Here is a 55,506-nt window from a genome sequence, read left to right on the forward strand (position 1 = left end):
TGATAACCGAAATTCCGGCCGGTACGAATAAGAAACTAATATTATTCGTTAATGCTGTGCCGACACCTTCAACTTGACCTAATTTGACAACACCAGTGCATAATAGGATGAATAGTAATACGAGTCCTATTACTGACGCTGGCATAGGAAATGGTATGAAACTTTCAATAATTTTAGATATAAATAGTACGATAGCAATCGTTAATGCTTGCTGAAAGAAATTATACGTTTTTGCTAACTTATGATTTCCTTGATGAGCATTACTTTGTGATTGTTCATTTGCCATATTTTAACGCTCCCTTTCTCTTTCCCTTACAGATAGAATATTATGGAAACGTTTACTATTGTGGATTTTGGCAGTGACTTACAAAAATTAGAACGTGAGTTGCAATATATTCAAGTTGAAAATCAAATAGACAAAATAATATCAAATGGTACGACGTTTTTTCTATAAATAAAAAGTATTTAACCTAAACTCGCATAACGAAAATGTTATTAGCAAGTGGTTAAATACTCATTAATGAAATTATTTAATATATATAAGTTAATTATTCGTTCGTTTATGCAAGGCCAATTTCATGTTTAAATGCTTTCATAAATGAACGACTGACTTGAAATTTGTCTCCAGAAGTCATGGTTACTTGATAAGTATAATTGAACCAATGTTCAACGCTATCGATATGCGTTTTATTAATAATAGTCGCACGATGGATTTTAATAAATGTGTTATTCGATAATTTCTTTTCATAATAATTAAGTGGTTCAGTTGTTTGGTATGTGCGATTGATAGTATTTATCGTTGTTATCCCATTGTTGACTGAAACTGCCGTGATGTCGTCTTTTTGGATCACATAGATACGTTCATTCATTTCAATTGGCAGTACGGTTTGGTCTCCATTATCATGACGTTTATCTCGTTGCATTGATAGAGAAGATGATTCACTTGTTGTATTATCTATCTCATTGCTATTAGATAGTTGATGCTTAACTTTATTTACTGCTTGCTCTATACGCTCAAGTTCAAAAGGCTTGAGTATATAATCAATTGCATCAAGTTCAAAGGCTTTAACTGCAAATGTATCGTGTGCAGTTGCAAAAATAATAAGTGGTGGCTGTTTCATTTTCTTTATCTTTTGTGCTAAATCTATACCACTTTCATCCATAAGATTGATATCTAAAAAGACTAAATCATATGTTTCTGATAAAAGTTTTTCTAACGTTTCTTCAATGTTTTCAGCCTCATCAATAACGTTAAATCCTGAGATCTCATTTAATAAGTAATGAAGCTCATTTCGAGCTAATGGTTCATCATCAACGATTAACGTCTTCACCTAAATATCCTCCTTTATTGTATGTGATGGTATATGACAACTTACCGTCGTTCCTAATTCTGTTGATTCAAAATGTAAAGCGGCCTTAGTGCCGTAAAGTCCAATTAACCGTCTGTTTAAATTTTCTAAGGCACTACCAGTTCCTGTCTCTGAATCAACACTCATTTGTCCGATCAATGGTAACTTATCATCATCAATTCCACTTCCATTATCACGAACGGTTAGTGTTAATTCTTCGTTGTCATGATGTGCAGTCACATCAATAATATTATCTTTACGACGATGTTTAAAGGCGTGTTTAATAGCATTCTCAACTAGGATTTGAATGACGAAAGGTGGGATGAGCACATGTTTACAAGATGAATCAATATGATATTCAATTGTGAATCGATCAGGGAAGCGTGCTTGTTCTAATGCTAAGTAGGCCTCAACTTGTTGCAACTCTTTCTCCAAAGTAATGGTGTTATTTCGAGCACCTTGCAGATTTGATCTAAAGAATTGGCTTAACTGTAATAATAACTTTCTCGCCTTTTCACTATCAATACGTACGAGGGCTGAAATGGTATTAATCGCATTAAAGAAGAAGTGCGGATTAACTTGTGCTTGTAATGATTTGATTTCAGCATCTTTTAAAAGTTTACTTTGCATTTCGGCCTGACCCAATTCTAATTGACTTGAGAAGATATCTGCTAAGCCACGAGCGAGTTGTTTCGTTGATGTCGTATTATCATATTCATTTGTAAAATAAAATTTTAATGTGCCAGCTACTTCTTGATTAATCATTAAAGGGATGACGATTGCAGATGTTAAAGTACAATTTGGATTGTTGCATCCGATTTCTTCTTTAGAGTGTGCTTCTTTTAATTGACCAGTTTTTATAACATCTTTTGATAAATCAGTAATGATCGCTTTTTTTGCAACATGATGGTCACTTGCAGCACCTACATGCGTTAAAATATCTGTTCTGTTTGTGATAGCAACTGCCGATACGTTCATCAATTTCAGAATGATTTCAGCAACGGAACGTGCAGACTGTTCAGTTAAACCTGATCTAAAATACGGCAACGTTTTATTCGCTATTTCGAAAACATCATGCGTTTGAATTGCACGGGTTTGCTCTTCTTGTTTTAATGTTGAAAGTATTATAGATAAGAAGATAGCTGTCCCAATACTGTTGATTAAAATCATAGGTATGGCAATGAATTGAACAAGCGACCATGCAGACGCTGTATCGTTGGCAAAGATGAGAATGCATGCCATTTGAATTGCTTCATTAAGTGCACCAATAATGGCACCCATTAAAACGGTTGGGTAAGTATAGCGACGCATTGTACGATAACCATAAAACCCTGATATGAGTGCGATGAAAATAGATGAAATGAGATAGGTGTATGCATTTGCACCGCCAATATAAAGGCGTGACAACCCTGATACAATGCCTACTATAATTGCGACGAAAGGTCCGCCAATTAAACCAGACATCCCTATTGTTAATACACGTGTATTTGCCATAGATGCATCGTCATTTAGGTGGTAATAAATGTTGCTAGATACAATATGTCCATTTTCAATTTCAATTCCAGTGAAATTTGAAGTTATAGCAAATAAAGCGAACAAAATTGTTAATTGCCATTGAGAACGCAATTTTTCGCGCTCTCCCATCATCGTTTTAAAGTGATTAATATTCATTAACATATAGGCGATAATAATGATTAACCCTACACGTTCAAGCAATAATATAAATAAATTAAACATAGTAAGCACCTATTCATTGTAGTTTCAGTTAAAATAAATATCCTTTCTACAATTATAATATGGATAATTTTAACTTAATAGTTTAAAATTAAAACTTATAATTTGTAGGTATCTAATTATTGATTTATTGCACTTTTGAGTATGTTGTTAAAAATATTTATTGAAAAAGTTAGAGTATTTTATTAAGTCATTTCTTCTTAATTATGATAAGGTTTTCAATGTAAACTAATTTCTTAAGTGAGTGTTGTATCAAACATAAGTTAACGTCAAATAATGTAAGTCATGATGCACATGTTAATAAATTATAGAAATAGGGAACTTATTAATTAAAGTCATAGACATAAAATGTATGACACTCATTATGGTTGCTTCATTATGACGTATATCAACTTGAGTAGATTAGTTTTAGGGTAATTTAGGAGGAATTTTTCGAGATGGAGTCTTCAAAACAATTTAGGGGAGATAATAAATTACTAATTGGTATTATAATCGGGGTACTTACGTTCTGGTTATTTGCACAATCATTAGTGAACGTTGTTCCAACGTTACAGTCTTCATTTAACACAGACATGGGTACGATTAATATTGCCATTAGTTTAACTGCATTGTTCTCTGGACTATTTATTGTAGGGGCAGGAGATATTGCAGACAAATTAGGTCGAGTAAAAATGACATATATCGGCTTAGCATTAAATATTATTGGATCATTATGTTTAATCATCGCACCTGTCGCATGGTTGTTATTAGTAGGTCGTGCGTTACAAGGTTTATCAGGTGCATTAATTATGCCGTCTACACTTGCAATAATAAATGAATATTACATAGGAAAAGAAAGACAACGCGCTGTCAGTTACTGGTCTATAGGTTCTTGGGGCGGTAGTGGTATTTGTTCATTATTTGGTGGTTTCATGGCCTCAACGATCGGATGGCAGTGGATTTTTATTGTTTCAATTGCACTCTCAATTTTAGCCTTTTTCTTAATTAAACACACACCCGAGACTAAAGTTGAACCGAATGAGAATGAAACTAAAACTAAATTTGACGTTACTGGTTTAATACTACTAGTTATTACGCTATTGAGTGTTAACGTGATGGTTACGCAAGCTGCAGATCGTGGACTGTTCTCACCAATGATTTTATCACTTGGTGCTGTATTCTTAGTTGCTGGTATCCTGTTTATTATTAGAGAATTAAAAGCAAAGAACCCGTTAGTTGATTTTCATATTTTCAAAAATAAGGGTTACAGCGGTGCGACATTATCAAACTTTATGTTAAATGGTGTTGCCGGTGGTACACTTATTGTTGTTAATACGTATTATCAAAGTCAATTAGGCTTTAGTTCACTACAAGCAGGTTTAATTTCAATTACGTACCTTGTAGCTGTGCTATTCATGATTCGTGTTGGTGAAAAATTATTACAAAAACTTGGTGCTAAAAAACCATTATTAGTAGGTAGTGGTTTTGCATTCTTAGGATTATTACTATTATCTTTAACATTCTTACCAAATGTTGCTTATATTATTTCAAGTATTATAGGTTACTTATTATTTGGTATCGGTTTAGGTACATATGCCACACCTTCTACTGATACAGCGGTTGCGGAAGCGCCTGACGACAAAGTAGGGGTAGCATCTGGATTGTATAAAATGGCATCATCTTTAGGTAATGCCTTTGGTGTTGCAATGTCTAGTACCATTTATGGTTTTGGCGCATCATTTATGAATTTACAACTAGGTGGCGCTGCTGGTGTATTATTCAATGCTGGAATTGCTTTAACCGCATTCATAGTTATCTTGATTTTAGTTCCTAAGAAATTAAGAACAAATTAATATAGTTAATAGTTTTTAAAAGAGTAGGATATCGAATTCAATTAGAGTTCGATATCTTTTTTAATAAATTAAAGAACAATTTATATTTAATTATCTTAAAATTGTGAATATTCCGTTTACAATATTGACTCTACAAATTTAAAGTAGTATTTTAAAAACATCATTAGAAAAAAGGGGTCGTAACTTATGAAAATAGCAATTGCGGGTTCTGGCGCGATAGGAAGCGGATTTGGTGCGATGTTATACCGTCAAGGGTATGATGTAACGTTAATTGATGGATGGGAGCCACAAGCGAAAGCAGTTAAACAAGAAGGTTTACATATAGACACCAATGGTGAAAATCATCATCTTAACATGACGATGTATCAACATAACGAGATTCCACAAGATGCTCAATTTGATGTTATCTTTTTATTCACTAAAGCGATGCAGTTACAAGATATGCTAGAACATATTAAAGCACACATTCATGACAATACAATTATGGTTTGTACTATGAATGGTTTGAAGCACGAACGTTTAATTCAACATTATGTTGATGAATCACGAATTGTGCGCGGTGTTACTACATGGACTGCAGGATTAGAATCTCCTGGACATACACATTTAATGGGGGCAGGTCCGGTTGAAATTGGTGCACTTGTACCTGAAGGTCAAGCTAATGTTGATGTCGTGTATGAACTGTTAGATCAATCTGGTCTTAATCCACATAAAAGTGAGCAATTGCAACAATCAATTTGGAAGAAAATTTGTGTGAATGGTACTGCTAATGCACTTTGTACGATTTTAGAATGTCGTTTATCAAATTTGAATGAGAGTGATTATGCGAAACAGCTTATTTATAAGATTACACAGGAAATTGTACAAGTAGCAACGGTGGATGGCGTACATTTAAATGGAGATGAAGTTTACAATTATCTCATCGATTTAAATGAAAAGGTAGGCCCACATTATCCATCAATGTATCAAGATTTGATTAACAATAATCGACTTACAGAAATTGATTATATTAATGGAGCAGTTGCTCAATTAGGTAAAGAACATCATATAGATGCTCCAGTTAACCAATTTGTAGCGAATATGGTACATGCGAAAGAACAACAACGACATGCAAAATAATGTCCACTTAGAAGGTGTGAAGGGCATGTTTTCAACTAACATGCTAATACTAAGTATGTTAGTTGTGACTTAAGATTGAAATATGAAATCGACTTAATATATAGAAGGCTTGGAGTGAGATGTTGAATTCAAATTGAATTCGGTCTCGCTCTATTTTGAGTCGAATAATTATATCTTTGTGACTAAAAATGATACGCTAAATCCTTAATTTAATATGAATGATTTTAAATTTTTCATAAAAGGGTAGAAGAAAGTTAAGTGAATTTGAAGGAGCTGTTATTAGAATGAATCGTTCAACGAAACGTGTCATCATTACGAGTATTGTAGGTGGATTGCTAAGTGGTGCGGTTAAGATTGGTTGGGAAGCTATCGTTCCGCCTAGAACACCTGAACGTGAGAAAGAAACCCCTCCAATGACATTATTGAATCAGGTGGGATTACCAGATTCAATCAAAAAAGCAACCTATCACTATAATGGTAATGATATTCCAATAACGGTTATGGGTATTCATTATGGCTTCTCTGTAGCAAATGCTTTTGCATATGGCTTATTAGCTGAAAAATTCCCAAAAATCACTGCCTTGAAAGGATCATTATTTGGCGTTGCTATTCATATTGCATTTCATGAATATCTATTGCCAAAGTTGAAATTGACACCTCAGGTTAAAGACTTACCTTATGAAGAACGACTTTCAGAGTTATTCGGTCATATCGTTTGGATGAATACTATTGATATGATTAGAGATTCAAGTAAGTAGGTTAGATTGAGATATTCATTTTCAGAAAAAGAGAAATAGAAAGGTGAGTACAATAATGACTAAAATATTTATTACAGGCGCAACAGGATTAATCGGAACACGATTAACACAACGTTTGATTGAAGAAGGACACGAGGTTGCCGGATTTACTACATCTGAGAAAGGTAAAGAGAAATTAGAAGGACTAAACGCTAAAGCGTATATTGGCGATATCTTAAAAGCGGATACTATTGATGCAGCAATTGGTGACTTTCGTCCTGAAATTATCATTAATCAAATTACAGATTTAAAAAATGTTGATATGGCAGCAAACACAAAAGTGCGTATAGAGGGCGGTAAAAACCTAACTGATGCGGCACTTAAATATGATGTTAAAAAAGTAGTAGCTCAAAGTATTGGTTTCATGTATGAACCAGGAGAAGGACTTGCTACTGAAGAAACACCATTAGATAATCATTCAGATGGTGACAGAAAAATTACGGTAGATGGCGTGGTTGGACTTGAAAAAGAAACCGCTCGTATGGACCAATATGTTGTGTTACGTTTCGGTTGGTTATATGGACCAGGTACTTGGTATGGTAAAGACGGTATGATTTATAATCAATTTAAAGATGGAGAAGTAACATTATCAGATGGTGTCACATCATTCATTCATTTAGATGATGCTGTTGAAGTATCTATTCAAGCGATGAACTTTGATACTGGTATTTATAATGTTGCAGATGATGAGCCAGTAAAAGGATCAGACTTTGCAGCATGGTATTCAAAAGAAGTTGGTGTGGATCCTAAAGTCACTATCCAACCCGCACAACCATTTGAACGTGGCATTACCAATGACAAGTTTAAAGAACAAGGTGGTACACTAATCTACAACACATGGAAAGATGGTATGCATCCTTTAAAATAAGATTGTAGAAAAGAAATAAAGAGGCTGGGATATTATTCCTAGAGAAATAGCTAGTAAATGAGTCTTAAAAACTTCATTTGCTAGCTTCTTTATTTATAATACTTCGAATTATTGGCTCACTTTCTTAGGAGTTAGTCTCAGCCTGTAGTCTTCAGCTTGTCCTGTTCCCTTAAGAGTCTCGCCAAAATACTTAGTATTTTTTATTCTTATCCAAGAATTTAATATCCCAGTCTCTTTTTAGTAAGTTTTGCTCATTTTTTGAGTTAGTCATTGTGATTTGTAGACTTACTTCTACGCTGTTCTTCAATTTGTTGACGTAACTGATCTCCAGCAGCTTTGCCTACTTTTGCATAATGGCTATGTGCAAAATGCATTTGAATAATTAAAAACGTTGCACTTATCGCCCAGTATAAACTTAAGGCTGAAGCAGATTGTAATGATGCATAAATAATAAATAATGGAGATAATACCATCATGACATAGTATGTGCGTCTTTCTTCTTTTGGATAATGCATTGCATTGACCAAAGGTTGAATGAAGTAAAGTAAAGCTGCTATAAATGTCATGATTAAATCCGTATGCATTAAATTGAACCATAAAAAGTGAGGGTGCTCGATAATACCACCACTCGTTGGATATTTAATACAAGCGTATAAACCTAATAAAATAGGAATTTGGATTAATATTGGCAAAGTACCAACTAGGCTTTTGAATGGATTAATACCATAGTCGTTGTACTTTTTCATTAATAACTTATTAGCTGCAGTACGTTCTTCTTGTGTATCAGCATTCTTTAGTTTATCTTGTAGTTTCTCAATTTCCGGTTTAACTACCTGAGTTTTACCTCTCATAATGTGAATGTTTTTCACTTGGATAAACATTAGTGGCATTAGTACAAGACGTATGATAAGTACAATGACAATAATAGCTAATCCATAATTCTCATGGAATGTTCGACCTAAGAAGTGAAGTAACATATCCATTGGCTTAACAAATATAGTATAAAAGAACCCATGTTGATCTTCTTTATGAGAATAGTCACATCCACCCAATAATATGACAACACTCATTATGAATAAGGACCATTTTTTTCTCATTTATAATCTCCTATGTGCTTGAGGTCTTTAATAATCTTAGTCTTTAATATGTTTAGCTTAACATATTCGCATGATAAGCGTAGCGGTTAATCTCAATTTTATAACTTTGATTTATTTGTAACTGTAATAATTTTTAAAAGAGCCAAACCAAAAAGACTCGTTAATAAAGTGATGAAACCTAGTATAGTGACTTTAGCGGGTGCCGGTAACCAAGTCATAATAAATTGCCAATCAGAGCCATTTAGTAACAATGAAGGCAATAGATGTAGAAGGCCTAAAATTAAAATAAAGCCGATTGAAAGTATGAGTATTTGATATTTCGTGTTTTTATGTTGAACGCTTAATAGGATCGGTTGATGTCTAGTGATATGGCGATATAAGTAAATCAAAGTTATAGCAACCATGATCCAAATCACGATTGAACCTATAATAATCATAGTTTGATATTGGTTGATGTAGTATTGTACTGTATCAATATGCTGTCCTTGACTTAATTGCGTATTTAAATGTTTGGCAAGCGTTGGAACATGATTAGAATAAGCATTTGCGAGAACAACTATGCCATAGTCTTTCTTAGGATTCAAAATAATATAAGAAGAATAGTTCTCAAGCGTACCCGGATGATAGATAAGTGTTTCTTGATTATCTTTAGTGACAAACCAGCCTGTTGCATATTGAGAATCATCATCGTCATTTGTTTTAACTTTAGGTTTGTGTGTAGCTTCAACTAAAGATTTTAAATGTTTTGGGGGATGAAGTTGAAATTTTATCCAAGGTTCTAAGTCGTGTGTGCTAGCCATTAAATAGGCTGATGGGTTATCACCGATATTAAACTTTGGATTATCTGAGTATGCTTTATTATGTTGAATATCATACCCCTGAGCATCATCTCTGCCCTTTTTATTACTCTCTTTAGTAGAAATATGTTTCATATTTAAAGGTTTGAATATATGTTCACTCATATAAGATGAATAGGGAGAATGAGATACATTCTGAACAATTAAACCTAAAATATCGTAATTCATATTAGCATATTCGAACTGTTCTCCTGGTCGATGGTTCAGTGAACGACCATTAATACTGTTAACAATTCCATCTAGACTATCCGTCTTTTTTGTAATTTTATCATTGTTAGTGATATCTCCTGGAATACCACTAGTTTGAGTTATTAATTGATTAATAGTAATATCTACTTTTTTTCCTTTATATTTCATATGAAAGCTAGGTATGTATTTACTTATAGGGTCATTTAATTTGATTTTCCCTTCATTGACGAGTTGCATAATGGCATATCCCGTCATTGCTTTGGAATTAGAAGCAATTTCAAAGCGTGTATTGGAGGTTACTTTTTGTTTATTTTTAATGTTTGCATAGCCATAACCTTTATTTAGCAACATTTTATTATCTTTAATAATTAATACAGAGACGCCTGGAATGTGACCATCATTCATTTCGTTTTTAACTATGCTGTCCAAATAATTTTGAGAAGTAGGGCTCATCATTGAATAGTTGGGTTGCAATTTAATCATGATTGAACAAATAAATAAGATAATAACCAATAAGACTCCACTGAAAAGAAATGTCTTTTTCATTTTTAATCCTCTAATCATAAGATTTAAGTAGTGAACAATTTACACTGTTAACGACAATAGTATAGCAAGTTTTTTCATAAATTGCTCTTGTGTTTCTTTTGTGTTGCTATCTATTGATTTAAATTATTAATAATAGAAATTTTACAAATAAATATAACTGTAAAATGTAACTTTAATGGTAATAAATTACATTGAAATAGTGGGGGCATCTATACTTTTTATCAAAATGGGAGTATATTTTATCCATTGAATTTGAATATAAAGAGGTAAAGAGTATTATGTTCACTCAATTTAAAAGACTTTTAATTGGTAAACCTAAAAGAAATCGTGATTTGAAAAATGAAAAAATCAGTAATTTCAAGGCTTTAGCAATACTTTCTTCGGATGCATTGTCATCAGTAGCCTATGGTCCGGAGCAAATTTTGATTACACTCGCAGTCGTTGGTGCTATGGCGTCATGGTACACGTTACCAATTGCATGTGCAGTATTAGTACTGTTAGCAGCTTTAATCTTGTCATACCGCCAAGTCATTAATGCTTATCCTAAGGGTGGCGGGGCTTATATGGTTTCTAAGACTAACTTAGGAGAAAAATGGGGACTAGTAGCTGGTGGTTCATTACTTGTGGATTATATTTTAACTGTAGCGGTAAGTATCGCTTCTGGTGCAGATGCGTTTGTAGCTGCATTTCCGTCACTATATCATCACAAAGTATTGATTGCATGTTTACTAGTACTATTTATTTTAATAATGAATTTACGTGGATTGACAGAATCTGCTACAGTATTGTCTTATCCAGTGTATTTATTTATTATCGGGTTAATCATCATGATTATTGTGGGAGTATGGAAAGTTGCAACTGGCCAAGCTGAACCACATATGCACGCAACAGTGGGAACAGCTGTGCCTGGTGTTACGCTATTCCTACTATTAAAAGCATTCTCGTCTGGGGCATCATCTTTAACAGGCGTCGAAGCTATATCTAATGCGGTAACAAATTTCAAAGATCCTGGTCCGAAGAATGCTGTTAAAACATTAGTTACAATGGGTGGCATTCTTGCATTTCTATTAGTAGGCATTGTAGGTTTAGCCTATTGGTACGGAGTAATACCTGAGACTGAAACGACCGTATTGTCTCAATTAGCAATGAATATTCTAGGACACAATGCTGGTTATTATTTTGTTCAAGCCACAACAGTAATGATTTTAGTTTTAGCAGCAAATACAGGTTTTACCGCATTTCCAATGCTTGCCGCTAGCATGGCAAAAGATAAATATATGCCTCGTATGTTTAGTGTTCGAGGAGATCGCTTAGGTTATTCGAACTCTATCATTACTTTAGGTGTTGGGGCTATCTTGCTTATTATCATTTTTGATGGTAAAACTGAGAACTTAATTCCACTCTATGCTGTAGGTGTATTTATTCCGTTCACATTAGCACAATATGGCATGGTACTTAAATGGATTAGAGGCAGAGAGAAAGGGTGGTCACGTAAATTGATTGCCAACGCGATAGGTGGAACAATTACATTTATCGTATTTATGATCTTCTTGATCACTAAGTTTAGCCATGTATGGCCTATATTGATATTTTTACCTTTGATTGTGATTGTATTCCTACGTATCAAAGGTCATTATAAAGATATTGCTAAACAGTTGAAATCGACAGCGATGGTGCAAGATATGCCAATCGTTGATAAAAATTTAGCGATTGTTCCTGTAAGTACGATTACATCAGCCATTGATAAATCAGTGTATTATGCTCAAATGATTGCTGATGATGTTATAGCAGTACATGTTTCCTTTGGTGATGAAGCGGATAAATGCTTTGCTGAAAAATGGCAACGTCATTATCCAGATGTGCGTTTAGTCATCTTACATTCTGAATATCGTAGTGTCATCAGACCAATTTCAAGATTTATTGATAAGATCAATAAAAAAGCGAATGATAAAAATTATGTCATTACAGTTGTTGTGCCTCAGTTTATTACAAAAAAATCTTGGCATAATTTCTTACACAATCAAACGAGTATTAGATTAAAAATGCACTTGTTCTATCAAAAGAATGTTATTTTAGCAACTGTACCATTTAAATTACACAAATAAACTTATAGAAAAGCCCATAGATAATGCAAGGTTACATTATCTATGGGCTTTAGTTGATTTTTAGTGAGCGTTGCTTACTTCATGTGCTAGAACGATTTCATTGTAATTGATGTTTTCTCGTAATTGGGTTGCAACTTCATTAGTTACTTTATTTCGTGAAATTAATTCATCTAAAATAGTACGTTGGATGTATAATGCTTCCAATTTTACATCTTGTTGTTGCTGTGTAGTAAGTTCATATACTTCTTTGTTTTGATTTCTTTGTTGCTTTCTATTCTTATTGTGACGAATCGTACGAGATAGGTTGTGATATTGGTTAATAATTAAACTCACTTCTAAGACATTTGAACTATTTTGTTCTTGACGCATTTTCATAATAATATTGTGATTAACAACACGCATTAATTGTTGCACTTTGTTAAAACTATTTGCAAATTCTTCTCTTTGTGCCTTTTTATCGTCTTTTACTTTTTGACGTTCAGCTTTATATTCTTCACGCTTAGCTTTAATGTCCATTTTATTTTGTTCTGATGTAGCATGATGTTCTTCTTTTAATAATGCACGGTTTTCTTTATGAATGCGATGTGCCTCTTTTCGTGATTCTTTACGAGCTTTAAATCGTAAGCCGATCAATTTAAAGAAACGACTTATTTTTCTTAGAATAGACATTTCACGATAAGATTGACTGAATTCCATAATATTGCGATAGTCTGTTAAATCCTTCTTAGTAATTCTTTCTTTTTTCGATTAATCGCTCTAGTGTTCTTGTTTCTTCTTCTTCAGCTATTTCTTGAAGGCGACGTAATTCCTTCGTATTTTTATTGTCAGGTTCCATATTGATTAAGAATGATAACTCATTAAAATATTGATTTAATATTGGTCGATAATCCATACTTTTTTCTTCAGAGTTTTTCTTTTTAAAAGTATCAAGTACATGTTGAACCATGAATATTTTAGCTGATTGATAGGACATACCTTTAAATTCTGAGACCTTTTCAGATGGTGTGATAAATGGTAGAACAACTTGAGCGAGAATTAAGCTAGTTAATACCATAAATGAAGCGATGAATAATAGATCATTACGATATATAAACTCTTGGTTACCATCCATCATATATGGAAGTGTTAATGCCATTGATAAGGAAATGGTACCGTGTATCCCACACATCGTCATAATAAAGGCATAGTGATTACGCTTCGGTGGTCCAGCATCTTCTTCATCATCTAAATAGGATTGAACGTTGTTTGGATAATAAAAATCTTTAAATAATAAGTACACCCAAACAAACCTAAATACATAAATTGCTAGCGCAATTAATAGAGCGGTTGTAATTAAAAATACAATGTTTTGTGGTTCGTCATGAATAATTTCCATAACTACTTCGGGAACGATATATCCTAATACAACAAATACAAAGCCATTTAATGCATAACTTAGTGTATTCCATATTTGGTTATAGTTCATTTGTAATTCCGTTTGGGCACGAATTAAACGGTCGCGTTCTAAACCATGGATTAAACCAGCGACAACTACGGCAATAATTCCTGATGCGTGAAGCTCTTCGCCAATAAAATAAACGGCGAAAGGAGTAAGTAATTGAATGAATGTTAACGTATTACTATCTTTCATGCCTTTATTGGCAGTTAAATAAACTCTTAAAGTTACGACTAGTGCGCCAACAATGATACCAATTAACACACCTAAAATAGTTGAAATAATAAATTGGCCAATTGCATCAAACGCTGAAAAACTACCCGTTACAAGTGCAGTAACTGCAATTTTAAATGAAATGATACCTGCGGCGTCATTAAGTAACGATTCACCTTCAAGAATTGACATTGACCCTTTAGGTAATATCTTACCTTTAGTAATTGCGGAAACTGCGACTGCATCAGTAGGGCACAGAATTGCAGCAATTGCAAATGCGGCTGGCATTGGTAAATCAGCCCAAATCCAGTGAATAAAGAAACCTACACCAATAACGGTAGTAAATACAAGGGCCATTGCCATAAGAACAATCGGTTTACGATACTCAAGTAACTTTGTTCTAGAAATATGAGTGCCTTCCACAAATAGCAGAGGGGCGATAACAGCCATCATAAAGACTTCCGATTCAAATTCAAAGTGCATTGGAATAGGTAGCACAAATAAGCAGACACCCAATGCGATTTGAATAAAAGCAGTAGGAATTTTAGGGAACCTATTATAAATAATAGAACTAATAATAACTGCGAATATAAATAATAAAAATGCTTCTGATAGCTCCATGAATAACTCCTTTTTAAAATGAATATTAATAGTATACCATCTGACATGATAAGCTACCAAAAATGGCAACCTATTTAACAAAATATTTTATGATTATTATTTTATCTATTTACCATATTTAAGTGTCTATAAACGGATATATGAATTAAAGTGGTTATCAATTTAGAGTTGCTTGAGATGTTTAAAAGTGGAGTAGTTGAATAAAGTTTTATTATAGTGAGGACAGAGTTAAGATCATAAAAATATAAAAACTGAGAAAAGCTTGATTTAAGCATCTTCTCAGTTTTATTTGCTTTTATAAATTGAAAAATTTCGTTTATCAATTAATTAATGTGATGATTAATAATTAATTGAATTACGACCTTGACTACGAGTTCGTTCTGCTAAGTCTTCTGCATTAGACTTGTATTTTCTATAAAAGATGAACAAGAAGATAAACCAAATTGGTGAAATGAAAATGGCCGCTCTTGTATCTTCGCTAAAGAATAGTAGTACAAACACAAACGCGAAAAATGCGAGTACGACATAGGCTGTCTTAAGTCCACCAAAGAGTTTAAATTTATTCTTATGGTGTTCTTCTGGATTCTTTTTAACGAAAACAATATAAGAAATGATAATCATTGCCCACACTACTAAGAATAGGACAGTTGATAGTGTTGTAACATAAATAAATAATTTAATGGCATCAGGGAAAATAAAATTAAGCAATGCTGCTGCTAATAAGGTACCAGATGACACTAACATAGATAAGTATGGAACACTGCTACCATTTGTTTTGCTTAAAACTTTAGGTCCTAAACCTTGTTTAGCAAGTCCGAATAAAATACGACTATTAGAATAAATACCACTGTTTGTTGCTGATGCAGCCGCAGTTAATACTACAAAGTTTACTAGTCCGGCAGCGAATGGTAAGCCGATTAAACTAAACATTGTTACGAATGGACTACTATTTGAGTCTATTTTATTCCAAGGAATAACCGACATGATGACTAATAAACCACCGACGTAAAATAATAAGATACGTATAGGCACGTTATTAATTGCTTTAGGGATTACATTTCTAGGGTCTTTCGTCTCACCAGCAGTTACACCGATAAGTTCAATACCAATAAATGAATAAACTGCAATTTGGAATGCCATTAAGAATCCAAATGGTCCATTAGGGAAGATACCACCGTGATTAGTTAAGTTACTAAACGATGCATGACCATAAGATGTTTTAAATGAGAAGAATATCATGACAAGTCCCACGATAATCATCGCAATAATAGTAACAATCTTGATAATTGAGAACCAAAATTCCAATTCACCGAATAATCTTGCACCTAACATGTTAAAAGAGATTAACATTAATACTATGAACAAGACGGTGATCCAATGTGGAACTTGTGGGAACCAAAAACTAAAATATTGTCCCATTGCTGTTAAATCTGACATACTTGAAGCAATCCAAGCGAGCCAATATGTCCACCCAATGACAAATCCGGCAAAGGGACCTATGTATTCGTTCGCAATATCTACAAATGAATTAAAGCGTGTATTACTTAATAACAATTCTCCAAGTGCTCGCATGAATGCAAACATGACCATACCAATAATCATGTATGTTAGTAAAAGGGAAGGTCCTGTTAAAGCAATTGTTTGTCCTGAACCTAGGAATAATCCTGTACCAATTGCGCCCCCAATCGCAATTAATTGAATATGCCTGTTGTTTAGTTCTCTTTCCAACTGTCTAGCCATATACTTCCTCCTTAGAAAGCAATGATGCGATTTTTAATTTTTTTAGTTGTAAACGCTTTCTTTTTTATGTAAAAATTTTTTCTTTTAACAAAGTATAGCGTTTGTTCAATAGCTGTTAAATTTTAGATAAAAAGCGATTTTGATATTAATTGTTCACAAATTATGTAACTTTGCTAAAAGGTAATTTTATTATACTCTTTATTGTATAAAATATAAACAAATTTCTGAAAATTTAATAAACAGATTTATTTATTATTAATAATAACTATGACATAATGATTTCAATTCAAAACAAGTAAGAGGGAAGACATTAATGAAGATAGGTGCAATTTCAGATTTACATATCGATCGACATCCTAAACTAGAGCCACAAGCATATCTTGATGCTCTCGCCCATAATGTGGAACAAAGAAGTGTTGATTTATTATTAATTGCAGGAGATATGTCTAATCATTTTCAGCAAGGTTATCAATTTATTCAAGACTTAAAAGAAAAATGCAGTATACCAATCTTATTCGTACCTGGTAATCATGACTATTGGGCTTCAGAGGCATCACTCAGTTCAAAGCAAATTTATGAATTTTATGCTAGCAAGCCAGAATGTTTAATCGGAAAACCTTATATTATTAATAATAATTGGGCAATTGTTGGACATACAGCTTGGTATGATTATAGCTATGCGGATAGCAAATTTGATTTGGATCGAATTAAAAGAGGGAAATATTATGGTGCCACATGGCAAGATAAAGTGAAAATTGATTGGGATATTGATGATAGAGTGTTATCTAAAGAGGCAGCTAAACAAATACAAGAAGACTTAGAACAAGTGAAAGATAAACATGTTATTTTAATGACACACATTGTTACGCACCCTCAATTTATAGTACCTATGCCGCATCGCATTTTTGATTTCTTTAATGCTTATATTGGTACTAAGGACTTTGATGAGTTTTATTCAACCTATTCCATTCGTTATAGCATTATGGGGCATGTGCATTTTCGCAAAGTGATTAATGAAAATGGCATCACATATATTTGTCCCTGCTTAGGGTATCAACGACAATGGAGAACGAGTGATATTAATCAAGAAATCAATAACGCTTTAGTAACATTTGATATTAGTGATGAATAAAATAATGTGAGATTGGGAAGTATTTTAAATTATCGCAATCTCACTTAACAGTTACAATTAATCATTGGTGTTTACTTTAAGATAAATACATGTACGACCAGGAGCGTTAAAGCTACGTTCTAATTTCGACTTTGCAATTTTAATAATTTGAAAGCGATTAGGAACTATAGCAGGAAAGATAACAAATTTAAAAAAATGACTCCATAAGGGATCTATATAATAGTAATATTTATCATCATAACCAATTAATAGCGTAACATGAATGTTAGAAACGAGTTCTTTCTCATTATCATCAAATGTAAAGTGTTTTCGGAATGGTTTACGTCCTAAACTCGTGTGGTACATGATGACCGGTTGGCCTGAATCGATTACAGTCTCTAACGATGTTAGGTCAGTACCTGTGCCATCAACAATACGTGAATCAATTGTTTGTAAATATGGAACATAAGCATCTGGAAAGATGGTTTGATGATGACCCAATTTGACAAGTAAGTGATGACCCACATAACCTTTATAGGGATTATTAGGATGTTTGGGCCAATGTTTCATAATTTCAGTTGCTTTAATATTATGACCGTTATATTGAAGTAACATTGCTGCTGAAACACCTTCACAGCCCATGACCATTGGAATTGGAAATAATTGGCTAATTGGTTTGATTGATAATATCGTTCTTTTCATCCTTATTCTCCTTAAAGACGCTTTTATGATTTACATCACTTAATTTAAGTAAATTTATTATATACCTTAGTGGTCATCTCGTATATTAAAATGGATTTTGACTTTATTGATATAGAATAAATGAAAAAGGGGATATTTGAATGGCAATACAATATAAATTGGAACAGTTAAATCATGTTCAACTCATCGGTGTCTTAAGAAAGTATGAGAGTGGCGATGAGATGCAAAAAGATATACCGTCATTTTGGCAAAAAGTAAATAATGATGGGGTTGTAGATGATTTAATAGAACTTAGCAATCAAACATTATCAGGATTGTTAGGCGTCATTTTACAGAAAGAAGATAATCATTTCGAATATTTCATTGGTGTACCTTGTGATAATTCGAATAATAATAATTCGCACTTTAATACACTCGAATTATCAGCTCATAAGTATGTCGTTATAGATGCGAAAGGAAAAGTTCCCGAAGCGATTAAATCGATAATGCCTAAAATCTATCAAGAGTTCTTACCTCAAGCTAAATTTAAGACGATTAGAGCACCTATGTTTGAACATTATTTACCAGGAAATACCCAAAGTAGTGATTACATTACGGAAATTTGGAGTCCTATAGAAGATTAGACAAGAAATTGAGATAAAATAGGTACTACAAAATTAAAAAATACAGTAATTAAAAGAACTGAGGAGGCGCTCTTTTTAAGCACTTCTCAGTTCTTGTTATACTTTCACAATTTATTTTCTAACTGCATGAACGATATAATTCATATTCTTTTTATGCTTACGCATTGTTTTAAACATTTTGATAAACATTTTGCGATTAGTTGGTTTTAGAGCGTTTTTTATAATTTTTAACGTACCAAGGAGACCTTCATCTTGAATCATACCTATTGGAGTCATTAAAGATAGTGGACCTACTTTAGACTCAATATTTGAAAAACCAGCTTCTTGATAGAGTTGATACCAATCTTCAGGCGATAAAGGTGTGACTTTCATATTGATGGCGTTACTTAATTCATCAATGACCGTTGATGCCTCTTGTCTATTAATAATTGCAATATCATGTGTAAGTATAATGCCATTCGGTTTTAATACTCGATAATATTCATTTAGCACTTTTTCCTTAATCTGATAAGGCAACATTGTTAGCATCGCTTCATTTAAAATAATATCAAAACTCTGATCTTCAAAAGGTAATTTCATAGCATTGGCTTGCGTTAAATGAATAAGATTATCTAAATTGCGTTTCGAAACATTTTGTTTACCTTTTTCTAAAGCGGTTTTATTTAAGTCTACGCCCTCAATGTGGCAATTATATTTTTGAGCTAATTCAATAGACGTTGTACACATATTACAAGCTACTTCTAAAACACGTTTATCACTGGAGAAGTGTCCTTTATTTATAAGCCAATTTGTTGCTAACACACCACCTGGACGTAAACGTTTCTTTCCTAATTGTGCTAAAAATGTATGGCCGGCTATTTTAGTCACCATAGTCAACACTTCCTGTTCTAACTAAATTTGTTAAAGAGTACGTGATTTTCTAAATGTACATGTTCATGCGTTTCACGTTCTAAATTCTCTAGACGATGATATACTAATCTCCAAGTTTGGCAAGCTTCACTAGGAGGTTGATATTGGTTAGTTAATTCACGCATATCTTCAAGTAATTGTCCTGTTTGAGTGTGGTCGTCAACTAAGCTTTGAATGATATCAGATGAATGATCTACTTGTTCACCACGAGAAAGTTTAATTAACGCTGGGAAATCATGTTCATCTTCTTGAGCCATATGCTCAAGCATACCATCTCGATATTGACGATATAAATCTTGTAACTGAATTAGAAATGGATGGTTTGGTCCATGAACTTTAGCCACTTTTGTAACATAAGGGGATAGATTCTTAAATTCTTCTCGCATTGTTTCGTGATAGCGAGATTGTATATATTGAATTAATGACGGCGCATCTAGATATTTCACATTAATGTTTCCTTGATCATGGTTTGGAAGTTCATTAATCTCATCTATTAAAGTTTCTGCATCAACTTTTTTATTTTTAACTGCCTCATTTATAGATATATTACCACCGCAACAAAAGTCGATGCCATATTTTCTAAATATATCAGCACTTAGTGGGATATCAGTAACAATTTCTGCAACGATAGATTCATTTGTAATCATTAAAACTCCTCCTTTATTTACTCTCATTATAACCGTTAATAATGATTATCAATTAGAAAAAATATAGCTGTCACCTATTTGTTGGAAAGTTATTAAAATATTGTGAACGAGTAACTTGGATTTTAAATTAGTGGACTCATTTTTAAATGAAATGCAAAAAACTGAGAAAAGCTCGATATGAGCATCTTCTCAGTTTAGTCGACTACTGCATGATTTTATGTAGCATTTTAATCCTTTATCTTAATCTTCTAGTTATATTGAATAAAAGATTTATTATGCTGGTTTACGATGATTTCTAAAATAAATCACTTGTAGTGTTATTAAAATGACTGCTGTTATCATAATAACGAAAATATATGGGGTTGCGTCATATTGTCCTTTGAGTCCTACAATAGGAGAGATAATACCACCAAGTATAAATTGGAATAGTCCTAATAAACTAGACGCATTACCACTACCACCAGTACGTTCTTCCATTGCCATTGAAAAACCAAGTGGCCCAATAGACGTAACAGGACATACATTTAAGAAAAATGCGATAAGTAAAATCCATAAGGGACCATGAACTGCAAGTGTAATCACAATTAAAATGACACCTACAACTTGAATTAAGGTTAAATAAATCATAAGTTTGAAACGATTAATATAAGCTACAAGAAGTGCAACGATCTGACTCACGATAATTAAACCGACACCATTAACAGCGACCATGATACTGAATTGTTGAGGTGTCATATTATAAATTTTTTGCGTGATAAATGGAGAAGCGGATGAAAAGCTAAATAACATTACATACGTTAACCCCTGTAGCAACATTGGAATAATGAATCGTGGTTTTTTCATTAGACTACCGAAATCTAATAAAATGTCTTTAAAGTTAAGTGATTTGTGTTCCGATTTATGTGTCTTAGGCATCATTGTAGCGACGCCTAATAGTACTAATAGACTTATAAATGTTAGGATGATGAATACAATTCTCCATGATCCAAGTGTTAATGATAGTCCACCGAGTAATGGCATGATGATAGTAACAATACCATTCACGACCATTAGTGATGCTAGAAATTTTGCTAATAAATCGCCCTCGTATCTATCTCCAGCAAAAGCTTTGGCTATAACGATAATACCACCGGCTGTAAACCCTTGGATAAAACGAATACATAAAAATAAAATTAGGTTAGTAGCGAATACGCCACTAAGTGTAGCTAAGAAAAATATACATAATATGATAAGACCCATTCTTTTACGACCATATGCATCAGATAATGGGCCAAATAGGAATTGGCCAAGTGCTAAACCTATCATTGCAAATGATAATGTAAGTTGTATTTCAGATGTTGATGACCTAAATTGATGTTGTGCTTCAGGTAATGCGGGTAAATACATATCAATAATCATAGGTCCAAATGCAGTCATTACACCTAATACTATTAGAAGCAATAGGGGTAATTTTGTATGAGTTGAAGGTTGCATAATGTTTCTCCTTAAAAAGTTTGCAAACTACATTATAAAGGTTTTTTGTATATTTGTAATTTACAAAAATAAAAAAGTGACACAGAATTCATCGTGTCGCCTAATATAGGTTGATTGCCGTTCGAAAAGTTTTGAATATATGCTTTCTCAAACAGGCCAATTATTGTAAATTTGTATCACTTGAATTTCCAAGGATACTATTTAATTTCTCTTTAATTTCATCAAATTTTGTATTTACATCGTTGAGTAAATCATTAACTTTACTTTGGCTTTCGTTATTTTGTTGAGCATTATTAGCTTCTTTTAATTTATTGACTTGCTCTTGATAAAATTTAGTTAATTTAGAATCTTCACCAGTTTGTTCGCTATTTTTTAAGTTATTAACATCCTCTTGAATTTGTTTAATTCTTGAGTCAGTATCGACTTTATCCTTAATGTCATTTTTAGCATCTTCTACTTGTTGTTTGATATTATCACTTTGGTTTTGAACTTCATTTTTATAATCTTTAGAAACATTGTTGTCATTAGAAGCATTATTCGTTTGTTGGTTATCACTACTATTGTTATTAAGTATTGCTCTTGTGGCAAATACCGCTACGATAATCAACAATATTGCAATAATAGCAATTAGCCATTTTTTAGATTTCTTATTTTTTTCGTTCTCTTCTTCTAACTGTTGCTCGCGTCTAAAGTCACGATCGTTATAGTATCTATTACCATCTTCATCATATTCATCATTACGTCGGCGATAATCCTCACGATAATCATAATCATCTTGATATCGATGGTCATCATTACGATATCTCGGATCATCATCTCGATAACGTGAATTGTTACGATTGTATGCTTCTTGACTTTCGCGTCGCTCATGACGCGCACGTTCCTCTGCGCTTTGTCGGTTACGCTTGCGATATTGTTCATCATATTTGTAAGAATCTTTATATTTGTCTGTTCGTTTCATGATAGTCACCTCATATTTTAAATAGTTAGTTTTAATAGTCTTGCAATATTTTCAGCAGTATGTGTCATGTTTTGTTTAGCGTTATTTAATAATGATGGCAATGATTCTGGTTGCTCAATTAAACTAAATGCACTGTCAATGCCATGCTTATAAACATCTTGGTATCCTTCGCCAAGACTACCACAAATAGCTATAACAGGAACGTGATGTTCTTTTGCTGCTTTAGCTACTCCGATAGGTGTTTTACCAAAGACCGTTTGAGCATCCATCTTTCCTTCACCAGTTATAACAAGATCAGCATCCTGCACTCTTCTCGAAAAGTCAGTTTCTTTTAATACAATATCAATACCGTTAGAAAGTGACGCATTGAAGAATGCGAGGATACCTGCACCTAATCCACCGGCAGCACCAGCACCTGGAATATCTTTAACACTTATATTTAGTTCTCGTTCTATCATATCATGATAGGTTGTAAGTGCGGAATCCAACTTTGGTATCATCTTAACGTCAGCACCTTTTTGAGGACCATAGATTTCAGTTGCGCCATTAGCACCTAATAACGGGTTTGTCACATCACAAGCAACTTCAAATGTGACGTGCTTAAGTCTTTGATCTAAGTTTGAGATGTCAATTTTTGCTAGCTCAGATAAGTAGCCGCCACCGAGTTTTAAAGGTTGATTTTTAGAATCAAGAAATTGAGCGCCTAATGCACATAACATGCCACTACCGCCATCATTGGTAGCACTTCCTCCAATGCCTAAAATGATCTTAGTAACATGATGATCAAGCGCATCTAATATTATTTCTCCAACACCGTAAGTAGATGTAATAAGTGGATTACGTTCTTCATCTGTCAATAAATCTAGTCCTGATGATGCAGCCATTTCAATGATAGCTACTTGATTATCTTGGGAACGTGCATATGAAGCTTCAATGTTTCTATGCAATGGGTCATGAACTGGAATGGTGTACGTCTTTGCATTATGCGCTTCCTTTAAAGCATCTGTTGTACCTTCACCACCATCTGCCATTGGAATAATGTCATAGTGAATATCTTCATGAAATATTTTCTTGAAACCATCTTGTATTGCTAAACCAGCTTCTTTAGCTGACATGCTCTCTTTAAATGAATCAGTGGCAATGACTATTTTTCTAAGATTCATCTTAATAGACCTCCAATAGTTTATATATTTAAAATTAGTATAAAATAATGTTTGAATGTATAATTAATAAAAAAAGAATATAATATAATTAGTTGAGCCAAAACGAGTGCTAATTTAATTAACCTTATGACATAAAGGAGTTCGACATGCATAGACTTAAACATCATGAATTTTACATCTGGATGATTGGATTGATCCTATATTATGGCTATTTAGGCTACATTATCCCTTTACATAGTACAGATTGGTTTTGGGGTAGTGGCCACGGTATGCAAGTGGTCAGTAATGCTTTTAATAATTTTAATGGCAGATACATTAGCAATTTATTAGAATTTGCAAGTGTCCATTCTATATTACTTCGTACATTATCATTTGCGTTTATATCAATCTTTATCGTGGTACTTTTATTAAGATTATTGAATCAGTTTGGTGACACAAATTATTTAATATTAAGCACTGTTTTATTATTTATTATACCCAATTCCTTGTTTGCACAAAGCTATGGTAATTTTGAATTTTTTTATACATATGTTTTTGGCACATGTTTTTCTTTATATATCTTAAGTTTTATAATAAAAATATTACTTAATAAAGATGAATATAGTCGTATAGAAGTTTTTATATTTTGGCTAATATGTATATTGGGACAGTGGTTTGCTGAGCCTTTAGCTTTTTATAATGCCAGTATATTACTTGTAGGAATGATTTATTATGCCATACGCAATCATAAGCTTTACTATAGTCTAGTGCTTGGTTGGTTGCTTTCATTATGTGGTGCGATGGTGATGCTATTAAATGATAAATATATTTATATCTTTTCAAGTGTTGAGGCATTAAGAGGACACTTAGACATGCTTGGGTTAAACCATAAGTTCGAAATATCACTTCTAAAAGATATTCCAAGATCTCTCTTTTTTAATAATATTATTATTTTATCCTTAATAGTGATTATTCTAATGATATTGCTATTAAAAAGTAGCGCGTTCTTAACTTTACCTACAATAAAGCGAATCATTTTACAAATAGGTATTTGTATTTTGCCTATATATAAAATTTTTATATATGAACCTTTTAATTTGAAACAATTGTCAGAGACATTTACGTTTGAAGTCATTAATACTCTATTGTGTCTTATAATGATGATTAGCATTGCAATTTCATGTAAGTTAGTCATTCAATTACCATATAAACGATTGTTGGTTTTTATGTCACTTGTTTCTATTCCTATTAGCGTGTTACCGGTTATTTTAATTACTGAAGTTTCAGTTCGACAATTTTATTTAGCATATTTACTTTTTATAATTGTACTTATTAGTTTAATTTCAGAATTAGGCATTTTGACGTTGAACCATTATAATCTTTTAAAAAGTTGTATACTTATCTTTGCGATTATAAATATAATTATTTTCACTGATGTACATATGCGTAGTGAACAACGACTAGAAGATGTACAATCGCAAATTGATAGCAATAAGCGTCACATCACATTATCACATTTACCTTATGAAACTTATCTATTTGAAATTACACCATCAGATGAAGCGGATTTAACTAACTTCAAAGAGTTTCATCATATTTCAGAGAAATATTCGTTTAAAATATTGCCGTTTGAAAATTAAAAAGAAAAATGACGACAAAGGAGAAAGACGATGAAATTAAATCAAACCCACTTTGAGATTATAAAATTTATAATTGTGGGGGGGATTAATACCCTTAATTATTATATTGTGTATTTATTATTATTAAAATTATTTCACGTGAATTATATGATTAGTCATATTGCTGGTTTCTTAGTAAGTTTTGTTATTTCTTACTATTTAAATTGTTATTTCGTTTATAAAGTAAGACCAACGCTTAAGAAATTTTTAAGTTTTCCATTAACTCAAGTAATAAATATGGGTATGCAAACATTATTATTATATGTCTTTGTTAAGTGGTTTCAATTTCCATCTGAAATCGCACCATTTGCAGGTTTAATTATTACTATTCCAATTACATTTATTGTTTCAAAGTGGATTTTAAAGGATTAAATGACGTGCAACTTTAGACGATTTATTTTTATAATACGAAACTTCAAATGACTTTAAAGAGTGACAATTTTATAGCTTTAGCTAAAGTAAAATTTAGGTTTTGCTAAAAATTTAATTAGATTAATTATATGGATTTTATAGAAATCAAAAAACGTTGTCATTCATATTTTGATAGTACATACTATTGATATTAAAGCATTTAAGGTGGTTAACAAAATGTCTCAAAGTGAAAATCTTAAATTGGCACAAAGAGGGGCTTATTTAAGTTTAGTAGTATACATTATTTTATCTGTTTCTAAATATATTACTGGATTTGTTTTTGATTCAGCGGCTGTTAGAGCAGATGCTTTGAATAATATGACAGATATTATTGTATCTATAGCTGTTATTGTTGGATTGAAAATTTCAATAAAACCAGCAGATAAAAATCATCCTTATGGTCATTTGAAATCTGAAAATATTTCTACGTTGTTGGTTTCATTTATTATCATGTTCGTGGGTATTCAAGTTGTGATTGAAAATTCACCTAGAATATTTACAAATGAGCACAATACACCAAATGTAGTCACAATATTTGTAAGTTTAATAAGTGGGTTAATTATGATAGGTGTGTTTGCAATAAATCAGAGATTAGCTCAGAAAACGAAGAGTAGTTCGTTAAAGTCCGCTGCAAAAGATAACTTATCAGATGGATTAGTTAGTATGGGTACGGCAATTGGTCTAGTATTTACTCAATTTGGTTTACCTATTGTCGATGTTATTTTAGCAACGATTCTAGGATTTTTAATTATTTATACCGGGTTTGGTATTTTTAGAGAGTCAATTTTCGCACTTAGCGATGGATTCAATGAACAGGATCTTGAAGAATATCGTAATGTTGTATTGGAAGTGGATGACGTCAAAGATGTGAACAATCTTAAGGGACGCTACCATGGAAGTAGCATATTTTTAGATGTTACGATTGTTGTTGATGCACATTTGTCTCTTCAACAAGCACATGATATTTGTGATCGAGTGGAGAATCACTTACATAGTAAAGGTATATCATCAGTATATGTACATCCAGAACCGGATACTATGTAAAAGTAAGATGAATAGATTCTGAACAAAAGCATTGTTAATTTTAATGATTTTTTCTGAAAATAATGATTACGAATAAAGAAGCCAGTAAATGATGTTAATTTCATTTACTGGCTTTTCAAGTTATTTAAAAATAATCTAAGTTCTGTTAAATTTTACCACCAACCGTTAGATTCACGGAAACTAATTGCAGCTTCAATTGAACCATAACGTTCTTTAGCATACGAAATCATGCCTTTTGTTTGCGTTTCGACAGAGCCATAACCCCAAGATTGATTTGTCTGTCCTAAACCATGATATTGTCCATTAGACGCATTAGGGTCTCCACCTGATTCAGGTAAGACAATTTTCTCCCATAATTGTTCTGTTCCACCAGCTGCGATAAATTGTTTGTATACTGAAGATGTACTTTCACTAGATGAGCTTTCATTAGATGAATTGTCATCACTTGAAGTGTTACTAGATGAACTATTATCGGCTGTAGATTCGGTATTACTAGATGATGTATTAGTAGTAACATTAGTTGTATTAGCTTGTATAGTTGCAGCTGATGCTACATTAGTATGTTGACTCTGATGAGATGGTTGATTGTGTTGTAATTGTGTATGTTGATTATATTGACAAGATTGATTTTGTTGACCATGTGTCATTTCACTCGCATGTGCTTGACCTGATTCTAATCCTACGGCACCTAAAGATACCATTGTCATTAATGCAAAAATTGATTTCTTCATAATAAATAATCTCCTTTAGAAATTGGTTTTTTGTAAGTAATCTAAAATTGCAATTAAATTAAGTAAAGTCATAATTACTTATCTTTTAATATCCTTTTAGATTATGCATCCCAATATGTCTTGCTGTTGATTACGGTAGATTCACTATAACACCTCATTTAATGACATAGGTTACTACAATATCAAAAGATAGTATCAAAAATGAACTGAAGGTAACGAACATGACAAACTAACGTCATTTATGCCAAAAATGGCGTGAATTTAAGATATTATGAAATTTAACGAAATAGTTTTATAATAAATGTAATAGAAAAAGAGTAGATTACTTGTTGCAAAGCATAGGGAAGTAAATTTAGAGTTAGTGATTGGTTTTAAGGCATTTTAAACAAAATCATTCAATTAAAACTAACGTATAGGAAGGTGTTTTGATATGCCAAAATTAATATTATGTCGTCACGGTCAAAGTGAATGGAATGCTAAAAATTTATTTACAGGATGGGAAGATGTTCAACTATCTGAACAAGGACGAAATGAAGCAATTACTTCTGGACGTAAACTAAAAGAAAATGGCATTGAAATTGATGTGGCGTTTACTTCATTGTTAACAAGAGCATTAGAGACAACTCAATTTTTATTAGCTGAATCAGATCAAGAGTGGATTCCAGTGCATAAAAGTTGGCGTTTAAATGAGCGTCATTATGGTAAATTACAAGGTCTTAATAAAGATGAAGCGCGAAAAGAATTTGGTGAAGAACAAGTGCATCAATGGCGACGTTCATATGACGTTAAGCCACCAGCACAAACTGAAGAACAACGCGAATCATATTTAAAAGATCGTCGTTATAGACATTTAGATCATCGTATGATGCCTTATTCTGAAAGTTTAAAAACAACGTTAGAACGTGTGGTACCTATATGGACAGATAAGATTTCTCAACATCTATTAGATGGAGAAACAGTTCTAGTAGCTGCACACGGTAATTCAATCCGCGCATTAATTAAATATTTAGATAATGTATCTGATGAAGATATCATTGGCTATGAAATTAAAACTGGTGCACCACTTATTTATGAATTAGATGACAATTTAAATGTAATTGATCATTATTATTTATAATTATTAAATTAAAGGAGTGGGAGTGGGACAGAAATTAAAATAAATTCGCTGTCCCATCCCGGCAAGGATGACTAGGTTTGAAAAAGGCTTGATTTAAGCGAATTTTCAAATCAATCAACTACTGCCATTATGGTAAAAGAAGGCTGAGACATTTTATATAGTCCCAGCCTTCTTCTTTTTAGGAGTTATTTATGGAAGAAATAGATAACATTAAGCTGATTTACGATTACGTTTGTATTGTTTAATTATTTTTAATGCACGTTTGCGAGTTTTGATATTAGGACTATTCAAATTTCGACGTGCTGTTTGTAAATCTTGTTTCATATTTGATTCCTCCTTTTTAAAAAGCATAAAGGAAAGTAAGTTAAAAGTAAATAGTAATTATTACGATTTACAAAATAATACAAACAATTTATATGAAATTTAAAAATATATATGTATAATAGGCAAATGTATCTATTGAAAGCTTAGGTAGATAGGAGGGGAATAATATGTCACATAGACAAAAATTAGCAATGATATTTACGATGTTGTTAGGTGGCTTTTTCGGGTTGTTAAATGAAACGCTACTCACTACAGCATTGCCGAGAATAATGAAAGATTTCAACATTGAGTATTCACAAGTACAATGGCTAACAACTGCATTCTTACTAACTAATGGTGTAGTCATTCCATTATCTGCATTTATTATTCAGCGATACTCAACAAGACAAGTATTCCTAACTGGAATTCTGATATTCTTTATCGGGACGATGTTAGGCGGTTTTAGTCCAAACTTCACAATTCTTTTAATCGCACGTATTATACAAGCATTAGGCTCAGGTATTATGATGCCACTCATGATGACAACAATTCTAGATGTCTTTAAACCACATGAACGTGGTAAATATATGGGAATGTTTGGATTGGTCATAGGTCTGGCACCAGCAATTGGACCTACATTATCTGGTTATTTAGTTGAATATTTTGATTGGAGATCACTTTTCCATGTCGTAGCACCGATTTCAGCAATAACATTTCTTATAGCTTTAAAAATTATTAAAAATGTTGGAACAACAGTTAAAACTCCTATTGACCTCATTTCTATAATATTATCTATATTAGGATTTGGTGGATTATTATATGGTGTTAGTTCTATTTCAAGTGATGGATGGGATGATCCACTAGTATTAATAACGATAATTGGCGGCATACTATTAGTCGGAATATTTATTTGGCGTCAAGAGAGACTTGAAACGCCATTACTAAGTTTCAAAGTGTTTAAGAATAAAGAGTTTGCAGTTGGTTTAGCGATTATGGCTGCAACAATGATTTCGATGATTGGTTCAGAAACAGTATTACCTATGTTTGTACAAAATCTATTAGGAAGAACGCCTATCGATTCAGGACTCATCTTACTACCTGGCGCAATTGTTATGGCTATCATGTCGGTTATTTCAGGTTGGTTATACGAAACATTTGGTGCTAAAGTGTTAGCAATAATTGGTATGTCTATTGTTCTTATAACGACTTCTTACTTTGTAGTCATGGACGAACATACATCTACGATAATGTTAGCAACTGTTTATGCTATTCGTATGATTGGAATTGCAATGGGCTTGATGCCAATAATGACGCATACAATGAATCAGCTAACACCAGAACTTAATGCTCATGGCTCATCCATGACAAATACCATTCAGCAAATTGCTGGTTCAATTGGAACAGCAGGTTTAATTACAATATTAAGTACAGCAAGTAAGAATTTCCAACCGACGATGAGTGATTATCAAGGTATGGATAAAAAAGAAATGGCAGGACAAATACAAATTGATGCTATGCTTCATGGTTATCATTCAGGATTTTTATTTGCCGTTATAATTACAGTCATCAGTTTATTACTTACATTTTTAATTAAAAGTAAGAAAAAGGTTAAGGCTGAAGCTAAATTACAAAATAATTAAATGAACTTTATATAGTTAAAATAAGAGATCAAGACGAACGTTGAAAATGTTTAAGCATTTTCCAAAGAAGGGATACCATAGAGGGCTCCTTCTAACAAAAACGTTCTATGTCTAGGTCTCTTTTTTATTTTATTAATATCCAAACATTCTGAACACTTAAGCAAATGTAAAATAATGTTGACTATTCCTACCCATGAGATTAGAATTAATTTATTCTGACTAATCTAATAGGAATATGGAGGACAAGGTAGATGAAAAGACTTTTATTTGTTGCTTTAGCACTTATCTTTGTGTTGGCTGCTTGTGGTAATGGAGGATCTTCTGATAAAAATAGTGATTCTAAATCAAGTAGTAGTAACAGCGATAGTAAAACACTGAAAGTGGGTACTGAAGGTACATATGCACCATTCACGTTCCACAATAAACAAGACAAATTAACTGGTTACGATATTGACGTAATCAAAGCAGTTGCAAAAGAAAAAGGTTATAAACTTAAATTTAATGAAACATCATGGGATTCAATGTTTGCTGGTTTAGATGCGAAACGTTTTGACGTTATTGCTAACCAAGTTGGTGTAAACAAAGATAGAGAGAAAAAATATAAATTCTCTACACCTTACACTTATTCAAGCGCAGTTTTAGTAGTACGTGAAAATGAAAAGAACATTAAATCATTTAATGACGTTAAAGGTAAAAAAATGGCTCAAACATTCACGTCTAACTATGGTCAATTAGCTAAAGATAAAGGTGCAGATATTACTAAAGTTGATGGCTTTAACCAAGCGATGGACTTATTATTATCTAATCGTGTTGATGGTACATTCAACGATAGCTTATCTTACTTAGATTATAAAAAACAAAAACCAAACGCTAAAATTAAAGCAATCAAAGGAAATGCAGAACAAAGTAAATCAGCATTCACATTTAACAAAGATGTTGATGATAAAGTTGTATCTGATTTCAATGATGGACTTAAAACATTAAAAGAAAATGGTAAATTAGCAGAAATTGGTAAGAAATGGTTCGGTGAAAATGTTTCTGAGCCTAAATAGTCAACAACAACATGCATTAGATGCGGCAGGGCAAGCATTTGGACCAATGTTGGAAGGTTTATTAAAATATTCTATTCCAATAACAATAGTTACATTTATCTTAGGTTTGATTATTGCTTTATTTACAGCGTTAATGCGTATTTCAACGAGTAAAGTTTTAAAAGGTATCGCAAGAGTATACGTTTCAATTATTCGTGGTACACCGATGATTGTACAGTTATTCATAATCTTTTATGGTATTCCTGAATTAGGACGCCTAGTAACTGGTAATGCTGATGAACAATGGACATTATCATCAGTTATTTCAGCTATCATCGGTTTATCACTTAATGTTGGTGCGTATGCTTCAGAAATTATCCGTGGTGGTATTATTTCTATACCTAAAGGTCAAACAGAAGCGGCTTATTCTATAGGAATGAACTATAGACAAACGATTCAAAGAATTATTTTACCTCAAGCGATTCGTGTTTCAATACCAGCTTTAGGAAATACATTCTTAAGTTTAATTAAAGATACATCATTACTTGGCTTTATCTTAGTTGCAGAAATGTTCCGTAAAGCTCAAGAGGTAGCGTCTACAACATATGAATATTTCACAATTTATATTCTTGTAGCAGTTATGTATTGGGTAATTTGCTTCATTATCTCAGTTATCCAAAGCTTCTATGAATCATATATTGAAAGAGGGTATAACTCATGATTGAACTAAGTGGTATCCATAAATCATTCAATGATAAAGAAGTCATTAAAGGCATTGATTTAAACGTAGAAAAAGGGGAAGTCGTAACACTTATCGGACGATCTGGTTCAGGTAAAACGACATTACTACGTATGATTAATGCTTTAGAAATTCCGACTGCAGGTAATGTAAGTGTTAATGGTGAAAGTTACACCGCAAATAATAAAAAGTCTCAAATAAGCGTACGCAAGCAATCGGGTATGGTATTTCAAAGTTATAATCTATTTCCACATAAATCTGCATTGGAAAATGTAATGGAAGGATTAGTAACTGTTAAGAAAATGAGTAAAGCAGATGCGAAAGAAAGAGCAATGGGGTTACTTGAAAAAGTTGGGTTAACAAGTGTTAAAGATCAACGACCACATGCACTTTCGGGTGGTCAACAACAACGTGTAGCAATAGCTAGAGCACTAGCTATGAATCCGCAAGTTATGTTGTTTGATGAACCTACATCTGCATTAGATCCAGAATTAGTTAATGACGTATTAAGAGTAATTAAAGAATTAGCTGATGAAGGTATGACAATGGTGATTGTAACGCATGAAATGCGATTTGCACGCCAAGTCTCAAATAAAATCGTCTTTATACATGAAGGACGTATCGGTGAACAAGGTACACCAGACGAAGTATTCGAACATCCTAAGACAGAAGAATTACGTCGTTTCTTAAATGTAATTAATGAAGATTAATAATGAAAAACACTTTTCTAAAGTTCATAAAGTTGAACTTAGAAAAGTGTTTTTTGCATTATAGTTATTTACGTTCTAATAGTTGTTTAACTTTGTATGCAAGTGGGTGTATCGGTTTAATGAAATCTCCAATGTATTCGTAAACATTAGCATTGAAGCCTTTTTTAAATTGTTGCACACCATAATCTTCAGCATCTTCACTAAAGTCACCTGTAATACCGTAGAAATTATAACGATCTACATTATGTTCTTTTGCGAATTTAATCATGTCCCATTGTAAACGATATGCGCCCATATACGCATTATATTTAGGATTTGAACCACTGGATAAATAATAAACTTCGTGTTCATTATATAAGTATAAAGCCGCAGCTAGATTAAGTGTTTCGCCTTCTTCTGCAATTTTATCTTTCGTTTCAATTAATTTGCGTTCATTACTATCAACTTGTTGTTGTATTTGTGTGCGTTTATTTTTATTTTTCTTAGAGTTAGGGTTTTCCTCTAATACAGCCTCGACTTCGGCTAATTGTTCTGTCAATGAATCGTGTTTTTGTTGAAGAGTAGATAAGTAATCCTTTAAATCAATATAAGCAAGTTTAAGCATTGCATGGTCTTTATACGTTTTTTGCATTTCATAAAAGTATGGTTTATCTCTAAATTTGAAACCATGTTTTTCTTCGGCCATTTGGAATAATTCAAAGAACGTATCCGTTTCATCCATAGGTAGCGTTCTTACTTTTACGCCCATTTCATACGTTTTTTTAATGTTACGACGTGTTTGATAGTCCATTTCTTTTAATAATTGATCTTCTGACTTGTCTTTTAAATCTAAGACAGATAACCAACGTATTTGACTCATTGTGCTATAACCTGCTGTCCATCCTTGATGTTTGTAACCTAAATCTTCCAACGTTTTGATGACTGCTCGGTTATCGTAACTTTCTAAAATTTCTCCATCAGCATTACGTAGGTTCTCCAAAATATAAGGATCGACTAATACATATAAGCAATTATATTTTTTTAAATAACTTGTTAGTGATTTAAAGAAAAAGTGAACCAATTCAATATTACTGTAGTCCATGACAGGTCCACGATGTGTATAAAAGTATTTGAATACTTTTAAAGCACGTGCCTCAGTCATTAAAGTTGCAGCGATGACATTGTCGCTGTCATCTTTGACACCTACAACATGCACATCATCTTTTAATTCATTTCTGTTTTCAAAGTGAATTCGGGATTGTGTGTAATGAGAGAAATGACTGGATGTAAATTTCTCAAATTCCTCCGGTGATAAAGTTACGAATTTCATATTCATCTACTCCTCTGCGTTTTTAAGAATTATCATTTATTTTAACAAATAACTACAACTATTACACAAGATAAGTTATTAAATCACATCGTACTTTAGTTGTAGGTTAAAATATATATTTAATTTATAATAATAAATATTTTTAGAAAACTAAATTTTTATGAACTAGCGCATATTTTAAAACCATTGTATGATAGTATTTGCAAAAGAAGTATAATGATAGATAAAGAGAACTGGGCAATAGGAGTGAATATATGAAACGTATATTAGTTATGTTAAGTGTCGGTATATTATTGCTAGCAGCGTGTGGTAACGATAAATATGTCGATAAAATAGATAAAGCTGTTAAAATGCAAGATCAAAAGCAAGAACAAATGGCTAAGAATGATACAGGAGATATGGTTAAACACTTTGATAAAAAAGATGCGAATATTTATGTATATGAAGATGGTAAGTATGTTGTCTTAGCGTATAAGCCTTTAAGTAATAATGAAGAAGTTCATTACTACACTTATCAATTTGATGGTAAAAAAGCGAAACGCATTGATAACTTTGATACAAAACAATATATCGAATCACATGATGCTGATTATAAGGAAGAAAATATGAATTAATATGTTATTACAAAGGAGCATCTATGAAAAAGACAATTTTGATATTAAGTATGATGATGGTTTTAATAATCATCATGAGTGCTTGTTCTAATAACAACAAGGAAAAGCAGCCACCTAAAACTAAAAATGGCAAAATTTTAATCGTCGAGTATGGAGACTTTAAATGTCCATACTGTAAAAAAGTGGAAAAGAATGTAATGCCAACAATTAAAAAAGACTATATTGATACGAATAAAGTAGAGTATCAATTTATTAATGCTGGTTTTCTTGGTAAAGATTCTATCGTCGGCTCTAGAGCCGGAAACGCAGTGCAAAAAGTTGCACCTAATGAATACTTAACTTTTCAACGTAACGTATTCGCGAATCAAAAAGACGAGGATAAAAAGTGGTTAACAGAACAATTTCTTGATAAAGAAATTGATAAGTTAGATATTACGACGCAACAAAAAACTGACATTAAAAAGCAGTATAAGACTAAGAACAGTGAAGCTTGGAAAAAAGCAGAAGAACAAAAAGAACTAACAGAAGATAATAATATTGATACTGTTCCAACAGTTTTTATAAATGGAAAAAGAGTGAAAGATCCTTATAAAGTCGAAGAATGGAAGAAATACTTATAGTCACGATGTCATAGTGAATAACGCTGACATTCATTTTGTGTTATATTGTAACCACTAAAGAGAAGTGAAATAAATTTAATAAAGTTGATTCAAAGAAGAATTGTAGTGTACTTCACTATGATTCTTCTTTTTTTAAATTTAGAAAGGTAGTAACTTAATTAATGATAGATATTTTTAATAAAAGATGGTTTTATTAAATTGAAAATAAAAAACATTAAAAAACTATTGTAATTTTATACAAATAAAGTTATACTTTTAAATCGTAATTATTACTATTTAGGAGGTATAAAATGAAACGCTTTTTAAGTCTTACTGTTTTAATAACTATTATTGCATTTATATTAGTCGCTTGTGGAAAGGAAGATCGTTCTAATAAAGATTCTAAAGGTGATAACAAAATGAATGTGTCTACAACTGTATATCCTTTGCAATCCTTTATAGAGGAAATAGGTGGTAATCATGTCAATGTATCGTCTATTTATCCTGCTGGTACAGACCTACATGATTATGAACCAACTCAGAAAGACATGCTAAAGGTTAATCAATCTGATTTATTTGTATATACAGGTGATGATTTAGATCCAGTCGCTAAGAAAGTTGCAGCCACAATTAAAAATGATAAAAAGAAAGTTTCATTACAAGATAAACTAGATCAATCAACACTACTAACAGATCAACACGAACACGGTGATGAAGAACACGAGGATTCACATGGACACGAACACCATCATCATGGCGGATATGATCCACACGTATGGTTAGATCCTGAGAAAAATAAAATCTTTGCTAAAGAAATTAAAAATCAGTTAGTAGCTAAAGATCCAAAGCATAAAAATGAATATGAGAAAAATTTTAAAAAATTAGAGAAATCGTTAGATGACATTGACAATAAATTAAAAGACATTACTAAAGATAAACAAGGTAATGCTGTATTTATTTCACATGAATCTTTAGGTTATCTCGCTGATCGCTATGGTTTTGTTCAAAAGGGAATTCAAAATATGAACGCTGAAGACCCTTCTCAAAAAGCACTTACACAATTAGTTAAAGAGATTAATGATAAAAATGTTAAATACATATTATATGAAGATAATGTTGCCAATAAAGTGACTGAGACAATCAGAAAAGAAACCAACGCCAAGCCATTAAAATTCTATAATATGGAGTCACTAAATAAAGAACTATCTAAAGACACATCAATGAATTATCAAACTTTAATGAACAAAAATATTGAAGCTTTAGATAAAGCATTGGATTCCAATATTAAAGTACAAGATGACAAAGCTGAACATAAGCATGACAAAGCAATTTCAGATGGTTATTTTAAAGATGAGCAAGTTAAAGATCGTGCGCTATCAGATTATGAAGGTGAATGGCAATCAGTTTATCCCTATTTAAAAAATGGTGATTTAGATGATGTTATGAAACATAAATCCGAAGAAGATAGCACTATGACAGCAAAAGAGTATAAAAAATACTATGAGAAAGGTTACAAAACTGACGTTTCTAACATAAATATTAAAGGTGATAACATTACTTTTGAAAAAAATGGGAAGAAGGTTACTGGAACGTATGAATATGTTGGTAAAAAAATCCTAGATTATAAGAAAGGTAATCGTGGAGTTAGATTTATTTTTAAATTGAAGCACTCTGACAAGCAAACATTACCGAAGTACGTTCAGTTTAGTGATCATAATATCGCACCTAAGAAAGCAGAACACTTCCACATTTTTATGGGTAACAACAATGAAACATTACTTAAAGAAATGGATCATTGGCCTACGTATTATCCTGCCTCATTAGATAAGGACGATATTAAAGAAGAAATGTTAGCACATTAATAAATTTAAAATTTGAGTCTTTTTACTTGTATTTTCACTTAAGTTGTTTTATTATACTAAGTATAATAATTATACAAACTATAGTACTGATTTTCAGCTACGTAGTTTCATAATTTAAATAATGGAGGTATGTACACATGGCTAATTTAAATTTAGATCCAGCACATTCAGGAGTTAACTTTTCTATTCAACACTTAGTTGTATCAAATGTTAAAGGACGTTTTAACGAATTTGACGCTAACATTTCAGGTGATTTCAATGATTTAAGTTCATTACAAGGTACTTTTACTGTTAAAGCAAATTCAATTGATACTAAAGTAGCAGATCGTGATAATCATCTTAAAAGCGCAGATTTCTTAGACGCTGAAAACTACCCAGAAATTAAATTTGAAATTACTAAAGTAGATGATAAATCAGTTACTGGTAACTTAACTATGAAAGATCAAACACATGAAGAAACTTTTGATTTAGATTATAAAGGTACTAGTTTAAATCCATTAAACGGTAAAAACACTGCTGGTTTAGTAATTACTGGAAGCCTTAACCGTGAAAAATATGGCATTACGTTTAACCAACAACTTGAAACTGGTGGTTTCTTATTAGGAAAAGACTTAAATGTTGAATTTGATTTAGAATTTCCACTTGAAGACTAATCACTAGTTATACTACTTACTAAAAATACTCATATGGCTCCCTACAAAGTAGACATTAATGAATGTAAACTTTGAAGGGAGCTTTTATATTTTTGTAATTAAAAAAATAACTGGTAAATTCATAGAGAGCTTTTAACAAATAGATAGGGGGATTTAAATGTCAATTCAACTAAAAGATAATAAAATTATATTTAATAGAACGTTTGAGGCGCCAATAAATGAAGTTTTCGAGGCATACACTACGGAGACGTTATTCGAACAATGGTTTCATCCTCAAGGTGGTAAAACAAAAGTTTATCGTTTTAACCCAGTAGCCGGTGGTGATGCCTTCTTTGCGATAGAAATGCCGGAACAAACAAGTTACACATTGACTGAATATAAAAAGGTGGATAAACCTAATCATATTGAATACTTAGATTTCTTTGCTACATCTCAAGGTGAGAAAGATACATCATTACCTGGGATGCAAATTTTGATTGATTTCACTTCAGAATCAGCGCAACGCACGCTTGTAACGTCAACTTCTATCTTTCCAACAAAAGATGCGGCGCAACAAGCACTTGATATGGGTGTAGAAGCGGGAATGAATTCTACATTGGACCAACTTGATTCATTATTGAAACAAAAAAAGTCATAAGTATGTCAAAAAATTCAACTATATTTAAGTTATAATGTAGTTGAAATGAGGTTGATGATATGAAAGAAAGATATTTAAAAGTACTTGCTTTATTTTTAGTTAGTACATTAATACCTACAGTACTACTCAATTCAAAGGCAATTGATAATAGTGCAATTAAATATGTTTTAAGAACAGCGCTAGGCTATGGCATTTTTGCAACAGGTTTACGCTATTTATCAAGACTTAAAGCACATAAATAGTGAATTACTAAGTGAGGTAAAATCGTGTCTACATGATACGATTTTACCTCACTTTTTTTACCTAAAAAAATTTAAGCTATTCATGTTTTCTTAAAAAATATATAATTGAAACATAACTTGAAAGGATGTAGGGGGGCATACATATGTTGAAGAACAATAAAACGGTTGAGGACACCCATGCAACGCGTGATATTGTAGAAGCTGCTGTTGGGCAGGTACAGACGAAAGAAATTATGGCTACAAAAACGCCTGGTAGATATGCATTGAAAGCAATCATGTCAGGGTTTTTATTAGCAATCGTAACGGTATTTATGTTGGCAATTAAAACACAATTTGCAGGCACTAATGAAGGTTTAGTTAATTTGCTAGGTGCGATTGCATTTAGTTTAGCTTTAGTATTAATTGTGTTGACGAACTCAGAATTACTAACTAGTAATTTCATGTATTTAACAGTCGGCTGGTATTATAGAGCCATTACTATTAATAAGATGTTGTTCATTTTCTTATTCTGTTTTATAGGGAATATTATTGGTGGATTCATATTATTCTTCTTAATGAAAGGGACGCATATTATGACGCCAGAAATGATTGCCAGCTTAAGTAAGACAGTACATATGAAAACGGTAGAATCAACTTGGTTAAATATTTTAGTTAAAGCAATCTTCTGTAATTTCTTTATTAATATAGGTATATATGTGTCTATGTTATTTAAAGAAGGACTGGCAAGAGCATTCTTTATTGCTGCAGGTGTTGTTGTGTTTGTATTCATGGGTTATGAACACGTTGTCTTCAATGCTGGTTTGTACGCAGGTATGGTGTTCTATAATTTAGATGCACTATCATGGTTAGGTGTTATTAAAAATATTGTGTTTGCTTTAATTGGTAACTATATCGGTGGAGGTATATTTATTGGTTTAGTATATGCGTATTTAAATGGTTCACGTGATAGTATGAAGGCTAAGTAATCAATAATAGGGTTGTGTTATCACTAAGTTAAATGAGTAGATAGCAGAACCTTTTTTTAATGAATTAATTCAACCACATTATTGAAAAAGTTGACTAAATTATGATTAAAACATATTATTTTAATCAACATTAAAGCATTTTATGACCAAATTTTTAAAAGCACTAAAGTCTTATATAAAGGGGATGAAGCGATTGGTTGCGAATATATTAGTGGCACACGGCATGAGAAAAGGTGATCAAAATAAAGCGTTGGGGGAATTCTTAGATTGTTTATTAAGTGATGAAACGTATGAATATGAATTAGCGTTTATTGAAAGTGAAGAAAAGAGTATTGAAAACACGATTGGTCGTTTAATAAAGCAAGGTGAAACTCAATTTAAAGTTGTACCTCTTTTGATCTTTTCGGCAATGCATTATATCGTTGATGTTCCTGAAATTTTATCAAAAATCAAAAAAGATCATCCTGAAATAAGTTACGAAATTAGTGAACCGCTTGGTACGCATGACTATATGGTAGATTTAGTTGAAAAACGTATTCAAGATGTTGAAATTTCTACCTCCTCTAATTATGCGATTGTATTAATCGCACATGGTAGTTTCTCATATACGAAAGCACATGAGGAGTTAAAGGAATTTAGTGAAAAAATGAATCAACCTGTACCTATCTATTGTCGTACGCTATATGGTGACATCACTTTTAGAAATGACTTGGATCAACTTTCGAATGAGTATGATGAACTTATTGTAGTGCCAATGTTTTTATATGATGGGCGACTAGTAAACAAAGTAAAACGACTCATTTCAGAAATGGATATACAGGGTACGCTACACATTACACCGTCTATTAATTTCGATAACATATTAAAGGGAATTATTAGTGAACGTTTAAAGCAATTAACATTTAATTAGGATTTATAAGCTGAGGCACAATGTTGTCTCAGTTTTTTATTGTATTTGGACAAATTATTGAACGTATTAGGGAATTCCCTGATTTTTAATTTATTTGTGAAAATCATCACATTTGAAGTGGAATCTGTTATAGAATAGCAGTGAAGAAACAAATGTTGAATATCAAACATTTAAAAAAAACAAAAATTGCAAATGGAAAATAAGTAAATTTTAAGTGATAAAAGGGGCATATTTTATGACTAAACAAAAATTAGTGATGATTGGAAACGGCATGGCGGGATTAAGAACGATAGAAGAAATTCTAGAGCGTTCAGATTCACAATTTGACATTACAATTATTGGGAAAGAACCTTATCCAAACTATAACAGAATAATGTTATCAAATATATTACAGAAGAAAATGACTGTAGAAGAAACAATAATGAATCCATATGAATGGTATGAAGAGAACAACATTCAGCTCATCGTCAACGACCCAGTAGAGACGGTTGATCGTTCAGCACAAACAGTAACAACATCAAAAGGTGTTGAAGTTAATTATGACATTTGTATATTTGCAACAGGATCTAGTGCTTTCGTATTACCGATACCTGGATCAGATTTACCAAGTGTTATAGGTTGGAGAACAATCGAAGATACTGAACGCATGATTGAAATCGCTAAAACGAAAAAGAAAGCTGTCGTTATTGGTGGCGGATTATTAGGACTTGAATGTGCACGTGGTTTAATGGATCAAGGTATGGAAGTAACTGTATTACACTTAGCAGAATGGCTTATGGAAATGCAGTTAGACCGTAAAGCTGGCGGCATGCTTAAAGCGGATTTAGAACGTCAAGGTATGAATATCGAGTTACAAGCGAACTCTAAAGAAATTATAGGTAAAGATGATGTAGAAGCGATTAAATTGGCGGATGGAAGAATAATCGAAACTGATTTAGTGGTCATGGCAGTCGGTATCCGTCCATTTACTCAAGTAGCACGTGATGCAGGTCTGGAAGTAAATAGAGGTATTGTTGTTAATGATTATTTACAAACATCAGACCCTAATATTTATGCTGTTGGCGAATGTTCAGAGCATGACGGCAAAGTATATGGCTTAGTCGCACCGCTCTATGAACAAGGTAAAGTGTTAGCTGACTACCTAACTGGAAAAGAAACAGAAGGGTACAAAGGTTCTACAACTTTCACTTCATTAAAAGTGTCTGGCTGTGATTTATATAGTGCGGGGCAAATTGTTGAAAATGAGAATGTCCATGGTATTGAAATTTTCAACAGTGTCGATAATATTTATAAAAAAGTCTATTTGAGTGATGGTCAAGTTGTCGGAGCAGTATTATATGGTGATACAGATGATGGCTCAAGATTCTATAATATGATGAAAAAACATGAATCACTAGAAGACTATACATTAGTATCATTATTGTACAAAGGTGGAGAAGAAGCGGTAACTTCTATCGCTGATATGCCAGACGATGAAACTATTTGTGGCTGTAACGGTGTAGATAAAGGTACGATTGTTAATGCGATTACGACTAAAGGATTAACATCAGTGGAAGAAGTAACGAAAGCAACTAAAGCGGGTAATTCATGTGGTAAATGTAAAGGGCAAATTGGCGAGTTATTACAATGCACATTAGGTGATGACTTTGTAGCAGCGAAACCTACCGGAATTTGTGCTTGTACTGATTTAACACGTGATCAAATTGTTACGCAAATAAGAGCTAAAGGTCTAAAAACATCTAAAGAAGTACGTCACGTACTAGACTTTAAAGATAAAAATGGTTGTCCAAAATGTCGTCCAGCAATAAACTACTATTTAAATATGGTATACCCACATGGCCATCAAGATGAAAAAGAATCACGCTTCGCAAACGAACGTTATCATGCAAATATTCAAAATGATGGTACATTCTCTGTTATTCCACAAATGCGTGGAGGCGTAACAGATGCTGACCAATTAATAAGATTAGGTGAAGTTGCAAAAAAATACAACGTTCCATTAGTTAAAGTAACAGGCTCTCAACGTGTAGGTTTATATGGATTGAAGAAAGAAGAATTACCTAAAGTATGGGAAGATTTAGGTATGCGTTCAGCTTCAGCATATGGTAAGAAAACACGTTCAGTTAAAAGTTGTGTAGGTAAAGAATTCTGTCGATTCGGTACTCAATACACTACACGCTTAGGTATTCGTTTAGAAAAAACATTCGAATACATTGACACACCACATAAATTTAAAATGGGTGTATCTGGTTGTCCACGTAGTTGCGTTGAATCAGGAGTTAAAGATTTCGGTGTTATCTCAGTAGAAAACGGTTATCAAATTTACATCGGTGGTAACGGAGGTACAGATGTTACAGTTGGTAAATTATTAACTACCGTTGAAACTGAAGATGAAGTTATTCAATTATGTGGTGCGTTAATGCAGTATTATCGTGAAACTGGCATATATGCAGAAAGAACTGCACCATGGTTAAATCGTTTAGGCTTTGAAAATGTTAAAGAAGTATTACTGGATCCTGAACGTCAAAAAGAGTTATTCGATAGAATTATGGATGCTAAAAAAGCGATTGATGGACATGGCGAACCTTGGGAAGCAATCGTTGAAGATAAAGAAGCTCGAAAAATCTTTGAAGTTGAGAGGGTGTAACATATGAAATCTATGGAAAAAGTTAAAGTAACGACATTAGAAGAATTAACACCATTGATTGGAAAAAAAGTGATTGTTGATGGTAAAGAAATTGGCATTTTCTTAACTGAAAGTGGAGACATTCATGCGATTAATAACATTTGTCCTCACAAACAAGGACCATTATCAGAAGGAACAGTAAGTGGCGACTACGTTTATTGCCCTTTACATGATCAAAAGGTTGATTTGAGAAGTGGCGAGGTACAAGAACCTGATACTGGATGTGTTGAAACATATCAAGTTGAAGTCATCGATGGAGACGTTTATGTATGTCTGTAGATGAAAAATCAAAGGTTTACTTGATAGGTGCTGGACCTGGTAATCCTAATCTATTAACGAAAAAAGCAGAACGATGTATTAAGAAAGCTGAAGTTATTCTATATGATCGTTTAGTAAACCCACTCATACTTCAATATGCACCCGCTGATGCGGAATTCATTGATGTAGGTAAAAAGCCTTACGCTAAACATATACAACAAGACGAAATTAATTTAAAAATCGTTGAAGCGGCTAAAAAGTATCAAACAGTCATTCGTCTCAAAGGTGGCGATCCAGCAATATTCGGTCGTGTTACTGAAGAAGTCAATACTTTAAAAGACTATGGTATCGAATATGAAATTGTTCCTGGTGTAACTTCGGCAAGTGCAGCTGTTGCAACAATGGATTTAGGATTAACAATGAGATCAGTAGCGCCTAGTGTGACCTTCTCAACAGGCCATTTCAAAGATTCAATCAATCAAGAAACAGATATACGTAATTTGATTAATGGTGGGACATTAGCCATCTATATGGGGATAAAGCGATTGGGCCGTATCATTGATCAAATCACAGCTTATACTTCAGAGGACTATTCGATAGCAATTGTGTTTAATGCTACGTGTCATAACCAACGCGTCATCGTTGGTAAATTAAGCAACATTGAGCATCAATTACAACAACATGAACTTGAAGGTGAACCAGGAATTTGTATTTTAGGCGCTATTGTTGACCATATTGATAATGATAAAGTGTTGAAACAAGAGCATGAAAGAAATTTAGATGATTCATTGTATGTTATAAAAGGTTCGAAAGAAGATGCTTTATTAAAAGCTGAAGAATTATCTGAAACAGGATATCGTTGTTTAGTGCACGTTGATGAAAGTTACCATCCATCACAACAACAATTATATACACAAATAATCAATAACAATAAAATTAAATATATTAATTTATAAGTCATCCTTGCAGGAGTGGTATAACGAATTCTTAGAACGTTATGTACCACTACCTGCTTTTTTGTTTTTTAGGGATTCCCCCATGCGAATTAGGACATTCCCTAATACCTAATGAATGTGAAAAATTGTACAATCATTATAAATTCAAAAGTAAAACGGCAAATCGGAATAAGTTAATACCTTTAACGGTAGGAGGATTCATATAGATGGGAAAATTTGGATTAAACTTTTTCAAACCAACTGAGACATTTAATGGTAACTGGTCAGTTCTTGAGAGCAAAAGTAGAGAATGGGAAAAAATGTACCGTGAAAGATGGAGTCACGATAAAGTAGTTAGAACAACACATGGTGTTAACTGTACAGGGTCATGTTCATGGAAAGTATTTGTTAAAAACGGCGTAATCACTTGGGAAAATCAACAAATCGATTATCCAAGTTGTGGGCCTGATATGCCAGAATTTGAACCTCGTGGATGTCCACGTGGTGCGTCATTCTCTTGGTATGAATATAGTCCACTGCGTGTGAAATATCCATACATTAGAGGTAAATTATTAGATTTATGGAATACTGCTTTAGAAGAAAATAATGGAAATCGTATAGCAGCGTGGGCATCTATTGTTGAAGACGAAGAGAAAGCAAAAGCATATAAACAAGCACGTGGTAAAGGTGGACATGTTCGAGCTAACTGGAAAGATGTAACAGATATTATTGCTGCACAAATTCTTTATACAATTAAAAAGGATGGTCCAGATAGAATCGCAGGATTCACACCAATTCCTGCCATGTCAATGATAAGTTATGCTGCAGGGGCAAGATTTATCAACTTACTCGGTGGAGAAATGTTAAGTTTTTATGATTGGTATGCTGATTTACCGCCTGCGTCACCACAAATTTGGGGTGAACAAACTGACGTACCTGAATCAAGTGATTGGTACAATGCTTCATATATTATTATGTGGGGTTCAAACGTACCACTTACACGAACACCTGATGCTCATTTTATGACTGAAGTGAGATATAAAGGGACTAAAGTTGTTTCAGTAGCACCTGACTATGCAGAAAATGTTAAATTCGCGGATAACTGGTTAGCGCCTAATCCTGGTACTGATGCAGCAGTAGCACAAGCAATGACACATGTTATTTTACAAGAATACTATCAAGATAAGCCTAGTGAAATGTTCATTAACTATTCAAAACAATATTCAGATATGCCTTTCGTGATTATGTTAGACGAAGATGACAATGGCTATAAAGCAGGACGATTCTTACGTGCAAGTGATTTAGGTATGGAAAGTGAAAATAGCGAATGGAAACCAGTCATTCACGATATGAATAGTAATCAGTTTGTAGTACCTAATGGCACAATGGGTCAACGCTGGGAAGAAGGCAAGAAGTGGAACTTAAAATTAGAAAATGAAGATGGTTCTAAGATTGATCCAGCGATGTCAATGGCAGACGACACATACGAACTAAAAACAATTCAATTCCCTTACTTTGATAGTCAAGGTGACGGTATTTTTGAAAGACCAATAGCAACTAGAAAAGTAACATTAGCTGATGGAAAAGAAGTGTATGTAGCGACAGTATATGACTTAATGACAAGTCAATATGGCATTAAACGATTTAATCATGAATTAGAAGCAACTTCATACGACGATGCTGAATCAAAATATACACCTGCATGGCAACAACGAGTAACTGGTATTAAACCAGAATTAGTAACACAAGTAGCTAGAGAATTTGCGCAAAATGCAATCGATACAAAAGGACGCTCAATGATAATCATGGGTGCTGGTATTAACCACTGGTTCAATTCAGATACGATTTATCGAGCGATTTTAAATCTTGTTCTTTTATGTGGCTGTCAAGGTGTTAACGGTGGTGGATGGGCACACTACGTTGGACAAGAAAAATGTCGCCCAATTGAAGGTTGGAATACAGTAGCCTTTGCGAAAGACTGGCAAGGACCACCACGTCTGCAAAATGGTACAAGTTGGTTCTATTTTGCGACTGATCAATGGAAATATGAGGAATCTAATGTTGATAAATTAAAATCTCCATTAGCTAATAATATTAAACATCAACACCCAGCTGACTATAACGTCACAGCTGCTAGATTAGGTTGGTTGCCGTCATACCCTCAATTCAATAAGAATAGTTTGTTATTCGGAGAAGAGGCAAAAGATGCCGGCGATGACTCTAATGAAGCGATATTAAATAGAGCAATCGAATCAGTTAAAAATAGAGAAACTCAATTTGCGATAGAAGATCCAGATTTAAGAAAGAACCATCCGAAAACATTATTCGTATGGCGTTCAAATTTAATTTCAAGTTCTGCCAAAGGACAAGAGTACTTTATGAAACATTTATTAGGTACACGTTCAGGACTAATGGCTGAACCTAACGAAGAAGACAAACCAGAAGAAATTCAATGGCGTGAAGATACAGAAGGTAAATTAGACTTACTAGTGTCACTAGATTTCAGAATGACTGCGACACCATTGTACTCAGATATCGTATTACCAGCTGCAACATGGTATGAAAAACACGATTTGTCATCAACAGATATGCATCCATTCATTCATCCATTTAATCCAGCGATTGATCCATTATGGGAATCACGTTCAGACTGGGATATTTATAAAACATTAAGTAAAGCTGTTTCAGAAATGGCGAAAGATTACTTGCCAGGAACATTTAAAGATGTTGTAACGACACCACTTGGCCATGATTCTAAACAGGAATTAGGCTCAGAATACGGTATTGTTAAAGATTGGTCTAAAGGAGAAGTTGAAGCCATTCCAGGTAAAACAATGCCAAACTTCGCAGTCGTAGATAGAGATTACACTAAAATTTACGATAAATATGTGACTTTAGGTCCATTACTTGAAAAAGGAAAAGTTGGTGCACATGGCGTAAGCTTCAGCGTGAAAGATGAATATGAAGAACTTAAAAGTATGATAGGTACTTGGAATGATGAGGACCCTGAATCAGTCAGAAATAATCGTCCACGTATCGATACTGCTAGAAAAGTAGCAGATGCAATCTTAAATATATCATCAGCTACTAACGGCAAATTATCACAAAAATCATACGAAGATTTAGAAAATCAAACAGGAATGGAATTAAAAGACATTTCAAAAGAACGTGCATCTGAAAAGATTTCATTTTTAAACATTACATCACAACCACGCGAAGTTATACCAACAGCTGTGTTCCCTGGTTCAAACAAAAATGGACGTAGATATTCTCCATTTACAACTAATATAGAACGACTCGTACCATTTAGAACATTAACAGGTAGACAAAGTTATTACATCGATCATGAAATATTCCAACAATTTGGCGAAAGTTTACCAGTATACAAACCAACATTACCACCAATGGTATTTGGTACTAGAGATAAACTAGTTAAAGGTGGACAGGATGCATTAGTATTACGTTATTTAACACCTCATGGTAAATGGAATATACACTCAACATATCAAGATAATGAACGTATGTTGACATTATTTAGAGGTGGTCCAGTCGTTTGGTTATCTAATGAGGATGCTGAAGAGCACGGCATTAATGATAACGATTGGTTAGAAGTTTATAACAGAAATGGTGTGGTAACTGCAAGAGCAGTCACATCACACCGTATGCCAAGAGGAACAATGTTTATGTATCATGCACAAGATAAACACATTGAAACACCAGGATCAGAAATTACAGATACTCGTGGCGGTTCACACAATGCACCAACAAGAATTCATTTGAAACCTACACAGCTTGTAGGTGGTTACGCACAAATTAGTTATCACTTTAACTATTATGGACCAATAGGAAATCAACGTGACGTATATGTAGCAGTGAGAAAGATGAAGGAGGTAAATTGGCTTGAAGATTAAAGCGCAAATTGCAATGGTGTTAAATTTAGATAAATGCATAGGTTGCCACACTTGCAGCGTAACATGTAAGAACACTTGGACTAACCGTCCAGGTGCAGAATACATGTGGTTCAACAACGTAGAAACTAAACCAGGTGTAGGATATCCGAAACGATGGGAAGACCAAGAACATTATAAAGGTGGATGGGTCTTAAATAAAAAAGGAAAATTAGAACTTAAATCTGGTAGTCGTTGGACAAAAATGGCGTTAGGTAAAATCTTTTACAACCCAGATATGCCTCTTATTAAAGATTATTATGAACCATGGACATACAATTACGAACATTTAACTACTGCTAAAGAAGGTAAGCATTCTCCTGTTGCTAAAGCGCACTCACTTATCTCAGGTGAGAAACTTAATCTTGAGTGGGGGCCTAACTGGGAAGATGACTTAGCCGGTGCACATATTACTGGTCCAGAAGATCCAAATATTCAAAAAATTGAAGAAGACATTAAATTCCAATTTGATGAAACATTTATGATGTATTTACCTCGTCTTTGTGAACATTGTTTAAATCCTAGTTGTGTAGCTTCATGTCCATCTGGCGCAATGTATAAACGTGATGAAGATGGTATTGTTTTAGTTGACCAAGATGCATGTCGTGGTTGGCGCTACTGTATGACTGGTTGCCCTTATAAAAAAGTTTACTTCAACTGGAAAACAAACAAAGCTGAGAAATGTACATTCTGTTTCCCAAGAATTGAAGCTGGATTACCAACTGTTTGTTCTGAAACATGTACAGGTAGAATGAGATATTTAGGTGTATTATTATATGATGCCGATAGAGTTCATGAAGCAGCTTCAGCTGAAAATGAAAAAGATTTATATGAAAAACAATTAGATATTTTCTTAAATCCATTTGATGAAGAAGTGATTGAACAAGCTGAAAAAGATGGCATTAGCTATGAATGGATTGAAGCAGCTCAAAATTCACCAGTGTATAAACTGGCAATTGAATATAAATTAGCATTTCCTTTACATCCAGAATTTAGAACAATGCCTATGGTTTGGTACTGCCCACCATTAAGTCCTATTATGAGTTATTTTGAAGGTAAAAATGCAGGACAAAACCCAGATATGATTTTCCCAGCTATTGAAGAAATGCGTTTACCAATAGAATACTTAGCTAATTTATTTACTGCCGGAGATGTCCAACCTGTTAAAGAATCTTTACAAAAAATGGCTATGATGAGAAGTTACATGCGCTCACAAGTTACTGGTAAAGAGTTTGATACTTCTAAATTAGAAAGACTTGGATTATCAGAAATTCAAACTAAAGATATGTATCGTTTATTAGGTTTAGCAAAATATGAAGATCGCTTTGTTGTACCAACATCTCATAAAGAAACATATTTAGATACGTACCATGCGCAAGGTAGCCAAGGGTATGGTGGCGAATACTTCGGAGACAATTGTGAAGGCTGTGGTGTTCCAGTAGGTTCAGGAAAAACAGGACAAGAAATTTATAATGAGAATTTCTATGGAGGGATTTTCCGTGATTAATTTACAACAATTTCATTATTATCAAGAAAGTTTTGGTTATATCGCTCAGCAGCTTAATTTCCCAGAGAAATTAACGTTTCATCCAAAAACATTTGAAGAAACGATTGAACCCTCTCATCCTGGTTATGATGATTTAGTAAAATACAGAGAGATTATGCATCAATTCACATTGTCAGAAATTAAAGCAATATATACAGATACCTTTGATTTTAATAAGAAATCACCGCTTTATATGACTTACAACAAATTTGATACTCAAAAAGAAAGAGGCCAAATGTTGGCTAAACTTAAAGTGTTATATGAAATGTTTGGGTTGAAAATGGTAGATAACGAGTTATCAGATTATCTACCATTGATGCTCCAATTCTTACACGTAGCATCATGGCAAAATGATCCACGAGCAGAAGGTAATATTGAACTAGTTATTATGATTATTGAAGACGGTACGTATGAAATGGCAAATCATTTAGCTCAAGATAACAATCCTTATGCTTATGTGATACGTACTTTAAGAAATACATTAAAAGCTTGTCTAGAAATTCCAAATGAGGTGACATCTCATGCTTAATCAATTTTTATGGATTATATTTCCATATTTATGTGTAGCCATTTTCATTGTTGGACACATCGCTCGTTATAAATATGATCAATTCTCATGGACTGCTAAATCGAGTGAATTTTTAGAGAAAAAACAATTAAAATGGGGTAGCTTATTATTCCATTTGGGCATCATCCCGGTGTTTTTTGGTCACGTCGTAGGTCTCGCTATACCAGCTAAATGGATTGATGGATTAGGTGTAAGCGAGGAAATGTATCATTTTGGTGCTGTATACATCGGTAGTATCTTTGGTATAATGACGTTTATTGGTATGTTACTATTAACAGCACGACGAATTACTATTAAAAATGTTAGAAAGCTAAGTTCAGCTTCTGATATATTTGTAAATTTCTTATTAATATTAATTATTTTCATGGGTTGTTATTCAACATTAGTTACGAATGCAATGGTAAGTGATTTTGATTATCGTCAAACGATATCTATATGGTTTAGACACTTATTTACATTTTCACCAGATGCGAGTCTGATGACGAGTGTTCCTTTATCTTTTAAAATTCACATCTTACTTGGGTTTACAATTTTAGCTTGTTGGCCATTCACTCGCTTAGTTCATGTTTGGAGTGTACCGCTATCGTATACTAATCGTAGATATATTGTTTATCGTAAACATAAAACACGTTCATGAGTATGAGAGGAGATTCAAATGTGATTACGAATCCAGTATTTGAAGAACAGGATTTCCAACAACAATTGAATAATCTAAGGGTCAGTGAAGGGTATGATTTCGCAGGGGTTGCACTTTACGAGCATCATATGACTTCAGCACCGATTAAATGGCATTATGTCTCAGGTAACCTGAATGATCGCTATAAAATGATTATCTTGCGTAAAGGGCGAGGTTTAGCCGGTATGGTTATGAAGACTGGAAAACGCATGATCATTGCCGACGTAGTAGCAAGTTTAACACCAGAAGACAAGATTAAATATCCAATCTTAATTGCCGAAAATCTAACTGCAATGGTATCTATCCCATTGTGTTACAATAATCAGGTGTATGGTGTGTTACTCTTAGGTCAGAGAGATGGCAAGCCTCTTCCTGATTATGAAACTTTGGATATTAGTGGCAAACTTTGGACATTTTCAGAAGAAATGTAGGTGTTTAAAATGTTGGATGTTGATAATCTTGATTTAGAGAACTTACTAAAAAAATATTACGAAAAGACGAGTGAAAAAATCGTATTTGTAAATAATGATGGTAAAGTTATCGCGATGAATAACGCAGCACAAGAGATTATTTCAAAGGATAACAACTATAGTGCGATGACCAATGCGATATGTAATCGTTGTGAAGGTTACTCTAACGAATTTGCATTACAAAGTTGCATTAACTGTTATCTTGATACGACAAAGCCTAATGATATGAACTTCCAAGTATTCATGAAGACGGTAGATAATAAAATTCAACCATTTACTGCTTCGTATCAATGTATTGATGATGAGGCACAAATCTACGCTTTTACATTACAAGATATATCTCCACAAATAGAGCGACAAGAAAAGATGTATCAACGTCAGATGTTACGTAAAACTATAGCTGCACAAGAAAATGAAAGAAAACGTATATCTAGAGAATTACATGACAGTGTTGTTCAAGAGATGTTAAATGTAGATGTTGAATTGAGATTATTGAAATATCAACAAGATATGGCTCAACTCATAGAGAAATCTGAACATATCGAAATGTTAATGTCTAATTTAATCAATGATATTCGCAATCTATCAGTAGAATTAAGACCTTCATCACTTGATGATTTAGGATTAGAAGCGGCTTTTAAATCCTATTTCAAACAATTAGAGCATAATTATGGATTAAATGTTGTCTATCAATCAAATATTCAAAATATACGTTTCGATAGTGAAATTGAAACGGTTGTTTATCGCGTTGTTCAAGAAGCGATATTTAATGCATTAAAGTATGCAGGTGTTTATGAAGTGGAAGTGACGATTCAACAAACGGAAGCAGGCCTTATCGCTGAAATTATTGATCGAGGTAAAGGCTTTGATCCTAATTTAAAACCTCAAGGCACGGGATTAGGACTATATGGTATGAATGAAAGAGCAGAACTTGTTAAAGGTACAGTGAATATTGAAACACATATTGGTAAAGGTACAATTATTACATTAGATGTGCCAGTCTAAAATATGTTAGGGGAATATAAAGTGAAAATTGTAATTGCAGACGATCATGCAGTCGTTAGAACAGGATTTTCAATGATATTAAACTTTCAAGAGGATATGGAAGTGGTTGCAACTGCTGCTGATGGGGGAGAAGCTTATCAAAAGGTGATGGAGTATAAGCCAGACGTCTTAATTATGGATTTAAGTATGCCGCCTGGTGAATCAGGCTTAATTGCAACTAGTAAAATATCAGAGAGTTTTCCAGAAACTAAAATATTAATACTTACGATGTATGATGATGAAGAATATCTATTCCACGTTCTTCGTAATGGTGCTAAAGGATATATATTAAAGAATGCACCTGATGAACAATTATTACTAGCAGTGCGAACAGTTTATAAGGGCGAAACATATGTAGATATGAAATTAACAACGTCATTAGTGAATGAATTTGTAAATCATAAACATTCAGATGAAGTATCTACTAACGATCCATTTAAAATATTGTCTAAGCGCGAACTAGAAATATTACCTTTAATTGCAAAGGGGTATGGCAATAAAGATATTGCTGAAAAGTTATTCGTGTCGGTCAAAACGGTCGAAGCGCATAAAACACATATAATGACTAAACTCGATTTAAAATCTAAACCTGAGTTAGTTGAATATGCATTAAAAAAGAAATTATTAGATTTTTAAATGATGAAAATGATACTGAGACAATTCAGCAATGTCTCAGTTTTTTTGTGCATTTAAAAATGAAAATATAGGGGGATTCCCAGTCAGTATAAGGGAATGTCCTTATGTTCATTTTTTCACAATTACACTAAAATTTAATTGTAATCAGTAATGTGATTGTATTATAAATTTTTGACCTCTTTTATATAACAATTACTGATATAGAAAATTAAATGATGAAGGTGAAAAAATGTATAAGACAAAAGGTGGCTTTCAACTTACATTACAAACGTTAAGTCTTGTAGTAGGTTTCATGGCATGGAGTATTATTTCTCCGTTAATGCCATATATCTCTCAAGATATTAAAGTTAATCCTGGGCAGTTGTCAATTATACTGGCAATTCCAGTAATATTAGGTTCAATCTTACGTGTACCATTTGGTTACTTAACGAATGTTATTGGTGCGAAATGGGTATTCTTTTGTAGTTTTGTCGTATTATTATTTCCTATCTTCTTTTTAGGACAAGCGCAAACGCCAGGAATGTTAATGTTATCAGGATTCTTTTTAGGTGTTGGAGGTGCGATATTCTCTGTAGGTGTTACATCGGTACCTAAATATTTTTCAAAAGATAAAGTAGGGCTTGCGAATGGAATTTACGGTATGGGTAACATTGGTACGGCAGTATCATCATTCTTAGCACCACCAATTGCAGGTATTATAGGTTGGCAAACAACAGTAAGAAGTTACTTAATTATTATTGCTATTTTTGCAATTTTAATGTTTATTTTTGGCGATAAAAATGAACCGAAAGTGAAAGTTCCTTTAGCATCTCAGTTTAAAAAATTATCATCGAATTATAAGCTATATTACTTAAGTCTTTGGTATTTTATTACGTTTGGTGCATTTGTTGCATTTGGATTATTCTTACCTAACTACTTAGTAAATAACTTTGGAATTGATAAAGTTGATGCAGGTATTCGTTCAGGTGTATTCATTGCTTTAGCAACTTTCTTAAGACCTATTGGCGGTATACTTGGAGATAAATTTAATGCTGTGAAAGTACTAATGATCGATTTTATTATGATGATTATAGGTGCTGTTATTTTAGGAATTTCAAGTCATATTGCTTTATTTACTATCGGTTGTTTAACTATCAGTATCTGTGCTGGTTTAGGTAATGGTTTAATATTTAAACTTGTACCTTCTTACTTCGCAAAAGAATCTGGTGCAGCTAATGGTATTGTTTCTATGATGGGTGGTTTAGGAGGATTCTTCCCACCTTTAGTAATTACTTATGTAACAGGTCTAACAGGTTCAAGTCATTTAGCATTTATTCTTTTAGCAATATTTGGTATCTTAGCATTTATTACTATGGGACACTTATATAAAAAAGAATATGGAAAATAATTTTATACATTAAAAAGAGCCTGGGACATAAATAATATGATGATGCTATTTTGCAAATTCGCAGTAGCTGACTGAACTGAAAATGCG

The 55,506-nt window shown here is 32.9% G+C and carries 49 protein-coding genes and 1 pseudogene (1 of these 50 cut by a window edge); 34 read left to right on the forward strand and 16 right to left on the reverse strand.

Annotated elements, in window-relative coordinates; genetic code table 11:
• The 3 genes from lrgA to SBL15_RS09780 all read right to left on the reverse strand — a co-directional run.
• Nucleotides 1-286, reverse strand: the 5' portion of a protein-coding gene (gene lrgA, locus SBL15_RS09770) for an antiholin-like murein hydrolase modulator LrgA (protein ID WP_107611530.1). It extends 170 nt beyond the left edge of the window; 286 of the gene's 456 nt are visible here — the first part of the coding sequence; its start codon is at nt 284-286; the stop codon falls past the left edge of the window.
• A gap of 274 nt (nt 287-560) precedes the next feature.
• Nucleotides 561-1,331 (reverse strand): response regulator transcription factor LytR, encoded by a 771-nt coding sequence (locus SBL15_RS09775; RefSeq protein WP_107611531.1) that lies wholly within the window; start codon nt 1,329-1,331, stop codon nt 561-563.
• Complete coding sequence (locus tag SBL15_RS09780; protein ID WP_053018413.1) at nt 1,332-3,086, reverse strand: sensor histidine kinase; 1,755 nt, start codon at nt 3,084-3,086, stop codon at nt 1,332-1,334.
• Between the two features lie 434 nt (nt 3,087-3,520).
• Between SBL15_RS09780 and SBL15_RS09785 the strand changes: the two genes are divergently transcribed.
• The 4 genes from SBL15_RS09785 to SBL15_RS09800 all read left to right on the forward strand — a co-directional run bounded on the left by SBL15_RS09785 (nt 3,521) and on the right by SBL15_RS09800 (nt 7,699).
• Entirely contained in the window at nt 3,521-4,915 is a 1,395-nt protein-coding gene (locus tag SBL15_RS09785; protein ID WP_317955868.1) for an MFS transporter, read from the forward strand.
• A 186-nt stretch (nt 4,916-5,101) separates the two neighbouring features.
• Nucleotides 5,102-6,034: a 2-dehydropantoate 2-reductase gene (locus tag SBL15_RS09790; RefSeq protein ID WP_317955870.1), complete on the forward strand. Its 933-nt coding sequence runs from the start codon at nt 5,102-5,104 to the stop codon at nt 6,032-6,034.
• 284 nt (nt 6,035-6,318) lie between these two features.
• Nucleotides 6,319-6,792, forward strand: coding sequence for a DUF1440 domain-containing protein (locus SBL15_RS09795; protein ID WP_107611534.1), 474 nt, complete (start codon nt 6,319-6,321; stop codon nt 6,790-6,792).
• 55 nt (nt 6,793-6,847) lie between these two features.
• Nucleotides 6,848-7,699 (forward strand): NAD-dependent epimerase/dehydratase family protein, encoded by an 852-nt coding sequence (locus SBL15_RS09800; protein ID WP_107613780.1) that lies wholly within the window; start codon nt 6,848-6,850, stop codon nt 7,697-7,699.
• A gap of 263 nt (nt 7,700-7,962) precedes the next feature.
• Here the strand turns inward: SBL15_RS09800 and yidC are convergent, their stop codons facing one another.
• Together yidC and SBL15_RS09810 are read right to left on the reverse strand one after the other, a co-directional pair.
• A complete protein-coding gene (gene yidC / locus SBL15_RS09805) occupies nt 7,963-8,796 on the reverse strand; it encodes a membrane protein insertase YidC (RefSeq protein WP_037535712.1) in 834 nt (277 codons plus the stop codon).
• 98 nt (nt 8,797-8,894) lie between these two features.
• Nucleotides 8,895-10,388: a serine hydrolase domain-containing protein gene (locus SBL15_RS09810; protein ID WP_107614423.1), complete on the reverse strand. Its 1,494-nt coding sequence runs from the start codon at nt 10,386-10,388 to the stop codon at nt 8,895-8,897.
• Between the two features lie 278 nt (nt 10,389-10,666).
• Here SBL15_RS09810 and SBL15_RS09815 point away from each other — a divergent pair, with 278 nt between their 5' ends.
• Nucleotides 10,667-12,493, forward strand: coding sequence for an APC family permease (locus SBL15_RS09815; protein WP_317955874.1), 1,827 nt, complete (start codon nt 10,667-10,669; stop codon nt 12,491-12,493).
• Between the two features lie 60 nt (nt 12,494-12,553).
• On the opposite strand, the pseudogene SBL15_RS09820 reads toward SBL15_RS09815, so the two are convergent.
• Both SBL15_RS09820 and SBL15_RS09825 read right to left on the reverse strand, forming a co-directional pair.
• Nucleotides 12,554-14,762: pseudogene (locus SBL15_RS09820) on the reverse strand (cation:proton antiporter).
• 339 nt (nt 14,763-15,101) lie between these two features.
• A complete protein-coding gene (locus SBL15_RS09825; protein WP_011274948.1) occupies nt 15,102-16,502 on the reverse strand; it encodes an amino acid permease in 1,401 nt (466 codons plus the stop codon).
• 313 nt (nt 16,503-16,815) lie between these two features.
• Here SBL15_RS09825 and SBL15_RS09830 point away from each other — a divergent pair, with 313 nt between their 5' ends.
• A complete protein-coding gene (locus tag SBL15_RS09830; protein WP_107611537.1) occupies nt 16,816-17,634 on the forward strand; it encodes a metallophosphoesterase in 819 nt (272 codons plus the stop codon).
• 57 nt (nt 17,635-17,691) lie between these two features.
• Here the strand turns inward: SBL15_RS09830 and SBL15_RS09835 are convergent, their stop codons facing one another.
• On the reverse strand, nt 17,692-18,315 hold the full coding sequence (locus SBL15_RS09835; RefSeq protein WP_107611538.1) for a C39 family peptidase: 624 nt from the start codon (nt 18,313-18,315) through the stop codon (nt 17,692-17,694).
• A 140-nt stretch (nt 18,316-18,455) separates the two neighbouring features.
• Here SBL15_RS09835 and SBL15_RS09840 point away from each other — a divergent pair, with 140 nt between their 5' ends.
• Nucleotides 18,456-18,938: a GyrI-like domain-containing protein gene (locus tag SBL15_RS09840; RefSeq protein ID WP_107611539.1), complete on the forward strand. Its 483-nt coding sequence runs from the start codon at nt 18,456-18,458 to the stop codon at nt 18,936-18,938.
• 111 nt (nt 18,939-19,049) lie between these two features.
• Here SBL15_RS09840 and SBL15_RS09845 read toward each other — a convergent pair whose 3' ends face one another.
• The 5 genes from SBL15_RS09845 to SBL15_RS09865 all read right to left on the reverse strand — a co-directional run bounded on the left by SBL15_RS09845 (nt 19,050) and on the right by SBL15_RS09865 (nt 24,091).
• A complete protein-coding gene (locus SBL15_RS09845) occupies nt 19,050-19,805 on the reverse strand; it encodes a class I SAM-dependent methyltransferase (protein WP_233641583.1) in 756 nt (251 codons plus the stop codon).
• A 20-nt stretch (nt 19,806-19,825) separates the two neighbouring features.
• Nucleotides 19,826-20,494, reverse strand: a complete 669-nt coding sequence (gene scdA, locus SBL15_RS09850) for an iron-sulfur cluster repair di-iron protein ScdA (RefSeq protein WP_037535730.1) — start codon at nt 20,492-20,494, stop codon at nt 19,826-19,828.
• 273 nt (nt 20,495-20,767) lie between these two features.
• Nucleotides 20,768-21,967, reverse strand: a complete 1,200-nt coding sequence (locus SBL15_RS09855; protein ID WP_053018404.1) for a multidrug effflux MFS transporter — start codon at nt 21,965-21,967, stop codon at nt 20,768-20,770.
• A gap of 160 nt (nt 21,968-22,127) precedes the next feature.
• Complete coding sequence (locus SBL15_RS09860) at nt 22,128-22,928, reverse strand: hypothetical protein (protein ID WP_317955876.1); 801 nt, start codon at nt 22,926-22,928, stop codon at nt 22,128-22,130.
• Nucleotides 22,929-22,945: 17 nt separating this feature from the next.
• Nucleotides 22,946-24,091 carry a glycerate kinase gene (locus SBL15_RS09865; RefSeq protein ID WP_107611541.1) on the reverse strand — a complete coding sequence of 382 codons (1,146 nt, stop codon included), beginning with the start codon at nt 24,089-24,091 and terminating at the stop codon, nt 22,946-22,948.
• Nucleotides 24,092-24,237: 146 nt separating this feature from the next.
• On the opposite strand from SBL15_RS09865, the gene SBL15_RS09870 reads away from it, so the two are divergent.
• The 3 genes from SBL15_RS09870 (at nt 24,238) to SBL15_RS09880 (ending at nt 27,204) form a co-directional block, all read left to right on the forward strand.
• Entirely contained in the window at nt 24,238-25,710 is a 1,473-nt protein-coding gene (locus SBL15_RS09870; RefSeq protein ID WP_107611542.1) for a hypothetical protein, read from the forward strand.
• Between the two features lie 30 nt (nt 25,711-25,740).
• Nucleotides 25,741-26,121: a GtrA family protein gene (locus SBL15_RS09875; RefSeq protein ID WP_011274958.1), complete on the forward strand. Its 381-nt coding sequence runs from the start codon at nt 25,741-25,743 to the stop codon at nt 26,119-26,121.
• A gap of 216 nt (nt 26,122-26,337) precedes the next feature.
• Nucleotides 26,338-27,204: a cation diffusion facilitator family transporter gene (locus SBL15_RS09880; protein ID WP_107612280.1), complete on the forward strand. Its 867-nt coding sequence runs from the start codon at nt 26,338-26,340 to the stop codon at nt 27,202-27,204.
• Nucleotides 27,205-27,356: 152 nt separating this feature from the next.
• Here SBL15_RS09880 and SBL15_RS09885 read toward each other — a convergent pair whose 3' ends face one another.
• Entirely contained in the window at nt 27,357-27,935 is a 579-nt protein-coding gene (locus SBL15_RS09885; RefSeq protein ID WP_107612279.1) for a hypothetical protein, read from the reverse strand.
• Nucleotides 27,936-28,365: 430 nt separating this feature from the next.
• Between SBL15_RS09885 and SBL15_RS09890 the strand changes: the two genes are divergently transcribed.
• Nucleotides 28,366-29,052 (forward strand): 2,3-diphosphoglycerate-dependent phosphoglycerate mutase, encoded by a 687-nt coding sequence (locus tag SBL15_RS09890; protein ID WP_011274961.1) that lies wholly within the window; start codon nt 28,366-28,368, stop codon nt 29,050-29,052.
• A gap of 210 nt (nt 29,053-29,262) precedes the next feature.
• Here the strand turns inward: SBL15_RS09890 and SBL15_RS09895 are convergent, their stop codons facing one another.
• Nucleotides 29,263-29,376 (reverse strand): putative metal homeostasis protein, encoded by a 114-nt coding sequence (locus SBL15_RS09895; protein WP_107609856.1) that lies wholly within the window; start codon nt 29,374-29,376, stop codon nt 29,263-29,265.
• A 167-nt stretch (nt 29,377-29,543) separates the two neighbouring features.
• Between SBL15_RS09895 and SBL15_RS09900 the strand changes: the two genes are divergently transcribed.
• From SBL15_RS09900 to SBL15_RS09915, 4 genes are all read left to right on the forward strand, one after another.
• On the forward strand, nt 29,544-30,995 hold the full coding sequence (locus SBL15_RS09900) for an MDR family MFS transporter (RefSeq protein WP_053041411.1): 1,452 nt from the start codon (nt 29,544-29,546) through the stop codon (nt 30,993-30,995).
• A gap of 251 nt (nt 30,996-31,246) precedes the next feature.
• Entirely contained in the window at nt 31,247-32,047 is an 801-nt protein-coding gene (locus tag SBL15_RS09905) for a transporter substrate-binding domain-containing protein (protein ID WP_011274964.1), read from the forward strand.
• A complete protein-coding gene (locus SBL15_RS09910; RefSeq protein WP_029376620.1) occupies nt 32,028-32,747 on the forward strand; it encodes an amino acid ABC transporter permease in 720 nt (239 codons plus the stop codon). The genes SBL15_RS09905 and SBL15_RS09910 overlap by 20 nt, the downstream gene beginning before the upstream one ends.
• A complete protein-coding gene (locus tag SBL15_RS09915) occupies nt 32,744-33,475 on the forward strand; it encodes an amino acid ABC transporter ATP-binding protein (RefSeq protein WP_107612277.1) in 732 nt (243 codons plus the stop codon). Before SBL15_RS09910 ends, SBL15_RS09915 begins: the two co-directional genes overlap by 4 nt.
• A 64-nt stretch (nt 33,476-33,539) precedes the next feature.
• Here SBL15_RS09915 and SBL15_RS09920 read toward each other — a convergent pair whose 3' ends face one another.
• Complete coding sequence (locus SBL15_RS09920; protein ID WP_107612276.1) at nt 33,540-34,784, reverse strand: aminoacyltransferase; 1,245 nt, start codon at nt 34,782-34,784, stop codon at nt 33,540-33,542.
• A gap of 254 nt (nt 34,785-35,038) precedes the next feature.
• Here SBL15_RS09920 and SBL15_RS09925 point away from each other — a divergent pair, with 254 nt between their 5' ends.
• The 19 genes from SBL15_RS09925 (at nt 35,039) to SBL15_RS10015 (ending at nt 55,419) form a co-directional block, all read left to right on the forward strand.
• Nucleotides 35,039-35,398, forward strand: a complete 360-nt coding sequence (locus SBL15_RS09925; RefSeq protein ID WP_037535751.1) for a DUF4467 domain-containing protein — start codon at nt 35,039-35,041, stop codon at nt 35,396-35,398.
• A 23-nt stretch (nt 35,399-35,421) separates the two neighbouring features.
• Nucleotides 35,422-36,018 (forward strand): DsbA family protein, encoded by a 597-nt coding sequence (locus SBL15_RS09930; RefSeq protein ID WP_317955878.1) that lies wholly within the window; start codon nt 35,422-35,424, stop codon nt 36,016-36,018.
• 290 nt (nt 36,019-36,308) lie between these two features.
• Nucleotides 36,309-37,859, forward strand: a complete 1,551-nt coding sequence (adcA, locus tag SBL15_RS09935; protein ID WP_107612274.1) for a zinc ABC transporter substrate-binding lipoprotein AdcA — start codon at nt 36,309-36,311, stop codon at nt 37,857-37,859.
• A 137-nt stretch (nt 37,860-37,996) separates the two neighbouring features.
• Nucleotides 37,997-38,512: a YceI family protein gene (locus SBL15_RS09940; protein ID WP_053016552.1), complete on the forward strand. Its 516-nt coding sequence runs from the start codon at nt 37,997-37,999 to the stop codon at nt 38,510-38,512.
• Nucleotides 38,513-38,669: 157 nt separating this feature from the next.
• On the forward strand, nt 38,670-39,149 hold the full coding sequence (locus tag SBL15_RS09945; RefSeq protein ID WP_053016554.1) for an SRPBCC family protein: 480 nt from the start codon (nt 38,670-38,672) through the stop codon (nt 39,147-39,149).
• Between the two features lie 59 nt (nt 39,150-39,208).
• Nucleotides 39,209-39,391, forward strand: a complete 183-nt coding sequence (locus SBL15_RS09950; protein WP_317955880.1) for a hypothetical protein — start codon at nt 39,209-39,211, stop codon at nt 39,389-39,391.
• A gap of 143 nt (nt 39,392-39,534) precedes the next feature.
• The gene (locus SBL15_RS09955) at nt 39,535-40,356 is read left to right on the forward strand and encodes a formate/nitrite transporter family protein (protein ID WP_053018394.1); all 822 of its coding nucleotides are present in this window, start codon (nt 39,535-39,537) and stop codon (nt 40,354-40,356) included.
• Between the two features lie 193 nt (nt 40,357-40,549).
• Nucleotides 40,550-41,266: a sirohydrochlorin chelatase gene (locus tag SBL15_RS09960; RefSeq protein WP_317955882.1), complete on the forward strand. Its 717-nt coding sequence runs from the start codon at nt 40,550-40,552 to the stop codon at nt 41,264-41,266.
• A gap of 235 nt (nt 41,267-41,501) precedes the next feature.
• Nucleotides 41,502-43,913, forward strand: coding sequence for a nitrite reductase large subunit NirB (nirB, locus tag SBL15_RS09965; RefSeq protein ID WP_107637884.1), 2,412 nt, complete (start codon nt 41,502-41,504; stop codon nt 43,911-43,913).
• A 3-nt stretch (nt 43,914-43,916) separates the two neighbouring features.
• Complete coding sequence (gene nirD / locus SBL15_RS09970; RefSeq protein ID WP_011274977.1) at nt 43,917-44,231, forward strand: nitrite reductase small subunit NirD; 315 nt, start codon at nt 43,917-43,919, stop codon at nt 44,229-44,231.
• On the forward strand, nt 44,222-45,166 hold the full coding sequence (cobA, locus tag SBL15_RS09975; RefSeq protein WP_317955885.1) for a uroporphyrinogen-III C-methyltransferase: 945 nt from the start codon (nt 44,222-44,224) through the stop codon (nt 45,164-45,166). The genes nirD and cobA overlap by 10 nt, the downstream gene beginning before the upstream one ends.
• A 206-nt stretch (nt 45,167-45,372) precedes the next feature.
• Entirely contained in the window at nt 45,373-49,056 is a 3,684-nt protein-coding gene (locus SBL15_RS09980; RefSeq protein WP_317955887.1) for a nitrate reductase subunit alpha, read from the forward strand.
• A complete protein-coding gene (gene narH / locus SBL15_RS09985; protein WP_011274980.1) occupies nt 49,046-50,599 on the forward strand; it encodes a nitrate reductase subunit beta in 1,554 nt (517 codons plus the stop codon). The genes SBL15_RS09980 and narH overlap by 11 nt, the downstream gene beginning before the upstream one ends.
• On the forward strand, nt 50,592-51,167 hold the full coding sequence (narJ, locus tag SBL15_RS09990; protein ID WP_317964139.1) for a nitrate reductase molybdenum cofactor assembly chaperone: 576 nt from the start codon (nt 50,592-50,594) through the stop codon (nt 51,165-51,167). The genes narH and narJ overlap by 8 nt, the downstream gene beginning before the upstream one ends.
• Entirely contained in the window at nt 51,160-51,843 is a 684-nt protein-coding gene (gene narI, locus SBL15_RS09995) for a respiratory nitrate reductase subunit gamma (RefSeq protein ID WP_011274982.1), read from the forward strand. Before narJ ends, narI begins: the two co-directional genes overlap by 8 nt.
• A gap of 20 nt (nt 51,844-51,863) precedes the next feature.
• Nucleotides 51,864-52,313, forward strand: a complete 450-nt coding sequence (gene nreA, locus SBL15_RS10000; protein ID WP_107612268.1) for a nitrate respiration regulation accessory nitrate sensor NreA — start codon at nt 51,864-51,866, stop codon at nt 52,311-52,313.
• Between the two features lie 9 nt (nt 52,314-52,322).
• The gene (nreB, locus tag SBL15_RS10005; protein WP_107637887.1) at nt 52,323-53,357 is read left to right on the forward strand and encodes a nitrate respiration regulation sensor histidine kinase NreB; all 1,035 of its coding nucleotides are present in this window, start codon (nt 52,323-52,325) and stop codon (nt 53,355-53,357) included.
• A 21-nt stretch (nt 53,358-53,378) separates the two neighbouring features.
• A complete protein-coding gene (gene nreC, locus SBL15_RS10010) occupies nt 53,379-54,032 on the forward strand; it encodes a nitrate respiration regulation response regulator NreC (RefSeq protein ID WP_107637888.1) in 654 nt (217 codons plus the stop codon).
• A 229-nt stretch (nt 54,033-54,261) separates the two neighbouring features.
• Complete coding sequence (locus SBL15_RS10015) at nt 54,262-55,419, forward strand: nitrate/nitrite transporter (RefSeq protein ID WP_107637889.1); 1,158 nt, start codon at nt 54,262-54,264, stop codon at nt 55,417-55,419.
• Nucleotides 55,420-55,506: the final 87 nt, after the last annotated feature.

It is taken from the genome of Staphylococcus sp. NWU MKU2 (genome assembly GCF_033283605.1).
GTDB classification, from domain to species: domain Bacteria; phylum Bacillota; class Bacilli; order Staphylococcales; family Staphylococcaceae; genus Staphylococcus; species Staphylococcus haemolyticus.

What these genes read in the sequence shown, in the direction of transcription:
- SBL15_RS09915 (WP_107612277.1), top strand. Translation starts at nt 32,744, where the DNA reads ATGATTGAACTAAGTGGTATCCATAAATCATTCAATGATAAAGAAGTC.
- SBL15_RS09835 (WP_107611538.1), bottom strand. Translation starts at nt 18,315, where the DNA reads ATGAAAAGAACGATATTATCAATCAAACCAATTAGCCAATTATTTCCA.
- adcA (WP_107612274.1), top strand. Translation starts at nt 36,309, where the DNA reads ATGAAACGCTTTTTAAGTCTTACTGTTTTAATAACTATTATTGCATTT.
- SBL15_RS09930 (WP_317955878.1), top strand. Translation starts at nt 35,422, where the DNA reads ATGAAAAAGACAATTTTGATATTAAGTATGATGATGGTTTTAATAATC.
- SBL15_RS09955 (WP_053018394.1), top strand. Translation starts at nt 39,535, where the DNA reads ATGTTGAAGAACAATAAAACGGTTGAGGACACCCATGCAACGCGTGAT.
- SBL15_RS09880 (WP_107612280.1), top strand. Translation starts at nt 26,338, where the DNA reads ATGTCTCAAAGTGAAAATCTTAAATTGGCACAAAGAGGGGCTTATTTA.
- SBL15_RS09860 (WP_317955876.1), bottom strand. Translation starts at nt 22,928, where the DNA reads ATGAAACGAACAGACAAATATAAAGATTCTTACAAATATGATGAACAA.
- cobA (WP_317955885.1), top strand. Translation starts at nt 44,222, where the DNA reads ATGTCTGTAGATGAAAAATCAAAGGTTTACTTGATAGGTGCTGGACCT.
- SBL15_RS09875 (WP_011274958.1), top strand. Translation starts at nt 25,741, where the DNA reads ATGAAATTAAATCAAACCCACTTTGAGATTATAAAATTTATAATTGTG.
- SBL15_RS10015 (WP_107637889.1), top strand. Translation starts at nt 54,262, where the DNA reads ATGTATAAGACAAAAGGTGGCTTTCAACTTACATTACAAACGTTAAGT.
- SBL15_RS09920 (WP_107612276.1), bottom strand. Translation starts at nt 34,784, where the DNA reads ATGAAATTCGTAACTTTATCACCGGAGGAATTTGAGAAATTTACATCC.
- nirD (WP_011274977.1), top strand. Translation starts at nt 43,917, where the DNA reads ATGAAATCTATGGAAAAAGTTAAAGTAACGACATTAGAAGAATTAACA.
- yidC (WP_037535712.1), bottom strand. Translation starts at nt 8,796, where the DNA reads ATGAGAAAAAAATGGTCCTTATTCATAATGAGTGTTGTCATATTATTG.
- narI (WP_011274982.1), top strand. Translation starts at nt 51,160, where the DNA reads ATGCTTAATCAATTTTTATGGATTATATTTCCATATTTATGTGTAGCC.
- SBL15_RS09815 (WP_317955874.1), top strand. Translation starts at nt 10,667, where the DNA reads ATGTTCACTCAATTTAAAAGACTTTTAATTGGTAAACCTAAAAGAAAT.
- scdA (WP_037535730.1), bottom strand. Translation starts at nt 20,494, where the DNA reads ATGATTACAAATGAATCTATCGTTGCAGAAATTGTTACTGATATCCCA.
- SBL15_RS09855 (WP_053018404.1), bottom strand. Translation starts at nt 21,967, where the DNA reads ATGCAACCTTCAACTCATACAAAATTACCCCTATTGCTTCTAATAGTA.
- SBL15_RS09950 (WP_317955880.1), top strand. Translation starts at nt 39,209, where the DNA reads ATGAAAGAAAGATATTTAAAAGTACTTGCTTTATTTTTAGTTAGTACA.
- SBL15_RS09865 (WP_107611541.1), bottom strand. Translation starts at nt 24,091, where the DNA reads ATGAATCTTAGAAAAATAGTCATTGCCACTGATTCATTTAAAGAGAGC.
- SBL15_RS09900 (WP_053041411.1), top strand. Translation starts at nt 29,544, where the DNA reads ATGTCACATAGACAAAAATTAGCAATGATATTTACGATGTTGTTAGGT.
- SBL15_RS09925 (WP_037535751.1), top strand. Translation starts at nt 35,039, where the DNA reads ATGAAACGTATATTAGTTATGTTAAGTGTCGGTATATTATTGCTAGCA.
- SBL15_RS09905 (WP_011274964.1), top strand. Translation starts at nt 31,247, where the DNA reads ATGAAAAGACTTTTATTTGTTGCTTTAGCACTTATCTTTGTGTTGGCT.
- SBL15_RS09945 (WP_053016554.1), top strand. Translation starts at nt 38,670, where the DNA reads ATGTCAATTCAACTAAAAGATAATAAAATTATATTTAATAGAACGTTT.
- SBL15_RS09895 (WP_107609856.1), bottom strand. Translation starts at nt 29,376, where the DNA reads ATGAAACAAGATTTACAAACAGCACGTCGAAATTTGAATAGTCCTAAT.
- SBL15_RS09910 (WP_029376620.1), top strand. Translation starts at nt 32,028, where the DNA reads ATGTTTCTGAGCCTAAATAGTCAACAACAACATGCATTAGATGCGGCA.
- SBL15_RS09870 (WP_107611542.1), top strand. Translation starts at nt 24,238, where the DNA reads ATGCATAGACTTAAACATCATGAATTTTACATCTGGATGATTGGATTG.
- nirB (WP_107637884.1), top strand. Translation starts at nt 41,502, where the DNA reads ATGACTAAACAAAAATTAGTGATGATTGGAAACGGCATGGCGGGATTA.
- SBL15_RS09885 (WP_107612279.1), bottom strand. Translation starts at nt 27,935, where the DNA reads ATGAAGAAATCAATTTTTGCATTAATGACAATGGTATCTTTAGGTGCC.
- nreB (WP_107637887.1), top strand. Translation starts at nt 52,323, where the DNA reads ATGTTGGATGTTGATAATCTTGATTTAGAGAACTTACTAAAAAAATAT.
- SBL15_RS09810 (WP_107614423.1), bottom strand. Translation starts at nt 10,388, where the DNA reads ATGAAAAAGACATTTCTTTTCAGTGGAGTCTTATTGGTTATTATCTTA.
- SBL15_RS09825 (WP_011274948.1), bottom strand. Translation starts at nt 16,502, where the DNA reads ATGGCTAGACAGTTGGAAAGAGAACTAAACAACAGGCATATTCAATTA.
- SBL15_RS09800 (WP_107613780.1), top strand. Translation starts at nt 6,848, where the DNA reads ATGACTAAAATATTTATTACAGGCGCAACAGGATTAATCGGAACACGA.
- SBL15_RS09830 (WP_107611537.1), top strand. Translation starts at nt 16,816, where the DNA reads ATGAAGATAGGTGCAATTTCAGATTTACATATCGATCGACATCCTAAA.
- SBL15_RS09840 (WP_107611539.1), top strand. Translation starts at nt 18,456, where the DNA reads ATGGCAATACAATATAAATTGGAACAGTTAAATCATGTTCAACTCATC.
- SBL15_RS09890 (WP_011274961.1), top strand. Translation starts at nt 28,366, where the DNA reads ATGCCAAAATTAATATTATGTCGTCACGGTCAAAGTGAATGGAATGCT.
- SBL15_RS09980 (WP_317955887.1), top strand. Translation starts at nt 45,373, where the DNA reads ATGGGAAAATTTGGATTAAACTTTTTCAAACCAACTGAGACATTTAAT.
- SBL15_RS09940 (WP_053016552.1), top strand. Translation starts at nt 37,997, where the DNA reads ATGGCTAATTTAAATTTAGATCCAGCACATTCAGGAGTTAACTTTTCT.
- SBL15_RS09790 (WP_317955870.1), top strand. Translation starts at nt 5,102, where the DNA reads ATGAAAATAGCAATTGCGGGTTCTGGCGCGATAGGAAGCGGATTTGGT.
- SBL15_RS09795 (WP_107611534.1), top strand. Translation starts at nt 6,319, where the DNA reads ATGAATCGTTCAACGAAACGTGTCATCATTACGAGTATTGTAGGTGGA.
- SBL15_RS09785 (WP_317955868.1), top strand. Translation starts at nt 3,521, where the DNA reads ATGGAGTCTTCAAAACAATTTAGGGGAGATAATAAATTACTAATTGGT.
- SBL15_RS09780 (WP_053018413.1), bottom strand. Translation starts at nt 3,086, where the DNA reads ATGTTTAATTTATTTATATTATTGCTTGAACGTGTAGGGTTAATCATT.